Origin of the sequence: Kitasatospora sp. SUK 42 (assembly GCF_015776785.2) — a bacterium.
Lineage (GTDB): Bacteria > Actinomycetota > Actinomycetes > Streptomycetales > Streptomycetaceae > Kitasatospora.
The window spans coordinates 510,408-567,895 of record NZ_LFMD02000003.1 but is presented as its reverse complement, the minus strand read 5'-3'; the positions used below and the strand labels follow the sequence as shown (position 1 = coordinate 567,895).

Here is a 57,488-nt window from a genome sequence, read left to right as displayed (position 1 = left end):
CGAGACGACGTGGTCCTGCGGGCTGTGGAAGAGCAGCACCGGCTGGGTCACCTCCGGCAGCCGCCGCTGGACCTCCTGCCACAGCCTGCTCAGCGACCAGGCGGCGTGCAGCGGCGTGCGGTCGTAGCCGAGCTCGTGCGTGCCCGGCCGGCTGATGTCGTCGGTGATGCCCGGCAGGCTCGGGACGAGGTGGCGGAGCACCGGAAGCAGCACGCTCGCGGGGTTGTCCGAGCGCACCGACGGGTTGACCAGCACCAGCCCGGAGACCGTCGGGCCGTGCAGCGCTGCCAGCCGCAGCGCCAGCGCGCCGCCCATCGACAGCGCGCAGACGAAGACCTGCTCGCACTCCTCGGCGAGGGCCAGCAGCTCGCGCTCGACCTCCGCGTACCAGTCCTCCCAGCGGGTGATCTGCATGTCCTGCCAACGGGTTCCGTGCCCCGGCAGCAACGGCAGCGAGACGGTGAACCCGGCCGCGGCCAGCTCCTCGGCCCACGGCCGCAGCGACTGCGGCGCGCCGGTGAAGCCGTGGCACAGCAGCACTCCCACCGGTCCGCCGCGGTGGCGGTACGGTTCGGCACCGGGCAGCAGCGGCATGGCGAACTCCTTCGCGGGCGGGTGGCGCTGGGGGAGGGAACGCTGAACGAGGTGCTGCAGGAATCCGCATCGTCCCATGCCCCGAGCCGGGACGTACACCCCCCAACGGCGGGCCCGGGCACAGCTCACGGCCGCGGGGCATTAGGATCGTCCGGTCCGCATAACAGGAGGCCCGGGTTGTTCTACCGACTGATGAAGATGATCGTCGCGCCGCTGCTGCGGATCTTCTTCCGGCCGTGGATCGAAGGTGAGGAGAACATCCCCACCGAGGGCGCGGCCATCATCGCGAGCAACCACCTGTCGTTCTCGGACTCCTTCTTCTTCCCCGCGCTGATCAAGCGCCGGGTCACCTTCATCGCGAAGGCCGAGTACTTCAACACCCCGGGCCTCAAGGGCCGGCTGACCGCCGCCTTCTTCAAGGGCGTCGGACAGCTGCCGGTGGACCGTTCGGGCGTGCGGGGCGCCGGCGAGGCCGCGATCCGCAGCGCCATCGCGGTGCTGGAGCGCGGCGAGCTGTTCGGCGTCTACCCCGAGGGCACCCGCTCGCCCGACGGCAAGCTGTACCGCGGCAAGGTCGGCGGCCTGGCCCGCGTCGCGCTGGCCACCGGCGCCCCGGTGATCCCGGTCGCCATGATCGACACCGAGAAGGTGCAGCCGCCCGGCCAGGTGGTCCCGAGCTTCGGCATCCGCCCCGGCATCCGGATCGGCCGCCCGCTGGACTTCTCCCGCTACCAGGGCATGGAGAACGACCGCTTCATCCTCCGTTCGGTGACGGACGAGGTGATGTACGAGATCATGCGGCTCTCCGGCCAGGAGTACGTGGACATCTACGCGACCGCCGCCAAGCGGCAGATCGCCGACGAGAAGAAGAAGGCCGACGCCGAGCGCCGCGCGGCCGCCCGTGCGGAGCGGGCCGAGGCCGCCGAGGCGGAGAAGGCCGAGAAGGCCGAGAAGCAGGAGCAGAAGGAGACCGGGTCGGCCTGACGGCCCGGGCCGGGCCCGGGGGAGGGGCTGGGGAATGACGGAGGGTGCGAGAGCCGGCGCGGTCGGCGGCACGGTGGCCGCCGGCGGCATGTCCGTCGAACTCCCGCTGTGGAAGGCCATCTCCTACTTCCGGGTGCTGGCGCTGTGCTACGCCCTGCTCCGGTACTTCAACTCCTACCTGCACTTCCTGCACCCCGTCGCCGGCTGGATCTTCCTCGGCGCGCTCACCCTCTGGACGCTCGCCAGCACCCGGGTCTTCGCCAATCCGCAGCGCTGCACCTGGTGGGTCCTGGGCTTCGACCTCACCCTCGCCGTGACCGGCATCGTGATGAGCGGGCTGACCGACGCCCCGGCCCGGATCAGCCACGGCGCGCCCACCCTGCCGACCATCTGGGCCGCCGGGACGGTGCTCGGCTTCGCCGCCAAGGGCGGCTGGCGCCCCTCGGCGGCGGCCGGCTCGGTGATCGGCGTCGCCAACATCCTCGGCCACGGCGGCCCGACCGGCGACAACATCCACAACATCGTGCTGCTGATGGTGGCCGGGGTCGCGATCGGGTACGTGATCGAGCTGGCCCGCGCCAGCGAGGCCACCCTCACCCGAGCGCTCCAGGTGGAGGCGGCCACCCGGGAGCGCGAGAGGCTCTCCCGGGACATCCACGACGGCGTGCTGCAGGTGCTCGCGCTGGTCCAGCGCCGGGGCGCGGAGTCGGGCGGCGGTGCCGGCGGCGGTACGGACTTCGCCGAGCTGGGCCGTCTGGCCGGTGAGCAGGAGCGCGCGCTGCGGGCGCTGATGACCGGCGGCCCGATCCCGGCCCGGCGCGGGCCGGAGGCCGACGCCGCCGAGCCGCGCGACCTGACCGCGCTGCTGCGCCCGTACGCCGACGAGCGGATCACGCTCTCCGCCCCCGGCACCCCGGTCCTGCTGCCGGGACCGGCCGCGAGCGAGCTGGCCGCGGCGGTCGGCGCGGCCGTCGACAACGTCCGCCGGCACGCGGGGGAGCGGGCGCGGGCCTGGATCCTGGTGGAGGACGAGCCGGAGGCCGTCACGGTCAGCATCCGGGACGACGGACCGGGCTTCGCCCCCGGCCGGCTCGGCGAGGCGGAGCGGGCCGGTCGGCTCGGCGTCTCCCAGTCCATCCGCGGCCGGCTGCTGGACCTCGGCGGCACGGCCGAGCTGTACTCGGTGCCCGGGGAGGGCGTCGAGGTGGAACTGCGCGTCCCGAGGGAAGGTGCCGAATGACCGAGCAGCCGACGACCGACCGGCCGGTGCGGGTGATGGTGGTGGACGACCACCCGATGTGGCGGGACGCCGTCTCGCGCGACCTGGCCGAGGCCGGGCTGGACGTGGTGGCCACGGCGGGCGACGGCGAGGAGGCCGTGCGCCGGGCCCGCGCCTGCTCGCCGCAGGTCGTCGTGCTGGACCTCAACCTGCCCGGGCTGCCCGGTGCCGAGGTGTGCCGCCAGGTGGTCGCGCACGATCCGGCGGTGCGGGTGCTGGTGCTGTCGGCCAGCGGCGAGCACCAGGACGTGCTGGAGGCGGTGAAGTCCGGCGCGACCGGGTACCTGGTGAAGTCGGCGGGGCGGGAGGAGCTGCTGGACGCGGTGCGCCGTACGGCCGTCGGCGACGCGGTGTTCACGCCGGGCCTGGCCGGACTGGTGCTCGGCGAGTTCCGCCGGCTGGCCACCGAGCCGGCCCCGGCCTCGGCGCCGGCCGTGCCGCGGCTGACCGCCCGGGAGACCGAGGTGCTGCGGCTGGTGGCCAAGGGCCTGTCCTACCGGCAGATAGCCGACCGGCTGGTGCTGTCGCACCGCACGGTGCAGAACCACGTGCAGAACACGCTGGGCAAGCTCCAGCTGCACAACCGGGTGGAGCTGGTCCGCTACGCGATCGAGCAGGGGCTGGACGACGACCTGTGAGCGGCTCCCGGGCGGGCTGCCCGGGAGCCGCGTGGGCCGCTCAGCCCCGTACGGCCGCCGCCTCCCGCAGCAGGGCCGCCACGATGTCCACGCCGTCGCGGGTGAGCACCGACTCCGGGTGGAACTGGAGGCCGGCGAAGCCGGGGCCGCGCAGGGCGTGGACGTCACCGGTGGCGGTGTCCCGGGCGACCTCGACGCCCTCGGCGGAGAGCCGGGCCGCGTCGGCGTCCGAGCAGCGCGCGGTGAAGGTGTTGTAGAAGCCGACCGTCCGCTTGGTGCCGAACAGGTCGACGCTCTCCTGCGCCCCCTGGTACGGGACGGCCTTGCGGCCGAGCGCGAGCCCGAGCTCGGCGGAGAGCAGCTGGTGGCTGAGGCAGACCGCGAGCAGCGGCGCGGTGCGGGCACCGGAGCGGACGGCTGCCAGGGCGTCCGTGACGACCGGGCGCAGCACCGCCATCTTGGGGTCGTCGGCGAGCGCCGGGTCGCCCGGGCCGGGGCCGAGCACCAGCGGGCCGCGGTGGGCCGCGACCAGCTCACGCAGGCCGGGCGCGTCGTAGCGGACCACGCCGACCTGGTGGCCGAGCGAGGTCAGCAGGTGGGCGAGCATCGAGGTGAAGGTGTCCTCGCCGTCCACGACCAGGGTCGGCTCGGGCTCGGTGACCCGGGCCGGGGCCTGCATCCGCAGCCAGAACGGCGCGAGGTCGGCGCGGCGGGCGTCCAGCGCGGCCTGCACCCGGTGGTCGTCGGCGAGCCGGGGCCCGGTGGGGCCGGACGGCCGGGCGGGGGCGGGCCGGGCGCCGATCGCGGTGAGCACCCCGGCGGCCTTGGCGTGGGTCTCGGCGACCTCGGACTCCGGGACGGAGCGGCGCACCAGCGTGGCGCCGACCCGGACGACCAGCCGCCCGGTGGCCGGGTCGATGTCGGCGGTGCGGATGCAGATCGGCGAGTCCAGCAGCTGCCCGCCGCTCGCCGAGCGCCCGATCAGGGCGAGCGCGCCGGAGTAGTAGCCGCGCCCGCCGGGTTCGTAGCGCCGGATCACCCGGGTGGCGTTCTGCACGGGGCTGCCGGTGACGGTGGCGGCGAACATCGTCTCGCGCAGCACCTCGCGGACGTCCATCGAGGTGCGCCCGCGCAGCTCGTACTCGGTGTGGGCGAGGTGGGACATCTCCTTGAGCCGGGGGCCGAGCACCTGGCCGCCGAGGTCGCCGACGGTGCACATCATCTTGAGCTCCTCGTCGACCACCATGGTGAGCTCCTCCAGCTCCTTGGGGTCGTGCAGGAACCGGAGCAGCGAGTCGAGGTCGGCGCCGCCGGACGGATAGCGGTAGGTGCCGGAGATCGGGTTCATCACGACGGTGCCGCCGCTCTGCCGGACGTGCACCTCGGGGGAGGCGCCGACCAGCACGGTGTCCCCGGTGTGCACCAGGAAGGTCCAGTACGCGCCGCGCTCCTGCTCCAGCAACCGCCGGAACAGCGTGAGGGCGAGTTCCGGCCGGAAGTCCTCCAGCGTCGCGTGGAAGTCGCGCCGGATCACGAAGTTGGCGCCCTCGCCGTTGCCGATCTCGTCCTCGATCACCCGGCGCACGATCTCCGCGTACGCCTCGTCGTCCACGTCGAAGGCACCGCCGGTCAGCGACACCGGCAGCTGCGGCAGGGCGGCGGTGAACCCGGCCAGCGGCAGGGCGTACTGCTCCTGGACGGCGAGGGCCCGCAGCGGGGTGCCGTCGTCGTGGGCCTCGAAGCCGCGCTCGCGGATCTGCCGGTACGGGACGAGGGCGAGCAGGTCGTGGACCGGGCCGGCGTCCGGGACGCCGTCGCGGACGGGCAGGTCGGCGAGGCGTTCGTAGTTGTCGACGGTGCCCAGCAGCACCTCGACGGTGTCCGGGGTGTGCCGGGGGGTGCGGCGGTGCAGCAGGGCGAAGGCGGGGGCGCCGGGGGCGGTGAGGCGGGCGAGCAGCTCGGCGGGGGTGGGCACGGGCGCGGGGGTGGGCACGGGTACGGCTTCCTTCCGGGTGGACTGGCGAGGCGGGTGCTGGGTCCGCTCCGGGAGGGCCGTCTGTCCAAACGCCGACGGCCGCCCCGAGGGGCGGCCGTCGTGTTCGTCTCAGGAACGCGCGATCTGTGGGCCACCCGAAGGGAAGGCCCACCACCAGCAGTGGGTGTGGAGCGCGTGCATGGATCGAGCGTAGCGGATGGTGCCGGGCGGGTGAGCGGGGTCACGGGAAACGTCCGAGATGTGTCTCATCCCTCGGGCAGTGGTCACGAACGGGTGGTGTCACCCCGTAGCCTTGGGTGCGTGACCGTGACAAATCTCCACACATGGCAGTCCCTGCCCGCGGCGCAGCAGCCTGAATGGCCGGACCACGAGGCTCTGCGCAAGACCCTTGCCGAGCTCGCCTCCTATCCGCCGCTCGTCTTCGCCGGTGAGTGCGATCAGCTGCGCGCCCGGCTCGGAGCCGTGGCGCGTGGGGAGGCGTTCCTCCTGCAGGGCGGTGACTGCGCCGAGGCCTTCGACGGCGTGTCGGCCGAGCACATCCGCAACAAGCTGAAGACCCTGCTGCAGATGGCCGCCGTGCTGACGTACGCGGCCTCCGTCCCGGTCGTGAAGGTCGGCCGGATCGCCGGCCAGTACTCCAAGCCGCGGTCGAAGTCGACCGAGACCCGCGACGGCGTGACGCTGCCGGTCTACCGGGGCGACTCGGTGAACGGCTTCGAGTTCACCCCCGAGTCCCGCATCCCGGACCCGGAGCGCCTGAAGCGGATGTACAACGCCTCCGCCGCGACGCTGAACCTGGTGCGCGCCTTCACCACCGGTGGTTACGCGGACCTGCGCCAGGTGCACGCCTGGAACCAGGACTTCGTGCGCAACTCGCCGGCCGGCCAGCGCTACGAGCAGCTCGCCCGGGAGATCGACAACGCCCTGGCGTTCATGAACGCCTGCGGGGTGGCCCCGGAGGAGTTCAAGACCGTCGAGTTCTTCTCCTCGCACGAGGCGCTGATCCTCGACTACGAGACCGCGCTGACCCGCGTGGACTCGCGCACCGGTGAGCTGTACGACGTCTCCGGCCACATGGTGTGGATCGGCGAGCGCACCCGGCAGCTGGACCACGCGCACATCGAGTTCGCCTCCAGGATCCGCAACCCGATCGGGGTCAAGCTCGGCCCGACCACCTCGGTGGACGAGGCGCTCGCCCTGATCGAGAAGCTGGACCCGGAGCGCGAGCCCGGCCGCCTCACCTTCATCACCCGGATGGGCGCGGGCAAGATCCGCGACCACCTGCCCACCCTGGTGGAGAAGGTCACCGCCACCGGCGCCAAGCCGGTGTGGATCTGCGACCCGATGCACGGCAACACCTTCGAGGCCTCCAGCGGTCACAAGACCCGCCGCTTCGACGACGTGCTGGACGAGGTCAAGGGCTTCTTCGAGGTGCACCGCGCGCTCGGCACCCACCCGGGCGGCATCCACGTGGAGCTGACCGGCGACGACGTCACCGAGTGCGTCGGCGGCGGCGACGAGGTGCTGGTCGACGACCTGCACCAGCGCTACGAGACGGCCTGCGACCCGCGGCTCAACCGCAGCCAGTCGCTGGACCTGGCGTTCCTGGTGGCGGAGATGTACCGCGGCCAGTAGGTCCTCACGGTCCTGCGGGTCCTTTCCCCCGCGAATGTGACGAAAGCCCCTCCGGATTCGGTGCTCCCGAGTCCGGAGGGGCTTTTTCGCGCCCGTTCTGCCAGGTAAGGTGAGGCTCAGTGAACTAAGGCTAGCCTTAGTCAAGATCCACTCCGACGCCTCACCCCGGGAGAGACCGCGATGTACGTGTGCATGTGCCATGCGGTCACCGAGGACCAGGTGAAGAAGGCGATCGACGAGGGGGCGAGCACCCCCCGCCAGATCGCCCGGGGCTGCAAGGCCGGGACGGACTGCGGGTCCTGCGTCCGCCGGATCCAGGGGCTGCTCGGTGAGCACGGCGCCCGGCCCTGCCCGACCGCCCGGCTGGCCGCCAGGCTGGGCCTGGCCGAGCCGGAGTTCCAGGGCGCGCCGGCCCCCGCCGCCCCGGCGGCTCCGATCGCCCCGGTGGTCGCCCCCGCGGTGGCCCCGCTGCGGGCGGCCTAGCCGGAGCCGGGGGCCTCAGGTCTCCGGCTGCTCGATCACCTGCGCGATGTAGAGCGCCTCGCCGAGCTTCTCCAGCAGTTCCAGCTGGGTGTCGAGGTAGTCGATGTGGTGCTCCTCGTCGGCCAGGATGTCCTCGAAGATGTTCGCGGACGTGACGTCGTTCTTGGCCCGCATCACCACGATCCCGCGCTTGAGGCGGTCGATCGCCTCGACCTCGATCTGGCGGTCGGCCTCGAACATCTCCTTGACCGTCTGGCCGATCCGGACGTGGAACAGCCGCTGGTAGTTGGGCAGCCCCTCCAGGAACAGGATCCGGTCGGTGAGGGTCTCGGCGTGCTTCATCTCGTCGAAGGACTCGTGCCGGGTGTACTTGGCGAGCTTCGTCCAGCCGAAGTTCTCCTGCATCTTGGCGTGCAGGAAGTACTGGTTGATCGCGGTGAGCTCGGCCGTGAGCTGCTCGTTGAGGAACTCGATGACCTCCGGGTCGCCCTGCATGCTGCTGCCTCCCTGCGCTACGTCCTGCGGTGGGGTCCTGCGGTGTGTCCTGTGCTGCGCATCCTGGCACCGTGATGGGAAGAAATTCCAGTAAGTTCACACTCACTAGGACATGTGTCGGAATATCCGATTTGGGTGGAACTCGGTGGGCACGCGATCGACCCCTGAGTCGTACGGGCAGGGCGTGAATCAGCCCGAAGGGGCGCGCGCCGGGGCCCGGCCGCCGTCTGTCACCATGGAGCCATGGGTCAGTCCGAACAAGAACCGCTTCCGCCGTCTGACCCGAGGCTCCCCCCGGGCCAGCGCGTGCAACGCGGCTGGCCCGCCCTGCACTACGGGCCGGTGCCCCGCTTCAAGCCGCTGAGCTGGGACCTCCAGGTGTTCGGCGCCACCGCCTCGGCGGAGAAGCACAGCTGGGACTTCGACGCCTTCAACGCCCTGCCGCGCACCACCGTCGTCGCCGACCTGCACTGCGTCACCAAGTTCTCCGTGCTCGGCAACGAGTGGACGGGCGTGTCCGCCGCCCTGCTGCTCGACCTCGTGCCCCCGGCGCCCGGCGTCACCCACGTCATGGTCTGGGCCGAGTACGGCTACAGCGCCAACCTGCGGCTGGCCGACTTCGCCGACGCCCGCACGCTGCTCGCCACCCACCGCAACGGCGAGGCGCTGACCGCCGAACACGGCTTCCCGGTCCGGCTGGTGGTCCCGCAGCTGTACGCCTGGAAGGGCCCCAAGTGGGTGCGCGCGGTGGAGTACATGCGGGCCGACCGGCGCGGCTTCTGGGAGGAGCGCGGCTACCACAACCTCGCCGACCCGTGGCGCGAGCAGCGCTACTCCTACCAGGAGGGGCCGGGCGACGGGCCGCTGCGCTGAGCGGCCGCCGTCAGAACAGCGAGAACCTGATCGTCACCGCGGTGCGCTGCGGCCGCCGCTCGCCGGCCGCCGGGGACTGGCCGGACACCTTGACCGAGCCGAACACGTCCCACCCGGTGGTCTGCACGGTGAAGCCCGCGGCCTGGAGCGCCTTCTGCGCGTCGTCCTTGGTCATCCCGGAGACGTCCGGGACCGGCACCATGCCCTTGCTGACCACCAGCGAGACCGCGGCGTTCTCCTGCAACAGCTGCCCGGCCGCCGGTGAGCTGCTGATCACCGAGCCCTCGGGCACGCTGTCGTTGTAGGTCTCGGTCACGGACCCCCTGGTCAGCTGGGCGCCGGCCAGCGCGGCGGCCGCGTCGTCCGCGGACCTGCCGGTCACGTCCGGCACCGCGATCCGCTTGGGGCCCTTGGAGACGGTGACCGTCACCGAGTCGCTCTTGCGGGCACGCGCGCCCACCCCGGGGTCGGTCGAGATGACCTCCCCGGTGGGGACGGACTCGCTGAACGTCTCGACGAACCTGCCGTGCATGCCCTCCTTGTCCAGGATCCGCTGCGCCTCGCCCCGGTCCTTGCCGAGCACGCTCGGCACCGAGCCGTACAGCCCCTCGGAGATCCCGTAGGTGGCGCCGCCGACCGCGAGCGCCAGGGCGGTCAGCGCGGCGGTCCAGATCAGCGGCTTGCGGGGGAGGCGGCGCAGCGGGTTCGGCCGGCGCGTACGGACCGGGGTCGGCTCGTCGTACGGGCGGGGTTCGGTGAGCAGTTGGTCCATCAGCTCCGGCGACATGTCCAGCGCGCGGGTGCGCTCCGTCGGCGGGGCGTCGGCGGGCCGGGGCAGCGGCCGGATCACCGAGGTCGGCTCGCTGGTCGGGTAACGCGGGCTCGCCTGGGTGGAGGCCGGGGGTTCGGCGTCCAGCTCGGCCTGGGTGAGGGCGCGGCGGACCCTCTGGAGTGCGGCGAGCAGCTCGACCGCGTCGTACGGGCGGGCGTCGGCGGTCCGGGCGCAGGCGCCGGCGACTATGGCGTCCAGTGCCGGGGGGACGGCGGGGGCGATCAGCGAGGGGGCCGGGACGTCCTCGTGCAGGTGCTTGTACATCACCTGGACGGGGTTGTCGCCGGTGTGCGGGCGGCGGCCGGTGAGCATCTCGTACAGCAGGATGCCGGCCGCGTAGACGTCCACCCGCTGGTCGGTGGGGGCGTCCGGGAGGATCTGCTCGGGCGCCAGGTACGAGACGGTGCCCAGGACGGTGCCGTTGGTGGCGGTGCTGACCGAGGTGGGCGCGCCGTCGGCGGTGCCGAGCACCCGGACGAGGCCGAAGTCGGCGACCTTGACCAGGCCGCCCTCGGTGATCAGCACGTTCTCCGGCTTGACGTCCCGGTGGACCAGCCCGGCCCGGTGGGCGGCGCCGAGGGCGGCGAGCACGGGCTCCAGCACGTCCAGCGCGGCCCGGACGGACAGTGCGCCGCGGTCGCGCAGCAGGTCGCGCAGGGTGCGGCCGGGCACGTACTCCATGGCGAGGAAAACGTTTCCGCCGTCCGCGCCCTGGTCGAAGACGTTGACCACGTTGGGGTGGGTGAGCTTGGCGACGGCCTTGGCCTCGCGGATGAAACGGGCGGTGAAGCCCTCGTCCCCGGCCAGCTGGGGGTGCATCACCTTGAGCGCGACCACCCGGTCCAGCCGGGTGTCGGTGCCCTTGTAGACGGTGGACATCCCGCCGGTCGCGATGCGCTGCTCGACCCGGTACCGGCCGTCGAGCAGGGTACCGATCAGGGGGTCGTGCAATGCCATGTCCACTCGGAGGAGTCTAGTGGGGCGGGTGGATGCCGGCCCCGGAGGACACCGCCGCCGGGACCGGCTTGTGACATGCGTGACGGATTCAGAACGCCGGGCGCTCCCGGACGTCCAGGTCGGCGCGGCCGGCCATCGCGGAGGAGGCCTCGGCGTGGAAGCGGCGCGGGATGCGGCCGGCCCGGTGGGCGAGCCGCCCGGCCTCGGCCGCGTGCCGCATCGCCTCGGCCATCAGCACCGGGTCCTGGGCGCGGGTCACCGCGGAGGCGAGCATCACCGCCGAGCAGCCCAGCTCCATCGCCAGCGCCACGTCGGAGGCGGTGCCGGCGCCCGCGTCCAGGATCACCGGGACGCCGGCGCCCTCCACGATCAGCTGGAAGTTGTGCGGGTTGCGGATGCCCAGGCCGGAGCCGATCGGCGAGCCCAGCGGCATGATCGCCGCGCAGCCGACGTCCTCCAGCTTGCGGGCCAGCACCGGGTCGTCGTTGGTGTACGGGAGCACCGTGAAGCCGTCGTCGACCAGGGTCTCGGCGGCGTCCAGCAGCTCGATCGGATCGGGCAGCAGGGTGCGCTCGTCGGCGATCACCTCCAGCTTCACCCAGTCGGTGCCGAGCGCCTCGCGGGCCAGCCGGGCGGTCAGCACGGCCTCGCCGGCGGTGAAGCAGCCGGCCGTGTTGGGCAGCACCCGGATGCCGTTGCGGGTCAGTACCTCCAGGACGGAGCCCTGGGTGGTGGCGTCCACCCGGCGCATGGCCACGGTGGTCAGCTCGGTGCCGGAGGCGAGCAGTGCGCGCTCCATGACCTCCAGGCTGGGCGCGCCGCCGGTGCCCATGATCAGCCGGGAGGTGAAGCTCGTCCCGGCGATGGTCAGCAGGTCGTCGGCCATGGTCAGCCTCCCTGTACGGCGGTGAGGATCTCGATCCGGTCGCCGGTGTTCAGCGCCGTCCCGGACCACGAACTCCGCGGCACCACGGCCTCGTTGAGGGCGGCGGCGACGCCGGTGTTGGACCGGCTGACGGTGGCCACCACCTCGGCGAGGGTGGTCGCGGCGGGCACCCGGCGGGGCTCGCCGTTGACGGTCAGGGCGATCTCGGTCATGCGGAGGCCTTCGCGACGGGGGATTCGGAGGAGAACCGGATGGGCGTGAACGGCTGTGCCAGATCCGGGAGTTCGCCGGTGGCCAGGTACTCGGAGACCAGGTCGGCGGTGACCGGGGTGAGCAGCACGCCGTTGCGGTAGTGGCCGGTGGCGGCGACCAGCCCGGGCAGCGCGGTCGGGCCGAGCAGCGGGGCGTTGTCCGGCGAGCCGGGGCGTAGCCCGGCCGCGGTCTCGGCGAGCGGCAGTTCGGTGATCCCCGGTACCAACTCGTGGGCATCACGCAGGAGTTCGTACACCCCGCCGGCGGTGACGGTGGTGTCGTAGCCCTGCTCCTCGGTGGTCGCGCCGACCACCAGCTCACCGTTCTCCCGGGGGACCAGGTAGAGGTGCCGGCCGCGGACGACGGCGCGGACGTTGCGGGACAGGAACGGCCGGTAGGCGTCCGGGACGTGAAGGCGCAGGACCTGCCCCTTCACCGGGCGGATCGCGGGCAGCACGCCGTCGGGCAGGCCGGGCAGCCGGTGGCTGTGCGGGCCGGCCGCGAGCACGACCTGCTCGGCGGTCACCGTCTCCCGCGTGCTCAGCCGGGCACCGACCGCGCGGCCGCCGTCGACCAGCAGCTCGACGGCCTCGGCCCGGTGCAGCAGGACGTTCGCGCGCTCGCAGGCGGCGACCAGGGCGGCGAGCAGGCGCCGGGGATCCACCTGGTGGTCGTCCGCGACGTGCAGGCCGCCGCGCACACCGGGGGCGAGCATCGGCTCCAGCCTGCGGGCCTCCCGGCCGGTCAGCCAGCTGGAGTCCAGGCCCAGCCGCTGGTGGAAGGCGTGCAGTTCGCGCAGTTCCTCGCGGTCGTCGGAGTCCAGCGCGACGGCGATCGTGCCGCACCGGCGGTAGCCGGTGTCCCGGCCGCCGCTCGCCTCGGTGAGCTCGGCGGCGAACGACTCGTACCGCTGGTTGGAGGCCATGCCGAGGCGCAGCAGCGGCTCCTCGCCGTACTGCAGCTCGGTGACCGGGGCGAGCATTCCGGCCGCGACCCCGGCCGCCCCGCCGCCGTGGGCGGGATCGACCACGACCACGTTCCGCACGCCGCGCTGCGCGGCGCGCCAGGCGACGGCGAGGCCGATGACGCCCCCGCCGATCACCAGGACGTCGGCGTGGGCGCCTGATGGCAAGCGTGACAAAGCTGCTCTTCTCCCTTCGCCGGTATGACCCGGATCAGGTTCGGACGGTCGCGGGCCGTGCCAGCCCGCCTCTCAGCCCGGTACGCCGGGCTCCCGTGTGGTGCACCCACCTTAACGCCGGGGGTCGGCCCGGCCGAAGGCCCGTACGAAGGGTGGACGGCCCGGGACGCTCCGGCCGCGCTGAGTACAGTGACGGGCGTGGCAGAGCTGAGCGGAACGGATCAGGTGGTCGTCGTCGGGGCCGGGCTGGCCGGGGCGCAGTGCGCCCTGAAGCTGCGGCAGGGCGGCTGGGCGGGGCGCGTCGTGCTGGTCGGCGAGGAGCCGCACGCGCCGTACGACCGGCCGCCGCTGTCCAAGGACGTGCTGCTCGGCAAGGCCGACTCCACCACCCTGGACATCGACTTCGCACAGCTCGGCGTCGAGCTGCTCACCGGCCGCCGCGCCACCGGCCTCACCCCCGGCGTGCTGCACACCGACGGCGGCGACCTCCCGTACGGCTCGCTGGTGATCGCCACCGGCGCCACCCCGCGCGCCCTGCCCGGCGCCGAGCGGGCGCACCTGCTGCACACCCTGGACGACGCCCTGGCGCTGCGCGGGCTGCTGCGCCCCGGCCTGCGGCTGGTGCTGGTCGGCGCGGGCTGGATCGGTGCCGAGGTGTCCACCGCCGCGCGGCAGGCCGGCTGCGAGGTGACCGTGGTCGAGGCCGGCCCGGCGCCGGTGCCGGGCGCGCTGCCGGCCGAGGTCGGCGCGGCGATGGCCGCCTGGTACGCCGAGGCCGGGGTCGACCTGCGCTGCGGGGTCGGCGTGGCCGCCGTCGAGCCGGGGGCGGTCCTGCTGGCGGACGGCTCGCACCTGCCCGCCGACGAGGTGCTGGTCGGCGTCGGTGCCCGGCCCGCGACCGGCTGGCTGGCCGGCTCCGGTGTGGAGCTGGACGCCGCCGGCGCCGTCCTGGTGGACGAGCGCCTGCGCACCTCGCTGCCCGGCGTGTTCGCGGCCGGGGACTGCGTCAGCTACCCCTCGGCGCGCTCCGGTGCCCGGCTGGCCGTCCAGCACTGGGACCACGCGCTGCGGTCCGGCGAGGCCGTGGCCGCCGCCGTGCTCGGGGCGGAGGAGCCGTACGACCCGGTGCCGTACTTCTGGTCCGAGCAGTTCGGCCGGATGGTCCAGTACGTCGGACGGCACGCCGAGGGCGACGAGCTGCTGTGGCGCGGCGGCCCGCAGGACGCCGAGTGGTCGGTGCTCTGGCTGCGCGACGGCGTGCCGAGCGCCCTGCTGGCCGTGGACCGGCCGCGCGACCTGACCCAGGGGCGGAAGCTGATCGAGCGCGGCACGGCGCTGGACCGGGCCCGCGCGGCGGACCCGGCGGTGCCGCTGAAGGGGGCCGTGGCGTAGGGGCCTGGTGCGCGGGAGGGTTCAGAGGTGGCAGGCTGGTGCCGTGAGTGAGATCGATGCCAAGACTGACGCCCTGGTCCCCGAGTGGCTGTACCTGCCCGACATCTCCGAGCGGTGGGGTGTGCTGGTCACCGAGGTCCGCAACATGGTCAAGAAGGGTGACCTGATCGCGGTGCGCCGCGGTCCCAACAAGTCGCTGCAGGTCCCGGCGGCGTTCATCGACGACGACGGCCCGGTCAAGCACCTGGTCGGACTGCTGACCGTGCTGCGGGACAGCGGCCTCTCCGACGAGGAGATCATCGAGTGGATGTTCACCGAGGACCCGTCGCTGCCCGGCAGCCCGGTGCAGGCGCTGTGGGAGAACCGCGCCACCGAGGTCAAGCGCCGCGCCCAGGCCATGGCGCTGTGACGACCGACCCGCGGGCCCGGCTGGCCGACGCCCGGCTCTACCTGTGCACCGACGCCCGTCGCGAGCAGGGCGACCTCGCCGAGTTCCTGGACGCGGCGCTGGCCGGCGGGGTGGACATCGTCCAGCTCCGCGACAAGGGCCTGGAGGCCAGGCAGGAGCTGGAGGCCCTGGAGGTCTTCGCCGACGCCTGCCGCCGCCACGGCAGGCTGCTGGCCGTCAACGACCGCGCCGACGTCGCCCACGCGGCCCGGCCGGACGTGCTGCACCTCGGCCAGGACGACCTTCCGGTGCCGGCCGCCCGGGCGATCCTCGGCGACGAGGTGCTGATCGGGCGGTCCTGCCACGCCGAGTCCGAGGTGGACGCGGCGATCGCCGAGCCGGGCGTGGACTACTTCTGCACCGGCCCGGTCTGGCCGACCCCGACCAAGCCGGGCCGCCCGGCGCCGGGCCTCGGCCTGGTCTCGTACGCGGCGAAGCAGGCCACCGACCGGCCGTGGTTCGCCATCGGCGGGATCGACCTCGGCAACCTCGACGACGTGCTGGCCGCCGGGGCCCGCCGGGTCGTGGTGGTCCGGGCCATCACCGCGGCGGAGGACCCGCGGGCGGCCGCCGCCGAACTGTCCCGGCGGGTGCGCGCGGCGGTGTGACCGCCGCAGGGCGCGCCTCGGGGCCGCCGCCGTCCGCCGGTGCTGTCAGTACTTGCGGACGGTGGCGGCCTCGGCCAGCGCCAGCAGCACCGTACGGGCCCGTTCGTCCGCGAGCGGCGCCGCCTCCAGCGCGGCCAGCGACTCCCGCATCAGCTGCTCGATCCGCTGCTCCACCAGCTCGGGCGCGCCGCTGCGGGCGACCAGGTCGCGCAGCGCGGCGACCTCCTCGGCCGCCAGGTCCGGCGCGCCGAGGCGGGCGTCCAGGTGGCGGGCGTCGGCGGCGGGCAGGGCGCGCATCGCGTGCGCGACCAGCAGGGTGCGCTTGCCCTCGCGCAGGTCGTCCCCGGCCGGCTTGCCGGTGACGGCCGGATCCCCGAAGACGCCGAGCAGGTCGTCCCGCAGCTGGAAGGCCTCGCCCAGCGGCAGGCCGAACGCCCCGAGGGCCTCGACCAGCTCCGGCCCGGCCCCGGCGAGCAGCGCGCCGACCTGGAGGGGGCGCTCGATGGTGTACTTCGCCGACTTGTAGTGCAGGACGGTCCGCGCGCGGTCCAGCGCGCCCTCGTCGGTGGAGTCCCCGGCGACCGGCTCCAGCACGTCCAGGTACTGGCCGAGCATGACCTCGGTGCGCATCAGGTCGAAGACCGGCTTGGCGGCCAGCACCGCGGCCGGCTCCAGGCCCGAGCGCAGGAACAGCTCGTCGCACCAGATCAGCAGCAGGTCGCCGAGCAGCACCGCCGCCGAGGCGCCGTACTGCTCGCGGTCGCCGCGCCAGCCGCTGGCGCGGTGCAGGGCCTCGAAACGGCGGTGGATCGAGGGCAGGCCGCGGCGGGTGTCGCTGCGGTCCATCAGGTCGTCGTGCACCAGGGCGCTGGCCTGCAACAGCTCCAGCGCGGCCGCCGCGTTGGCGATCCCCTCGCCGCCGGCGGGCCCGCCGGCGGCGCGCCAGCCCCAGTAGCAGAAGGCCGGGCGCAGCCGCTTGCCGCCGTCCAGCAGGAAGTCGCGCAGCGCGTCGGCGGCGGGCACCAGCTGCGGCGAGATCCCGCCGAGCAGTGCGGACTGGCCGTCCATGAACGCGGCGAGGGCGGCGTTGACGCGGATGCGGACGTCCTCCACGTCAATGGGGTTGGCCGGCCGGGTGCTGGACGAGGTCACGATGAGGCTCCGCTGGTTCGCTGGGGTGCAGCAAGCGTAGCGGGATGGCTGGAACCGGACGTGCGAGTGGCTGCCGGGGCGGGTGGGGAACGGAACCGGAGGGGCATCCATTGCTTGTCCCACATGGTGGAACCGAGTTGTCCGGCCGCTTTGAAGGCCGGATAACCTGCCAGCATGGCACTCGGCATCGCTTCCACGAGATCGGATCGCGCACTGACGGTCCGCGAACTCCTGGCGGCCGGAAAGCGCTCCTTCTCCTTCGAGTTCATGCCCCCGCGCACGGAGGTCGGTGAGCAGAAGCTCTGGGACGCCATCCGGCGCCTTGAGCCGCTGGACCCGAACTTCGTCTGCATGACGTACGGTGCCGGCGGCTCCTCGCGCGAGCGCACCGTCAACATGGTCGGCCGGATCGCCACCGAGACCACGCTCACCCCCGTCGCCCACCTCACCGCGGTGGACCACTCGATCGCCGAACTGCGCAACATCATCGGCCAGTACGCCGACCAGGGGGTCCGGAACGTCCTCGCCGTCCGGGGCGACCCGCCCGGCGACCCGAGGGGCGAGTGGGTCAAGCACCCGGATGGCGTCACCTACGCGTACGAGCTGGTGGAGCTGATCAAGGGCATCGGCGACTTCTGCGTCGGCGTCGCGGCCTCGCCGAACATGCACCCGCGTTCGACCGACTGGGACGAGGACATCCGGCACTTCGTCGCGAAGATCCGCGCCGGCGCCGACTACGCGATCACCCAGATGTTCTTCGAGGTGGACGACTACCTGCGGCTGCGCGACCGGGTCACGGCCGCCGGCTGCGAGGCGCCGATCATCCCGGAGATCATGCCGGTGACCAACGCCAAGCAGCTGGAGCGCTTCCCGCAGCTCAGCGGCTCGGCCTTCCCGGCCGACCTGGAGGCGCGGCTGCGGGCCGTCATCGACGACCCGGCGGCGCTGCGGGCGATCGGCATCGAGCACGCCACCGCGATGGCCGAGCGGCTGCTCGCCGAGGGCGCGCCCGGTCTGCACTTCATCACGCTCAACCACTCCACGGCGACGCTGGAGATCTACCAGAACCTGGGCCTGCACCAGCGCTGACCCGAGCCCTCCAAGGGGTGTTCACGAGCCCGTCACCGTTCGAACGGTGACGGGCTCGGTCGTGTGCGGCCGGTGCCGCCGGGCCCGGGAACGCGATGCGGTACCCCGGCCGTTGAACCGGTACAGTCGCCGCACACGCGCGGCGCGCGCGGGCACGCGACTGGAGGTAGCGCGCGGATGGGCATCGGATACCTGCTGCTGTACGCCGCGTTGGCGGTGGTGGCGCTCTGGCTGGTCGCCGAGGTGCTGCTGCAGAACCGGGCGCCGCTGCACTGGCGGGCGCTCGCCCTGGCCGGCTTCCTCGGTGTGGCCGCCGGGATGGCCCTCGGGTCGGTCGTGGTGATCGGCGCCGGAGCGGGCCTGTTCGCGGTCGGCCAGGCCTTCGTCACCCTCTCCGTCAAGCGCGGCTACCAGGCCGGCTGGTCCCTGCGGAAGGCCGACGGCAGCCTGCCCGGTCCGCTCGCCAAGGTCCCGCTGCTCGGCGCCCTCACCGGCGGCGCGGCGGCGGTCGCGGCCGTCGAGGCTGCGAAGCCGCGGGTCGGCGAGGTCAGCGCGGTCGAGGAGGCCCCGGTCCCGGTCCCGTCGGCGGAGACGGCCGCCGAGTCCGTCCCCGAGGTCGAGCAGACCGCCGCCTTCGAGATGCAGGAGCTCGCCCAGGACGGCGTCTACGCCCCCTCCTACTACGAGCAGCAGCAGGCCCAGCAGCAGCCGCAGGACCCGTACGCCGCCGCCTACCAGTCCGGCTACGACCAGCAGCAGTGGCAGACCCAGCAGCAGCCCGCCTACGGCTACGACCAGCAGTCCTACGGCGGCTACCCCCAGCAGCAGGACCCCTACGGCGGCTACCAGCAGCAGCCCCACGACCCGTACGCGGGCTACCAGCAGCAGCCCCAGCCGTCCGCCTGGGACCCGAACGCCCAGCAGCAGTGGCAGCCCCAGCCCGACCAGCAGACCCAGGGCATCCCGCAGCAGGCGACGTACGACCAGAACTACGGCTACCAGCAGCAGAACACCTGGCAGCAGGGCTGAGCCGGGCGGCCCGGCGCTACGCCGGGCCGATCAGGCCGGCGGCGATGCAGGCGGACATGCCGACGCGGGCGAGCCCGCCGCCCGGGTGGGCGCCGCCGCCGATCAGGTAGAGGCCGGGCACGGGGGACTCGTTGGCGGCCTTCAGGCCGGAGGACGGGGCGGGCGAACCGGCGAGCACGGGCTGGGCGACCGCGCCGAACAGCGCGCCGGTCTCCCGGCGGGTGTCCTCCGGGGTGCGCACGACCCGCCACAGCACCCGCTCGCGCAGGCCCAGACCGGCCGCGTCGACGTGGGCGAGCAGCCGGTCGGCGTAGTGGTCGGCGAAGCCGGGCGCGGTCCAGTCGACGTCGTCCTGGGCCGGAACGGTCGCGGTCAGTACCACGCTCTCGTGCGCGTCGTCCGGCCGCAGCGCCGGGTCGTCGGGGCGGAGCACCTGCACGGTGGGGCGCTCACAGGGCGGCCCGGAGAGGCTGAGGGCGTTCTCCTCGGCGGCCGGGTCGGCCGCGTGCACCACCGTCCGGTGCACGGTGCCCTCGGGGCGGGGGCCGCGCAGGGCCAGCAGCACGCTGAAGCGGCCGGGCACCTCGACCGGCTCCCAGTCCTCGGGCCGCATCCCCGGCCAGTCGGCCAGGCCGTGCCGGAACAGGGCGCCCGTGTCCATCGCGGAGACCACCAGGTCGGCGTCGATCCGGCCGTCCGCCGTCTCGACGCCGCGCGCCCGGCCCTCCTCGACGATCACCCGGGTGACGGGCGTGTCGAAGCGGAACTCGACCTTGCGCAGCTCACAGCGCCGGTACACCGCGTCCGCCAGGGCGCGCAGCCCGCCCTTGACGTACCAGACGCCGAAGGACTGCTCCATGTACGCCAGCACGGCGGCCCCGGCCGGGGCCTGCCCGGGCGGCAGGCCGTAGCGCAGCGCGGGCTCGCCCAGCAGGGCGGTCAGGCCGGGGTGGCCGCCGAGCTGCCGCCGGGCCACGGTGTCGAGGGTCCACGGGACGGGCTTGCGCAGCCGGGCCAGGCCGGTGCGCGGAGGGACGGGGTACGGGTCGGTGCGCAGCGGCGTCGGGTCGGCCGGGAGGGGCTCCTCCAGCAGGGGGCGACGGGTGGCCTCCCAGACCGCGCGGCCGCGGTTCATCACCTCGCTCCAGAGGGCGCCGGAACCCGCGCCGAAGGCGGCGTCCAGGGCCTGGCTGACGCCGCCGCGCGAGGCGTTGGGCAGGCTGACGGCGGTGCCGTCGGGGAACAGGTGCCGGCTCTCCGGGTCCACCGGCGCCAGTTCGACCAGCTGTTCCAGCGGCTCCTTGCCGGTCTTCAGCGCGAGGTCGCGGTAGACGGCGGGGAGCGTGAGCAGGCCGGGCCCGGTGTCGAAGGCGAAGCCGTCGCGCTCGTAGCGGCCGACCATGCCGCCGTACGTGCCGCCCGCCTCGCAGACCGTCACCCGGTGACCGAGGGTCGCCAGCCGGGAGGCCGCCGCGAGCCCGCTCATTCCTGCGCCGATGATGACGATCTTTGCCATGGCACCCGATCCTAGGGCTGCCCGGCGTACGAACCCGCCTCGGCCGCCCGGGCGGCCCGGCGTTCGCGGCGGCGGGCGCGGAAGGCGCGGATCCGGCTGATCGCCAGCCACACCAGCAGCAGGCCGGCGGCCAGCAGTACGGCGGCGATCGAGGCGGCCAGCCAGGGGTGGAAGATCGCCAGGGTGACCAGGCCGGCCACCGAGAGGTCCTCCAGGAGGCTGACCACGATGTTGCTGGCCGGCTCGGGCGAGGTGTTGACGGCCATCCGCAGCGAGGCCTTCACCAGGTGGGTGACCAGCGCCGTGGTGCCGCCCATCGCGCCCGCCGCGACCTCGTTGAGCGAGCCCGGGTCGGTGCTCGCGAGCAGCGCGCCCACGACGGCCCCCGCGATCGGCCGGACCACCGTGTGGACGGCGTCCCAGACGGTGTCCACGTACGGGATCTTGTCGGCCACCGCCTCCAGCAGGAACAGCACGGCCGCCGCGACCAGCACGTCGGTGCGCTCCAGGGCGTGCGGGACGGACTCCGCCCCGGCGAAGCGGCCCAGCAGGCCGAGCAGCAGCACCACCGCGTACGCGTTGATGCCGCTGGCCAGTCCGCTGGTGAAGATCAGCGGCAGGACCGTCATCGCGTCCTCCTCCTCGCACTCCCGGTCCGCGCATCCGCGCGGTTCGCGGACCGGGGCCGGACCGCCCCGGCTCCGCCGTACCGTACCGGGACCCTGGGACGCCCCGGGCCGCCGCGCCGGTTCCGACCCCGGGACCTGGACCGGGCCGGGACTCGGGAGCGGGGCCGGAATCGTCTGAGTACGGATACTCAGATCCGCGGTTGAGTACCTCAGCGGATGGCCCCCCGACCTGCCGGGACGGGAAAGTGGTGGCACCCGGGAGGGCGGCGCGTCGGGCGCCGGGCCCCCCGGGGTGGCGGATCCGTCCGTCCTCTTCGGCCGGGAGGGCCCGGGGGGACGGCGGCGGATGGTCCGCCACGGGTGCCGGTCACGGGCCCCGCACCGCCGGCACGGGGCGGCGGAGCGGGCCGGGGGGAGACCGGCCACTGAACGGGGGAGTTCGCCTTCGCCGCCCGGTGGGGGGCGGCGGGGGTGAGGGCACACGGCGGCGGCGCGGCACCGGGGGAGGTCCCGCGCCCGCCGCCGGTACGCCCGAGCGCCGCTGCGCCACTTCGCCGCTGCGCCGCTGCACGGACACGCCGCTTCACCGTTGCGCCGACCGGGCGATGAGCCGGGGCCGGATTGTCAGTGGTGCCGTTCACGATGGGGGAGCACGGACCACCCGGTCCGCGCGCTGCCTCGGAACGGGGGAGACCATGACCATCAGCCATCCTGAGCCCGTCACCGCCCGCCTCCACTCCGCCGCCCTGCCGTACTCCCCGGGTCCCTCCGGTGACCGCTCCGCCAGCCGGGACGTCCACCCCGTGCTGCGCCGGGTCGCCGCCCCGCCGGCCGCCCTCGATCTGCTCGCCGACGCCCACCGCACGCTCGTCCGCGCTCGCGCGCTGGAGGACCCGCTGGAGCGCTACGCCACCGCCCACCTGGCCGCGCTGCGCACGGTGGCGGCCGTGCTGGCCGTGCGCGGACGGCCCGAGAAGAGCCCGCGAAGGCGCAAGGCCATCCGCAGCGCCTGGGAGGTACTGCCCGAGGTGGCCCCCGAGCTGGCCGAGTGGGCGGTCTACTACGGCGCCGGCGCCCGCCGCCGGGCCGCCGCCGAGGCCGGGATCCGGGGCGCCGCCTCGGCCCGCGACGCCGACGACCTGATCCGCAACTCCGCCCTGTTCCTGCGCCTGGTCGAGCGCCTGCTCGGCCTGCACGCGGCTCCGCCCGCGCCGCGGCTGCCGCTGGACGGCGAGGAGCCCCGGCCGTGAACGGAACGGCGACCCGTCGGCCGTGAACGGCGGGACACCCGTCACTTAAGGTGGAGGCATCCTGATCGATCTGCACGTGCCAAGGAGCCCGATCTTGTACCCGACGCGTCCCCGCAGTGCCCTGCGTACCGCCGTGGTGTGGGAGGTGGTGCGGGCAGCCCTCGAAAAGCGGGCGGCCGAGCTGGACCAGCCGGTGCTCGACGTGGTCGACACCGGCGGCGGCACCGGCAACTTCGCCGTGCCGGTGGCCAGGCTCGGCCACCGGGTCACCGTGGTCGACCCGAGCCCGGACGCGCTGTTCGCGCTGGAGCGCCGGGCCGCCGAGGCCGGGGTGACGGACCTGGTGCGGGCCGTCCAGGGCGACACCCAGACGCTGCCCGAGCTGGTCGCCCCAGGCACCGTGGACGCGGTGCTCTGCCACGGCGTGCTGGAGGTCGTGGACGATCCGGCCGAGTCGCTCCGCAGCCTGGCCGGGACCTTGCGCGAGGGCGGCCTGGTCAGCCTGCTGGCCGCCAACCGCAACGGTGCCGTGCTGGCCCGCGCGCTGGCCGGCCACTTCAACGAGGCCCGTACGGTGCTCTCCGCCGAGGACGGCCGCTGGGGCGAGCAGGACCCGATGCCGCGCCGCTTCACCGGCGAGGAGCTGAACCGGCTGGCCGAGGGCGCGGGCCTGCGGGTGGAGTCGGTGCACGGCGTACGGGTCTTCGCCGACCTGGTGCCCGGGGTGCTGGTGGACACCGAGCCGGGCGCGATGGACGCGCTGCTGAAGCTGGAGGCGGCGGCCGCCGCGCAGCCCGCCTTCCACGCCGTGGCCACCCAGCTGCACCTGCTGGCCACCCTGGCCTGATCCCCCGCGCCGGCCCCCGGTCGGGCCCCAGCCCGATCCCGGTCCGGATCCCTCCGGGGCCTCCCGCCGCCGTACGTTTCGCACACCGTCCGGCGGGGGTTCGGCTCCCGGACGACTGCCGGACACCCGGGCTCCTCCCCGGTGCGCTCGCGAACCTCCCCAGGTCCGGGCCCATTCCATTCGATCGGGCACTTGTCCGGGTCGTCCGGCGTTGAGACGGGTGCGGCCCCGCCCGGTCGAAGTGGCCCGTCCCACGCGGCGCAGACCACCCCGTAACGGGCCCACGGACCGTATGATCTGGGTAAAGCCGGAAAGCATGACAGCCGGATGCGTGGGGCATATGGACGACACGGGCCGGGTTCCCCCGCACAGGCGTCCGACCGTGTGCCCGATGGCTGATTGGACTTGCCGCCCCGACGCGGGGTGGCGGACCGGTCGCACCCGCGACCGACGAGTAGGAGGACTCCGTGCCGCTCTCGGAGCACGAGCAGCGACTGCTCGACCAGATGGAGCGAGCGCTGTATGCCGAAGATCCCAAATTCGCGTCAGCGCTTGAGGGAACCGGGCTGCGCACCTACACCCGTCGGCGGGTCTACCTGGCCGTCGCCGGTTTCGTGGTGGGGATCGGCCTGCTGATGGGCGGCATGGTCGTTCCGGATCAGATCTGGGTCAGCGTCGTGGGCTTCCTGGTGATGCTCGGGTGTGCGGTGTTCGCCGTGACCGGCTGGCGCCGCGGGCCCGCGAGCCAGGGCTCCGGCCCCCGTCAGGCCGCCGCCCCGCGCCGCAAGGCCGGGATGATGGACCGGGTGGAGCAGCGCTGGCAGCGTCGCCGGGACGAGCAGGCCGGCGGCTTCTGAGGGAGTCCTCCTCAGCCGTAAGGTTCGTGGAACGAGCGCCGGGGCGGGCAGTCGACCGACTGCCCGCCCCGGCGCTTCGTGTTCCCGCCGCCCCTCAGGACTCCGGGGTGGACCGCTTGCGCCTGGTGAACACCCGCCGCACCGGGCCGGTGACCGCCTCGACGGCCCGGCCGATCCGGGTGCCGACGGCCGCCCGGGCCGCCCGCACCGCGTCGGAGGTCCGCCACCACAGCTGCGCCGAGGACGGCGGCAGCAGCACCGCGCGGGCCCGACCGGCCCGCCCCGCGCCGGCCTGGAGCCCGCGCCGGGCGGCGCGCACGTCGGCGGCCAGCGGAGCCGTGGTGACCTGCCCGGGCGGGGCGTAGAGCACCCGCTCGGCGGCCAGCGCCAGCCGTCCGGCGGCGGCCGCCGAGTCCGCGTCCAGGTGCGCCGTCTCGGTGATCCGGCGGGCGGCCGAGCGCGGGGTGCGTGACTCGTCCGGGGGAATTCCGACGTCCCAGGCGGAGTCGACCAGCTCGTCCCAGGCGGCCAGCACCTGGGCGTCGGTCAGCTCGGCCGGGCCGTCCCCGCCGGGCCGGCGCCGCCCGCCGGCGCCGAGGCGGCGACGGCGCAGGGCCGTGCGCCAGAACATCGGGACGAGCAGCAGTGCGATCACCGCGAGCACCGCGGCCAGGGTGCCGAGCACCTGTCCGGACAGCAGCCAGGACTCCTGGGAGGCCTGCGAGACGGTCCTGCCCTTCGATCCGCACTCGCCCAGCTGGCGCTGCTTGGCGGTGCAGTCCGTGCTGGCGGTCGGCACCGGGACGGCCGCCGAGCTGGAGGCGGCGGCGGACGGCTGCTGGGTGGGCGCGGTGGTCGGGATGCTGGACGACTCCAGGTAGCGGGCCGGGACGCCGCGGCTCGGGGTCGGCTCGAAGCGCATCCAGCCGTAGCCGGAGAAGTACAGCTCGGGCCAGGCGTGGTACATCTGGCCGGTGACCGAGTAGACGTTGCCGCCCTTGCTGTTGCCGGGGGTGAAGCCGACCGCGACCCGGGCCGGGATCTTCAGCTCCCGGGCCATCGCCGCCATGGTGGAGGCGAAGTGCACGCAGAAGCCCCGGCGGTCGCGGAGGAAGACCGCGATCGCGTCGCCGCCGGTGCCGCCCGGGATGTTGGTGTCGTACGTGAACCGCGGGCCGGTGAACCAGTTCACCAGCGCCGTCGCCCGGTCGTAGTCGTTCCGGGCGTTGGCGGTGACGGCCCTGGCCTGCTCGGCGACCACCGGCGGCAGGTCGGACGGGACGGCGGTGTACCGGTCCCGGATGTCCGACGGGGCGGGCGGCGCGGTGCGCAGCTCGTCGGCGGTGGGCCGCAGGTCCAGCGCGGAGACCTGGTACCGCAGGCCGCGCATCGCCTTGTCGGTGGCCGGCACCACGGTGCGGGTCAGCGGGTCGAGCTTCCAGTCGCCGCGGTTGGGCACCTGCACGGTGGCCGCCGGGTACGGCATCGGCAGCCAGCTCTTCTCCAGCGGGCCGCTGATCTGGAAGTCGCCCTCGACCCGGGGGACGTTGGCGTCCTTGAGGCCCTCGGGGCTGGGCAGGTTGACCGGGAGGTCGTTGACGGTGGTGCTGCTGAGCTTCCAGTTGACGCCGTCGAACTGGTCCAGCGAGCCGGTGCGCAGGTAGACCTGGTCGGCCAGATCGCTGTCCAGGGTGTAGGTGAGCAGCTCGGTGTCGGTCGGCTTGGAGAGCGCGGCCTCCAGGCTGACCAGCGGGTCGAGGCTGGTCGCCACGGTGCCGGAGGAGCCGCCCTTGCCGGACGTGCCGCCGGAGTCGGAGTGCAGCAGCCCGCCGTCCCAGCGCGGCAGGAAGACCGGCAGCAGCAGCGCGAGCGCCAGTGCCAGCATGCCGACCTGCCGACCGCCGGGGTTGACCTGGCCGGAGCCCGTCGCGTCGCGAGGACCCCCGTGGAAGACCCGGCCCCAGCGGGAGACCCGGTCCTGGCCCTCGGCGAACAGCAGCACCAGGTAGCCGAGCGCGGCGAGGCCGAACCAGAACCAGCTGCCGTGGTCCCCGGCCAGGCCGTTGCCGACCGAGTACAGCGCCAGCAGCGGCAGCCCGGCCAGCGCCGAGCGCCGGTAGGTCACCGCGATGGTGTCCACCAGGACGGCGATCGCACCGACCGCGGTGACCAGGATCAGCCGCAGGCCCTGGGTGGGAGGCGCCGGGATGGCGTACTCCCTGATGTCGTCGAGGCCGGTGGAGAAGACCTGGCCCAGTGTGTGCATCGAGACCGGTCCGGGCAGCACGCTGCCGCCGAAGCCGATCACCATCAGCAGGAACAGCACCAGCAGCTGCGCGACCGGAACCGTCCAGCGGTACAGCGGGAGGCGGCGCAGGCCGGCGCCGACCGCCCCGATCACGGCGATCACCAGGACGGCGTGGGTGAGCCAGCTGCGCGTGGTGAGCAGCGGGATCATGCACAGCGCGGCGAGGGCGGTGGCCAGCGCCGAGTACACGGTCAGTTTGGCCCGGGTGGTCACGCGCCGGCCTCTTCTCGGTAGGGGGCGGTCGTCTTGGCGCCGTCGGCGGCCCGCCACAGGTCCGGTACGGAGTCGCCGGCCCGGACCGGCAGGACCGTCCAGCCCGCCTCGCGCAGCTGCCGGACCCGGTCGCGGAACTCGTCGCCGCCGGTGTTCGGGGCGAGCATCCGCAGGCCGGCCCAGGTGCCGGTGTCGATCAGGAAGGCGACCGCCCCGCCGGTACGGCTGCGCAGCCGGGCCAGCCGGGCGGTCTGCGCCTCGTCCAGCTCGCCGAGGACCGCGACCAGCAGGCCCTCGCCGCCGGCGCGCAGCGGCTCCTCGGCGCGGGTGAGCCCGCTGCCGTCGGACAGGTCGGCTACCGCGAGGGCGTCCAGGATCAGCCCGGAGGTGTCGGCGGCGTTGTTGTGGCCGCCGGTGCCGGGGCCGGGCACCCACTGGCCGGTGTCGGTCAGCAGCCGGGTCTGGTAGCCGCGCTCCAGCAGGTGCACGGCGACGGAGGCGGCGCAGCTGACGGCCCACTCGAAGGAGGAGGCCGGCCCGCTGCCCCGGTGGCCGATCTCGCGGGTGTCCAGCAGCACGGTGGCCCGGGCCTTCTGCGGCTGCTCCTCGCGGCGCACCATCAGTTCGCCGTACCGGGCGCTGGAGCGCCAGTGGACCCGGCGCAGGTCGTCGCCGGGCCGGTACTCGCGCAGGATCACGTCGTCGTCGCCGGCCAGCGCCAGCGCGCGGGTGTGGCTCTCGCCCTGGCCGACCCACTCGCCGCTGAGCCGTACCTGCGGCAGGGTCTGGACCTGGGGGACGACGGTGAGCACGTCGGCGGCGGTGAAGGCGCGGTTGACCTCGCACATCCCGAACGGGTCGGACAGCCGCAGCTGGAGCGGCCCGAGCGGGTAGCGCCCGCGCAGGTCGGAGCGGACCCGGTAGGAGACCTCGCGGAAGCCCTGCGGCTCGACCCGGTCCAGCACGAAGCGCGGGCGCGGCCCGAGCACGTACGGGACCTTGTCCTCCAGGAGGAGCAGCCCGGTGGGCACCCGGGAGACGTTGTCGACCCGCAGGTGGACCCGGGCCTCCTGGCCGGCGATCGCCCGGCGCGGGCTGAGCCGGCGTCCGCTGGCCACCCGGTAGCGGGTGTTGGCGACCACCAGGGCGGCCACCAGCGGCAGCCCGGCGAGCAGCACGCCGACGCGCAGCAGTGCGTCCTGGTCGAGCAGGTAGGCGCAGAGCATCGCGGTCAGTCCGGCCGCGAGGAAGGAGCGGCCCCGGGTGGTGAGGCCGCGGAGTCCGGCCCGCAGCCCGCCCGTCTGGTCGGACGAGGCCACCTCAGCCCCTCCGGACGGCCGGGCCGCCCTGCGGGCGCGGCAGCGGCAGCCGGGCGACCAGGTCGGTCACGATCTGTTCGGAGGTGCGGCGGCTGAGCTGGGTCTCGGCGGTCGGCATCAGGCGGTGCGCGAGGACGGGGACGGCCAGGCGCTGGATGTCGTCCGGGGTGACGTAGTCGCGTCCGTCCAGCGCGGCGGCGGCGCGGGCGGCCCGGACCAGGTGCAGGGTCGCGCGCGGCGAGGCGCCCAGGCGCAGCTCGGGGCTGGTGCGGGTGGCGCCGACCAGGTCGACGGCGTAGCGCCGGACCGGGTCGGCGATGTGCACGGAGCGGACCAGGTCGACCAGCTTGAGGATGTCGGCGGCGTGCGCGACCGGCTGGAGGTCCTCCAGCGGGTTGGCGCCGGAGTGCACGTCGAGCATCGCGAACTCGGCCTCGGGGCTGGGGTATCCCATCGAGACGCGGGCCATGAAGCGGTCCCGCTGGGCCTCCGGGAGGGGGTAGGTGCCCTCCATCTCGACCGGGTTCTGGGTGGCCACGACCATGAACGGCGAGGGCAGCTCGTAGCTGGTGCCGTCGATGGTGACCTGGCGCTCCTCCATGGACTCCAGCAGCGCGGACTGGGTCTTGGGCGAGGCACGGTTGATCTCGTCGCCGACCACGATCTGGGCGAAGATCGCGCCCGGGCGGAACTCGAAGTCGTGCCGCTGCTGGTCGTAGATGTTGGTGCCGGTGACGTCCGAGGGCAGCAGGTCGGGGGTGAACTGGATGCGTCGCACCGTGCAGTCGACGGACCGGGCGAGCGCCTTGGCCAGCATGGTCTTGCCGACGCCGGGAACGTCCTCCAGCAGCAGGTGGCCTTCGGCGAGCAGGACGGTCAGGGCGATCCGGACGGCCTCCGGCTTGCCCTCGATCACGCTCTCGATGTTGGCGCGGACGCGCTCCACGACCGCGGCGAGTTCGGGGAGCCCGGCCCGGTGGTGTTCGTTCGCCCTCTGCTCGCCCCCCGCAGGACTGCCGAGACCGGCCTGATCGCTGTAGCTCGTCACCCGTTTACGCTCCCTGGCACGCTGTGCCCGCCTCACCCGAGGCCGGACCCCACCCCATGCTTGACGCGGCCGTCCCGGGGGCGGTTCCGTACGCGGATCCGGCGCCGGTGAGGCGGCCTGCGGCCCGGCCGCCCCAGGTGGTTCGGGGTCCGACCGGCAGGCGCATTCTCCCCCGCGGGGTGGCCAGAAGTCACCATTCGGCCGTCCCCGAATGCCCGGACTCCGTTGGCCGGGCGGTCGCGCGGGTGAGCGGGTGTCAGGCGATCTCGCGCAGCAGGCCGGTGTGGACGTCGAAGACGAATCCGCGCACGTCGTCGGTGTGCGGGAGGAAGGGGGAGGTGCGCACCCGCTGCATGGACTGGCGGACGTCGCCGTCCAGGTCGACGAAGGCCTCCACCGCCCACTGCGGGCGCTGGCCGACCTCCAGTTCCAGCTCGCGGCGGAAGTCCTCGGTGAGCCCGAGCAGGCCGCACCCCGTGTGGTGGATGAGCGCGATCGAGCGGGTGCCGAGGGCGCGCTGGCTGATGGTCAGGGAGCGGATGGTGTCGTCGGTGACGACGCCTCCGGCGTTGCGGATGACGTGTGCGTCGCCCAGTTCGAGGCCGAGCGCCGCGAACAGGTCGAGGCGGGCGTCCATGCACGCCACCACGGCGATCCTCTGTACGGGGCGGGCGTCCATGCCGCCGTCCCGGAAGGTCACCGCGTACTCGCGGTTGGCCGTGACGAAGCGGTCGATGATGGTGGGGTTCTCGGAGTCGGCAGCGGCGGTCGGCGTGGGCCGGTCGGGGGTCACTGTCATGGGGGCGACGTTAGTGCGGGACCCGGTTCCGCGGTGGGGTGAAGAGCTACAGAACAGGCCGCTGTGATCGAGCGCATAGCGACAACGGGAGGGTTTGTCCGTCTGGTCCCGGAGTGGGTTCGCCCCCCTTCACCGGGTGGGGCGCGCGGCGTCCGCACGAGCCCCCGGGAGGGCGCTTCGACCGGCGCGTGCGGACGGCCGCGACCTGCGGCGATCGGTACCGCCGCCCGGGTGGTGCGCCGGAGCGGACCATTGACTGCCGGGGCCCGCGCGATAGAGTTGCGCCGCAGTTGAGCACACCCGCCCGAGCCCGTCAACCGGGCCTCGTCGGCCGGTGTGCCCGATCGACCCGGCCCGTGGCCTCCTCCCGCTCCGTGCTCACCTGGCGCACCTTCCCCGGCGCCGGGCGGCCACGCCTTCCCCCTGGAGCGGGCGGGGACCACGGGCCGCGTCGTCGTGCCGGGGGGCGGTGGGCGAGAATGGTGGGAGCTCCCGGACGTCGGGCTGCTCCGCACCGAGGAAGGGCGCCACCGCGCATGACCACCAACGAACCGGGTCCCAAGCACGTTCCGGTGATGCTGCAGCGGTGCATGGATGCCCTGGCCCCGGCGATCTCGCGCCCCGGCGCCGTGGTGGTGGACGCCACCCTCGGCCTCGGCGGGCACAGCGAGGCGCTGCTCACCCAGTTCCCGGAGGTCCGGCTGGTCGCGGTGGACCGCGACCCGCAGGCGCTCAAGCTGTCCGGCGAGCGGCTGGCCCCGTTCGGCGACCGGGCCACCCTGGTGCACGCGGTGTACGACGAGATCCCCGAGGTGCTGGAGCGCCTGGGCATCGACCGGGTGGACGGCATCCTGTTCGACCTCGGCGTCTCCTCGATGCAGCTGGACGAGGCCGACCGCGGCTTCGCCTACGCGCAGGACGCGCCGCTGGACATGCGGATGGACCAGACCCGGGGGATCAGCGCGGCGGAGGTGCTGAACACCTACAGTCACGGGGACCTGGCCCGGATCCTCAAGGTGTACGGCGAGGAGCGGTTCGCCGGGAAGATCGCCTCGGTGATCGTGCGGGAGCGGGAGAAGGAACCGTTCTCCACCAGCGCGCGTCTCGTCGAGTTGGTGCGGAGCGCCATCCCGGCGGCGACCCGCCGCACCGGCGGGAACCCGGCCAAGCGGACGTTCCAGGCGCTGCGGATCGAGGTCAACGGCGAGCTGGAGGTCCTGGACCGGGCGATCCCGGGGGCGCTGGACGTCCTCGCGATCGGCGGCCGGATCGTCGTGATGTCGTACCAATCGCTGGAGGACCGGCTGGTGAAGCAGTACCTCGCCGCCGGGGCGACCAGCACCGCTCCGCCGGGACTGCCGTTCATCCCGGAGGAGCACCAGCCCTGGCTCAAACTGATCACTCGCGGTGCCGAACTGGCCACGGAGGAGGAGATCGAGGAGAACCGGCGCGCCGCGCCCGTACGGCTGCGGGTGGCGGAGAGGATCAGGGACCGAAGCAGGCGGGGCTGAGTCCCGGCGGGGTCCGAAGGGCGGAGGAAAGCAGTGGGGCCGGTGGCCGGTGAGGTCCGGGCGGGGCGGGGAGGAATCCCGCAGGGCAGGGCGCGCATCACGGTTCGGCCGGGCAAGCGCCCGGTCCGGGGGCGCACACCCTTCGCGGTGCTCGTGGTGGTGCTGCTGGCGGCCGGGCTGTTGGGGCTGCTCGCCCTGAACACGGCGCTCAACGAGGGCTCCTTCGAGCTCTCCCGGCTGCAGCGGCAGACCACCACGGCGACCGACGAGCAGCAGAGCCTCCAGCACGAGATCGACCAGAACTCGGCCCCGGACGCGCTGGCCAAGCGGGCCGCCGAGCTGGGCATGGTCCCGGCCGGCGGGATGGCCTTCCTGGACGTCCCGAACGGCGGCAAGGTGATCGGCACGCCCGGACCGGCGCAGGACAGCCCGCCGGTGAAGCGGTCGACGGTGGAGCCGTGGCCGATGAAGTCCTCCCCGGCCGCGCAGTCCTCCGCCCAGGTCAGCCCCCAGCCCGCCCCGCCGCCGCCGGCCCAGCCGAGCGCGCCGCCGGCCACACAGGCGCCCGCCCCGCAGCCGACCCCGGCGGCCTCGGCCGGTGACTCGGTGATCCAGCTCAACCCGGTCTCGCCCGCGCCCGGGCAGCCCCACGCGAGCGGAGGTGCGGGTCGATGACCACGCCTCGTCAGCCCGGCTCCGGTTCGAGCCGCGGCCAGTCCCCGCGCGGTGGCGCGCCCCGTCCGTCCGCGGGCCGGGCCCAGCCCGCGAAGGGCCAGCCGGCCCGCGGCCAGTCCGGCAAGGGCCAGCCCGCGCGCAGCCAGTCGGCCAAGGCCCAGCCCGCCAAGGCGCAGCCCGCCAAGGGGGCCGCCGGCCGTACCCCGCGCACCCCGCAGCAGCGCCGCCCCGAGGGCCGTCCGCCGGCCCGCAGCCAGGCGGCGGTGCGGCCGCGCCCGAAGCCCCGTGGGCCGCAGCGTCCCAGGGCGCTCAAGCTCGCCGAGCCGAAGCGCCGGCTGCGGGTGATCACCGTGGTGCTGTCGCTGGTGTTCTCCGTCTTCGCGGGGCGTCTGGTGCAGCTCCAGCTGGTGGACGCCGACGCGCTGGCCGCCGACGCCAACACCAACCGCTACCTGAGCATCCCGATCACCGCCGAACGCGGCTCGATAACGTCCTCCGACGGCGTCGCGCTGGCGGCCACCGTCGACGCGTACGACATCACCGCCGACCCGGCGATGTTCACCCCCGAGGCGACCGGCATCCCGGACGCGCCGGAACAGGCGGCGGCCCTGCTGTCGCCGATCATCGGTGTGTCCAAGGACAAGATCGCCGCCGACCTGCACACCCCCAAGACCCGCTACAAGCGGCTCGCCGCCAAGCAGACCCCGGCCGCCAAGAACCAGATCAGCGACCTCAAGTCGACCCTGGAGAAGCAGGCCGGTTCGCGGGCCTGCCAGGTGCAGAAGAAGCTGCTCGGCAAGCCCGCCGACCAGGGCGGGCGCACCCGGGTGGACAACGAGTGCGCCAACCCGCTGGCCGGGGTGTTCAACCAGGAGACCCAGAAGCGGATCTACCCCGCCGACGGACTGGCCTCCAACCTCGTCGGTTTCGTCAACGGCGAGGGCGAGGGCGCCGGCGGGCTGGAGCTCCAGTACCAGAAGCAGCTGGCCGGCAAGGACGGCCACAGCAGCTACGCCCAGGCGGGCGGCCGGCTGGTGCCCACCGCCGGGGGCTCGATGGACCCGGCCGTGCCGGGCAGCGACATCAAGCTGACCATCAACCGGGACATCCAGTGGGCCGCCCAGAAGGCGATCACCGACCAGGTGGCCAACTCCGGCGCGGAGAAGGGCTACGTGGTGGTCCAGGACGTGAAGACCGGCCAGGTCATCGCGATGGCCACCGCGCCCGGCTTCAACCCGGGCGACCTGTCCACCGCCAAGCAGTCCCAGATGGGCAACCCCGCCCTGGTCGACGCGTACGAGCCGGGCAGCACCGCCAAGCTGATGAGCCTGGCCGCCGTCCTGGACTCCGGCACGGCCAACTGGGACACCAAGGTCACCGTGCCGAACCGGCTGGTCCGGGCCGGCCAGCAGTTCAAGGACGACGTCGAGCACGGCGACTGGTACCTGACCCTGGCCGGGGTGCTGGCCAAGTCCTCGAACATCGGCACCATCGAGGCCGTGGAGACCCTCGGCGGCGGCGACCAGCTGAAGGCCAACCAGGTGCTGGACGGCTACATGCGCAAGTTCGGCGTCGCCCAGCCGACCGGCCTGAACTTCCCCGGGGAGACCCCCGGGATGCTCAAGAAGCCGGAGGACCTGGTCGCCTCGGAGAAGTACAACATCTCCTTCGGCCAGGGCCCGCTCCAGATGAACGCGCTGCAGGCCACCTCGGTCTACTCCACCATCGCCAACGGCGGGGTGCGGGTCGCGCCCAGCATCGTCCAGGGCACCACCGGGCCCGACGGCAAGTACGTCCCGACCCCGGCGGGGGAGCAGACCCGGGTGGTCAGCGAGCAGACCGCCAAGACCCTCACCTCGATGCTGGAGTCGGTCGTCGACGACGAGCAGGGCACCGGCGGCAAGGCCGCCATCCCCGGCTACCGGGTCGCCGGCAAGACCGGTACCGCCAACCGGGGGGCCGCCGACGGCAAGGGCTACGACGGCTACACCGCCTCCTTCATCGGGTTCGCCCCCGCCGACAACCCCCGGTACACCGTCTCCTGCACCCTCCAGGGCCCGGTCAACGGCCACTTCGGCGGCCAGCTGTGCGGCCCGGTGTTCAAGCAGGTGATGGAGTTCACCCTGAAGACCATGCAGGTCCCGCCGAGCGGCAGCCAGGCGCCCAACCTGCCCGTCGAGTGGAAGCCGTGAGCGAACATGAGCAACCAGCGGGCCGGTCTGGACGGCGACGCGGCGAAGGCCCGGTTTGGCCCTGGGCACCCTTCGGCGGATAGCCTTCCCGCCGTGCCGAAACCCGATCAAATCACCGTGAGTCCGCCCCGCCCGACCGGGACCCCCGCCCTGCCGCTCGCCGAGCTGGCCGCCCGACTGGGCCTGCCGACCGTCGAGGGCGGCGCCGTCACCGGCGTCACCCACGACTCCCGCGCGGTGCGCCCGGGCGATGTCTACGTGGCCTTCCCGGGCGCCAACCACCACGGCGCGGCCTTCGCGGCCAAGGCCGCGGACGCCGGCGCGGTGGCCGTGCTCACCGACCCGGCCGGCGCCGAGCTGGCGGCCCCCACCGGCCTGCCGCTGCTGGTCGTGGACCGGCCCCGGGCCCTGATGGGCGAGCTGGCCGCGATCGTCTACGGCCGACCGTCCGAGCGGCTGCTGATGATCGGGCTGACCGGCACCAACGGCAAGACCACCACCTCGTACCTGGTCGAGGGCGGCCTGCGCGGCGCCGGGCGCAACCCCGGCGTCATCGGCACCGTCGAGATGCGGGTCGGCGAGGAGCGGATCAAGAGCGAGCGCACCACCCCCGAGGCCACCGACCTGCACGCGATCCTCGGCGTGATGGCCGAGAGCGGCGCCGACGCGGTGACCATGGAGGTCTCCAGCCACGCCCTGGTCTTCGGCCGCACCGACGGGGTGGCGTACGACGTCGCGCTGTTCAACAACCTCACCCCCGAGCACCTCGACTTCCACCCGGACATGGAGGACTACTTCCAGGCGAAGGCCCGGCTGTTCCAGCCCGGCAAGTCCCGCCGGGGCGTGGTCAACCTGGACGACGAGTACGGCCGCCGGCTCGCCGCCGAGGCCAAGATCCCGGTGAGCACCTTCTCCGCCACCGGCGCCGCCGAGGCCGACTGGCGGGCCGTGGACGTCAAGCTCGGCCCGACCGGCTCCACCTTCCGGGTGCTCGGCCCGGACGGCGCCCAGGCCGACGCGGCCGTCCCGCTGCCCGGCCCGTTCAACGTCTCCAACGCGCTGGCCGCGATCACCGCGCTGGTCGTCGCCGGGCTGCCGCTGGAGCGGGCGGTGGCCGGGGTCGCCGCCGTCCCCGGGGTGCCGGGCCGGCTGGAGCGGGTGGACGCCGGACAGCCGTTCGTCGCCGTCGTGGACTACGCGCACAAGCCGGACGCCCTGCAGGCCGTCCTCGCCTCGCTGCGCGAGGTCACCGTGGGCCGCCTGCACGTCGTCATCGGCTGCGGCGGCGACCGCGACCCGCACAAGCGCGGCCCGATGGGCGCGATCGCCGCCCGCCTCGCCGACACCGCCCTGCTGACCAGCGACAACCCGCGCAGCGAGGACCCGCTGGCGATCCTCGCCAGCATGCTGACCGGCGCCGCCGCGGTGCCCGAGGCCGAGCGCGGAGCCGTCCTGGTCGTCCCCGACCGGGCCGAGGCGATCCGGCTCGCGGTCGCCCGCGCCCAGGCGGGGGACACCGTGCTGGTGGCCGGCAAGGGCCACGAGCTCGGCCAGTACGTACGAGACGAGATCCGCCCCTTCGACGACCGGGAGGTGCTGCGCGAATCCATCGCGCGGACCGCGGCCGCGCGGGGCGACCGAGGAGTAGAGCAGCAGTGATCGCACTGACCCTCGCCGAGGTGGCCGCCGCCGTCGGAGGCACCCTGGACGGCGCGGACCCGGACGCCCTGGTCACCGGCCCGGTCGAGGTCGACTCGCGGAAGGTGAGCCCCGGCGGCCTGTTCGCGGCCTTCGTCGGCGAGCACGTGGACGGCCACGACTACGCCGTCACGGCGGTCGGGGCCGGCGCCGTCGCGGTGCTGGCCTCCCGCCCGGTCGGCGTGCCCGCCGTCCTGGTCGACAGTGTGGTGGAGGCGCTGGGCAGACTGGCCCGCGCCGTGGTCGCCCGCGCCGAGGGCACCGCCGTGGTCGCGCTGACCGGCTCGGCCGGCAAGACCAGCACCAAGGACCTGATCGCCCAGCTGCTCCAGCGCCACGGCGAGACCGTCTTCCCGCCCGGCTCGCTCAACAACGAGATCGGCCACCCGATGACCGCGCTGCGGGTCGAGGCCGGCACCCGGCACCTGGTCATGGAGATGGGCGCCCGGCACAAGGGCGACATCGAGTACCTCACCTCGATCACCCCGCCCCGGATCGGCCTGGTGCTCAACGTCGGCACCGCCCACGTCGGCGAGTTCGGCTCCCAGGAGGCGATCGCCGAGGCCAAGGGCGAGCTGGTCGAGGCGCTGCCCGCCGACGGCGCCGCGATCCTCAACGCCGACGACCGGCTGGTGCGCGCGATGGCCTCCCGTACCAGGGCGAAGGTGGTCCTGTTCGGGGAATCCCAGGACGCCCACGTCCGGGCCACGGACGTTCGTCTGGACGCCACCGGACGGCCATCCTTCACGCTCACCACCCCGGCCGGTTCCGCGCCCGTGCAGCTGCGCCTGTACGGTGAGCACCACGTCTCGAACGCCCTCGCCGCCGCCGCGGTGGCGACGGAGCTCGGGATGTCCGTCGACGACACCGCCGCCGCCCTGGGCGAGGCGGGTGCGCTGTCCCGCTGGCGCATGGAGGTCGTCGACCGGGCCGATGGTGTCACCGTCGTCAACGACGCCTACAACGCGAACCCCGACTCGATGCGGGCCGCGCTGCGGGCGCTGGTCTCGATGGGCGGCCGCGGCCCGGAGCGCCGACGCACCTGGGCGGTGCTCGGCGAGATGCGGGAGCTCGGCGAGGAGAGCCTGGCCGAGCACGACGCCATCGGGCGGCTCGCCGTCCGGCTGGACGTCACCAAGCTGGTGGCGGTCGGCGGACGCGAGGCGGCCTGCATGGAACTCGGCGCGAGGAACGAAGGTTCGTGGGGTGAGGAGTCGGTGCTGGTGTCCGACGCGGACGCGGCGGTCGAGCTGCTGCGCAGTCAGCTGCGGCCGGGGGATGTGGTCCTGGTGAAGGCGTCCCGTTCGGTGGGGCTGGAGAAGGTGGCCGAGGCCCTCCTGGCGGACGGTGCTGCCCGATGATGAAGCAGATCCTCTTCTCCGGGCTGATCGGCCTGGTCCTGTCGCTGGTCGGCACGCCCGCCCTGATCAAGCTGCTCGCCCGGCAGGGCTACGGACAGTACATCCGTGACGACGGCCCCAAGGCGCACCACAGCAAGAAGGGCACGCCCACGATGGGCGGCATCGCCTTCATCCTGGCGACCCTGATCGCGTACTTCGCCACGAAGGCGATAACGGGCGACAGCCCGACCGCCTCCGGGCTGCTGGTGCTCTTCCTGACCACGGGCCTGGGCCTGGTCGGCTTCCTGGACGACTACATCAAGGTGGTCAAGCGCCGCTCGCTCGGTCTGCGGGCCAAGGCGAAGCTGGCCGGCCAGTCCATCGTCGGCCTGGTGTTCGCCGTCCTGGCGCTCCAGTTCCACGACGACCGCGGGCTCAGCCCGGCCTCCCAGTCGCTGTCCTTCGTGCGCGACTTCACGTGGTCGATCGGCCCCGTGCTGTTCGTCATCTTCGCCTACTTCATGATCGCCGCGACCTCCAACGGCGTGAACCTGACGGACGGTCTGGACGGCCTCGCCACCGGCGCCTCGGTGATGGCCTTCGGCGCCTACACCTTCATCGGCGTCTGGGAGTACTCGCAGAGCTGCGCCTACTTCATCTCCGCCACCAACGCCTGCTACGACGTCCGGGACCCGCTGGACCTCGCGGTGGTCGCCGCCGCCCTGATGGGCTCCTGCTTCGGCTTCCTGTGGTGGAACACCTCGCCCGCCAAGATCTTCATGGGCGACACCGGCTCGCTGGCCCTCGGCGGCGCCCTGGCCGGCCTCGCGATCTGCTCGCGCACCGAGCTGCTGCTCATCCTGCTCGGCGGCCTCTTCATGATCATCACCCTGTCGGTGATCATCCAGGTCGGCTCCTTCCGGATGACCGGCAAGCGCGTCTTCAAGATGGCACCACTGCAACACCACTTCGAACTCAAGGGCTGGAGCGAAGTCCTGGTCGTGGTCCGCTTCTGGATCATCCAGGGCCTGTGCGTGGCCATCGGCCTCGGCCTCTTCTACGCGGGATACCGGGCGGGATGACGGACTTCGACTTCAGGAACCTGCCGGTCGTCGTCGCCGGCCTCGGCGTCTCCGGCATCAGCGCCGCGCGCGTCCTGCACGGCCTCGGCGCCCACGTCACCGTGGTCGACGGCGGCAGCGGCGAGGGCCTCAGGGCCCGCGCCGCCGAGCTGGAGGCCCTGGGCGTCGCGGTGCGCCTGGGCGACGGCGCGAGCCTGCCCGAGGGCACCGGGCTGATCGTCACCTCGCCCGGCTGGGCCCCCGACAGCCCGCTGTTCGCCGCCGCCGAGGCGGCCGGCGTCCCGGTCTGGGGCGACGTCGAGCTCGCCTGGCGGCTGCGCAGGCCGCTGCCGGGCACCGGCGAGCCCGCCCCCTGGCTGGCCGTCACCGGCACCAACGGCAAGACCACCACCGTCCAGATGCTCGCCTCGATCCTCACCGCGGCCGGCAAGCGCACCGCCGCCGTCGGCAACGTCGGGGTCTCGGTGCTGGACGCGGTGCTCGCCGAGGAGCCGTACGACGTGCTCGCCGTCGAGCTCTCCAGCTACCAGCTGCACTGGGCGCCCTCGCTGCGCCCGCACTCGGCGGCCGTGCTCAACCTGGCCCCCGACCACCTCGACTGGCACGGCTCGATGGAGGCGTACGCCGCCGACAAGGGCCGGATCTACCAGGGCAACACCGTCGCCTGCGTGTACAACCTGGCCGACCCGGCCACCGAGGCGCTGGTCCGCGAGGCCGACGTCGAGGAGGGCTGCCGGGCGATCGGCTTCGGCCTCGGCGCGCCGAGCCCGTCGAACTTCGGCGTGGTGGACGGCCTGCTGGTGGACCGCGCCTTCGTCGAGGACCGGGCCAAGAACGCGGCCGAGCTGGGCGCCGTCGAGGACGTCAACCCACCCGCCCCGCACAACATCGCCAACGCGCTCGCCGCGGCGGCGCTGGCGCGGGCGTACGGGGTCGAGCCGAAGGCCGTCCGGGAGGGCCTGCGGGCCTTCCGCCCGGACGCCCACCGGATCGCCGAGGTGGGCGTGGTCCGCGAGGTCACGTACATCGACGACTCCAAGGCCACCAACACCCACGCCGCGGCCGCCTCGCTGGCCGCCTACCGGCCGATCGTCTGGATCGCCGGCGGCCTGGCCAAGGGCGCGACCTTCGACGACCTGGCCCAGGGCGCGGCCGAGCGGCTGCGCGCGGTCGTGCTGATCGGGCAGGACCGGGCGCTGATCCGCGAGGCGCTGGAGCGACACGCTCCGGATGTGCCGGTGATCGAGGCGGCCGGGGGCCAGACTGGCGCGGTGGCGATGACCGAGGTGGTTCGCACGGCCGCGTCGCTCGCCCAATCGGGTGACACGGTGCTGCTGGCCCCGGCCTGCGCCTCGATGGACATGTTCACCAACTACGGCGAGCGCGGCGACCTGTTCGCGGCGGCCGTCCGGGAGCTGGGGAACGAGTAGCTGGCCGACGCCCAGGCGTCGTACGGAGAGAGTGAGCGGGGAGCGGTGGCGGGGCAGGGCAGGGCGGATTCCGGCGTTGGCAAGCGGGACGCCGCCGAGCCGTGGCGAGTGATCTCCGCCACCACGACCAAGTACAAGTCGGCCGGTCCTCTGGGACGGGTGCAGGCCCTCCGGGCCCGCGTCCGGTACTGGCTGGACCGGCCGCTCACGCCGTACCTGCTGATCGTCGGCACCACGCTGCTGCTGGTGGTGCTCGGTCTGATGATGGTCTTCTCGGCCTCGCAGATCCTGGCCCTGAACCAGCACCACACCGCGCAGTACTACTTCCTCAAGCAGTTGATCTCGGCCATCCTCGGCCTGGTCCTGCTGATCGGCTTCGCCTCCGTCCCGCTGGCGGTGCTGCGGGTGATCGTCTACCCGGTGATGTTCGGCGTGATCGGCGCGCTCGCGCTGGTCGCCGTGCCCGGCATCGGGGTGCGGATCAACGGCAACCAGAACTGGCTGAACTTCGGGTTCTTCCAGTTCCAGCCCTCCGAGTTCGCCAAGCTCGCGCTGGTGCTCTGGGGCGCCGACCTGCTGGCCCGCAAGCAGAAGGCCGGCACCCTCAACTCCTGGAAGCACCTGCTGGTGCCGCTGGTGCCAGGGGCCCTGCTGCTGCTCGCGCTGATCATGATCGGCGGCGACATGGGCACCTCGATGATCCTGGTGGCCATGCTGTTCGCGCTGCTGTGGATGGTCGGCGCCCCGCTGCGGCTGTTCGTGGCCACCCTCGGAGTGGCGGTCGTGGTCTGCACCGCCCTGGTGGTCACCGTCCCGCACCGCGCCGAGCGCCTGGGCTGCATAGGCATCACCAAGCTCGACCCGGAGGGCGCCTGCTTCCAGGCCCTGCACGGCGTCTACTCGTTCGCGCTCGGCGGAGGCTTCGGTACCGGCTTGGGCGCCGGCGTGGAGAAGTGGGGCCAGCTACCCGAGGCGCACACCGACTTCATCTTCGCCGCGACCGGCGAGGAACTGGGTCTGGTGGGGACGCTGTCGGTGATCGGTCTCTTCGCGGCACTAGGCTACGCGGGTATCCGTGTGGCCATCGGTACGAAGGATCCCTTCGTCAGGTACGCCGCGGGAGCCGCCACCACCTGGATCATGGCGCAGGCCGTGATCAACCTGGGGTCGGCGCTGGGACTGCTGCCCATCGCGGGCGTCCCGCTCCCGCTGTTCTCCTACGGCGGTTCCGCCATGCTGTCGGCCATGTCCGCGATCGGAGTGCTGCTGTGCCTGGCACGCAGCACCTCGGGCGCGAAGGCGGCCCTGGCCGCCCGGAGCAAGAACTCCCGGATCAGGAAGCGACTGGCCCGGGTGCTGCCACGACGACGAACCACAGCGCGCCCGGCCCCCGGGCCGGCACGCAGGGAGCGGTGAATTTCGGTGCATGTCGTACTCGCCGGCGGGGGGACCGCCGGTCACATCGAGCCGGCGCTGGCCCTCGCGGACGCCCTCCGCAGGCACGACCCGTCCATCGGGATCACCGCCCTGGGTACCGAGCGCGGTCTGGAGACCCGACTGGTGCCCGAGCGCGGCTACCAGCTGGAGCTGATCCCGGCCGTCCCGCTGCCCCGCAAGCCCACCCCCGAGCTGATCACCGTCCCCGGCCGGCTGCGCGGCACCGTCCGGGCCGCCCAGGAGATCATCGAGCGGGTCAACGCCGACGCCGTGGTCGGCTTCGGCGGGTACGTCGCGATGCCCGCCTACCTGGCCGCCAAGCGGGCCGGTGTGCCGATCGTGGTGCACGAGGCCAACGCCCGGCCGGGCCTGGCCAACAAGATCGGCGCCCGCTACACCGACTTCGTGGCGGTCTCCACCCCGGACAGCAAGCTGCGCGACTCCCGGTACATCGGCATCCCGCTGCGCCGGACCATCGCCACCCTGGACCGCGCGGCCGCCCGTCCGGAGGCCCGCCACTACTTCGGCCTCGACCAGAGGCTGCCCACCCTGCTGGTCTCCGGCGGCTCCCAGGGCGCCCGCCGGCTCAACGAGACGATCACCTCGATCGCCCCGCGGCTGCAGCAGTACGGCGTGCAGATCCTGCACGCGGTCGGCCCGAAGAACGAGCTGCCGCAGGTCGCGGACGTCCCCGGGATGCCGCCGTACCGCCCGGTGCCGTACATCGACCGGATGGACCTCGCCTACGCGGCCGCCGACCTGATGCTCTGCCGGGCCGGCGCCATGACGGTGGCCGAGCTGGCGGCCGTGGGCCTGCCCGCCGCCTTCGTGCCGCTGCCGATCGGCAACGGCGAGCAGCGGCTGAACGCCCAGCCGATGGTCAAGGCCGGCGGCGGCCTGCTGGTGGACGACGCCGAGCTGACCTCGGACTGGGTGCTGCAGAACGTGCTGCCGGTGCTCACCGACCCGCAGCGGCTCTGGGACATGAGCCGGGCCGCCGCCGAGTTCGGCCGCCGGGACGCGGACGACCTGCTGGTCGGCATGGTGTACGAGGCGATCCAGGCCCACCGGGGCGGTCGCCGTCGTGGCTGACGGTCGGCCCGCCGACCCCCTGGAGGAGCAACTGGAGGACGAGGAGTCCGCTCCTCGCCTCCGGCTCTCCAGGCGGGGCATCGCGGTGCTGAGCGTGCTCGGCGCCGCGGTGCTCGGCGTGCTGGCCTGGCTGGTCTTCTTCTCCTCGGTGCTGAACGTGCGCGACGTCGCCGTCCAGGGCACGCCGGACGGGAAGCTGACCTCGGACCAGGTCCGCGAGGCGATCGGCGGGCTGGCCGGCGGCCCACTGGCCAGGGTGGACCTGGACGGGGTCAAACACCGGGTGGAGTCGATCCCCCGGGTGGCGAAGGCCGAGGTGTGGCGCGGCTGGCCGCACACGCTACAGGTCAAGGTCGTGCAGCGCACCGCGGTGGCCGCCGTCAAGGGGGATGACGGTCAGTTCACCCAGGTGGATGCCTCCGGAGTGAGCTTCGCCACCGAGGCGGCCCCGCCCGAGGGCGTGCCGGTGGTGGAACTGCGGCTCAGTCAGCAGGCGAAGGACGTGGACGGAGTGATCTCCCGCGCCCAGCTGGTGCAGGGCGCCGTGTCGGTGGCCGCCGGGCTGCCGCAGGAGATCTCCAAGCGGGCCGGATCGGTGCTGGTGCACTCGTACGACGACATCGAGCTGCAGCTCAGCGGGGGTGCGACGGTGCGCTGGGGGAGCCCCGAGCAGAACGACCGCAAGGCCCTGGTGCTCGTGGCGCTGATGAAGCAGAAGGGCACCAACTTCGACGTGACCGCGCCGGAGGCGCCGGCGGTGTCGGGGTGATCCGCTAGATTCTGTGCCCGAGGGAGGGGTTGACGCCTGGGAGTGTCGGCCCGACCCTTGGTGGTCACCCCCGGTTTCGTATGCCGGCCGATGATCACATAGGCTCAAAAGAAAAGGGGAAGCTCGGCGTGTTCGTTGAAACACGTGCCCGGAGCCACCTAGTGTCCTGTGTCACCGGACTGTGTCCTTTGGCGATGTGACGGAGACACAGGACTAACCCTAAAGGTCAAGTTTAGGGTTGGGGTCGGCGGTCGGCATTTCGGACATTCAGTCAGAAACCAGGCTCCCTCCCCATCGACATCCGTCGGAACGGCCCCTCACCGGGCCTGTCCGACCCGGAAATTCGAGGCGAGAGGCCTTCGACGTGGCAGCACCGCAGAACTACCTCGCAGTCATCAAGGTCGTCGGAATCGGCGGCGGTGGTGTCAACGCCATCAACCGGATGATCGAGGTCGGTCTCAAGGGCGTCGAGTTCATCGCGATCAACACCGATGCGCAGGCCCTCCTCATGAGCGACGCCGACGTCAAGCTCGATGTGGGCCGTGAACTCACCCGGGGCCTCGGCGCCGGCGCCAACCCCGAGGTCGGCCGCAAGGCCGCCGAGGACCACCGCGAGGAGATCGAGGAGGTCCTCAAGGGGGCCGACATGGTCTTCGTGACCGCCGGTGAGGGCGGTGGCACGGGCACGGGCGGCGCGCCCGTCGTCGCCAACATCGCCCGCTCGCTGGGCGCCCTGACCATCGGCGTGGTCACCCGCCCCTTCACCTTCGAGGGCCGCCGCCGGGCCAACCAGGCCGAGGACGGCATCGCCGCCCTGCGCGAAGAGGTCGACACCCTCATCGTGATCCCCAACGACCGACTGCTGTCCATCTCGGACCGTCAGGTCAGCGTTCTCGACGCCTTCCGCTCGGCCGACCAGGTCCTGCTCTCCGGTGTCCAGGGCATCACGGACCTGATCACCACCCCGGGTCTGATCAACCTCGACTTCGCCGACGTCAAGTCCGTCATGTCGGAGGCCGGTTCGGCGCTCATGGGCATCGGCTCGGCCCGCGGCGAGGACCGCGCGAAGGCGGCCGCCGTGATGGCGATCTCCTCGCCGCTGCTGGAGGCCTCGATCGACGGCGCCCGCGGCGTGCTGCTGTCCATCTCGGGCGGCTCCGACCTCGGTCTGTTCGAGATCAACGAGTCGGCCCAGCTGGTCAGCGAGGCCGCCCACCCCGAGGCCAACATCATCTTCGGTGCGGTCATCGACGACGCGCTCGGCGACGAGGTGCGGGTCACCGTCATCGCGGCCGGCTTCGACGGCGGCCAGCCGCCGGCGATCGTCCGCGACCCGGTGGTGAAGTCCACCGCCCCGGAGCGCCCGGCCACCCCGCCGGCCGCCCCGGAGCGCCCGGCCGGCCGCCCGTCGTACGGGAGCATCGGCTCGGTGACGTCGCGTTCGGAGGGGGAGGCCCAGTCCGCCCCGGCCCGTTCGACCGAGACCCAGGCCACCACGACCGCCGCCGCCCCGGTGCCGCCGCAGGTGCAGCCGGCCCGGCAGCCGTTCGTGGAGAGCCCGGCCGAGGAGCTCGACGTCCCGGATTTCCTTAAGTGATCGATCGCGCGGTACACGCGGGTGCTCACTTCGCCTTCACCGACCGGTGGGGCGGGGTGAGCACTTCGCCGTACGGGGAGCTCAACCTCGGCGGCGCGGTGGGGGACGACCCGGAGGCCGTCCGGGAGAACCGGGCGATCGCCGCCCGCGAACTGGGGCTGAACCCGGCCGACGTGGTCTGGATGAACCAGGTGCACGGCGCCGAGGTCGCCGTGGTGACGCAGCGCCAGCCGCACGGGGAGGCCCCGACGGTGGACGCGGTGGTCACCGACCGGCCGCTCGCGCTGGCCGTGCTGACCGCCGACTGCACCCCGGTGCTGCTGGCCGACCCGGTGGCGGGCGTGGTGGGCGCGGCCCACGCGGGCCGGCCCGGGCTGGCGGCCGGGGTGGTGCCCGCGGTCGTCCGGGCGATGGTCGGGCTGGGGGCCGAGCCGGCGCGGATCACCGCCGCCACCGGCCCCGCGGTCTGCGGCCGCTGCTACGAGGTACCGGCCGAACTGCGCGCCGAGGTCGCCGCCGTGGTGCCGACGGCCTTCGCCGAGACGTCCTGGGGGACTCCGGCGCTGGACGTGCCGGAGGGGGTCGCGGCCCAGCTGGCCGCGGCGGGGGTCACCGGGCTGGTGCGCTCACCGGTCTGCACCCTCGAATCCGCCGATCACTACTCCTACCGCCGCGAGCAGCGCACGGGCCGGCTCGCGAGCTACGTCTGGTTGGGCTCTGAAAACTGATGACGAACGACATCTACGGACCGTTCCCGGGCGGTTCGGCCGGCTTTCCCGACAAGAACTGGCTCGAAGCCCTGACCGAGGGCCAGCGGGCCCGGTACGAGGAGCTCGGGACCAACCTCGAAGTGGTCGAGCGCCGGATCTCGGACGCCTGTGCGGCCGCCGGACGCCCGCGCGACGAGGTCACCCTGATCGTCGTCACCAAGACCTACCCGGCCGAGGACACCGCACTGCTGGCCGGCCTGGGTGTGACGGACGTCGCGGAGAACCGCGACCAGGACGCCGCGCCCAAGGCGGAGCAGTGCAGAAACCTTCCTCTCGACTGGCACTTCGTCGGACAGTTGCAGACCAACAAGGTCCGCTCGGTCGTCCGGTACGCGAACCACGTGCACTCGGTGGACCGGCTGCGGCTGGTCGAGTCGCTCTCGGCGGCGGTGCTCAAGTCCGGGCGCCCGGAGCTGGGTTGCCTGGTGCAGGTGGCGCTGGACAAGGAGCACGGCGAGGGCGAGCACCGCGCCGGAGTCGCTCCGGCGGACGTCGCCCGTCTGGCCGACGCCATCGCCGACACGCCCGGGCTGCGACTGGACGGTGTGATGACCGTCGCTCCGCTGGTCGGCCCATTGGCCGGAGACCCGGCGGGGGCGTTCGGCCGGTTGGCGGAAATCGCAACCGCCGTACGGACGGCCCATCCTGCTGCCACCATGGTCTCCGCAGGGATGAGCGGCGACCTTGAGCAGGCGATTGCCGCCGGGGCGACACATGTGCGCGTCGGAACGGCGGTACTCGGAGTGAGGTCACCCCTCAGGTAACGTCACCGGGTAAGTAGATCAGACTGCAGGACAAAATAGGACAGAATCTAGCAGCTCTCCGGAGCGCTAGCGAACCGTGGATCGCAGCTCCGCGGCCCCCACTCCACAACTCTGACAGGTCGTCGTCCTGACGCGCCGTCGTGGAGGGACCGCGGAATCCGCAGGCAGGGCCGTGGCCCGGCCGCCGGGACGGAGCTGGTCCGCACGGAGCGAGCGGAGCGAGCGACCATCGGAAGGTGCGCGTTCCGCGAATCAGTCACCGAGCGTCAGCGAGGTGGCCATGAGCGGAGGAGACAGGAGCATGGCCGGCGCAATGCGCAAGATGGCGGTCTACCTCGGCCTCGTGGAGGACGAGACGTACGACGGCCAGGGGTACGACCCCGACGACGACTACGACGCGGACCCCGAGCCGATTCGCACGGGGCAGCGGACCGAGGACATCCCCCGGCCGGCCGCCGCTGCCGCCGCCGCACCCGCCCCGGTCTCCTCGATCACCCCGCAGCCGGTCCCGGCGGCGGTGCCGATCCGACAGGAGACTCCGAGGATGGCCCCCGTGTCGTCCATCACACCCGAACGTCGCCACAACCTGGAGAAGAGCTCCCCGGTGATCATGCCCAAGGTAGTGAACGAACGAGAGCCCTACCGCATCACCACGTTGCACCCCCGGACCTACAACGAGGCCCGTACCATCGGGGAACAGTTCCGTGGTGGGACCCCCGTGATCATGAATCTGACCGAGATGGACGACACCGACGCGAAGCGCCTCGTAGACTTCGCCGCTGGACTCGTCTTCGGTCTGCACGGCAGTATCGAGCGCGTGACACAGAAGGTGTTCCTGCTGTCGCCTGCTAACGTCGATGTCACGGCGGAGGACAAGGCTCGGATCGCCGAGGGTGGGTTCTTCAACCAGAGCTGACCCGGCCACGACTTTACGTGTGGATCTGATCAACAGTCAGTGGTTGACGACAGGTGACGAGCGGCAGGCCCTAGGGCCCGGGACCGGGGAGAGGGAAACGCGATGGACATCGTGTGGGCGGTGCTCTACTACGCCCTGACCGTCTTCCTGGTGTTCCTGCTGGTGCGGCTGGTCATGGACTGGGTCTTCCAGTTCGCGCGTTCGTGGCGGCCCGGCAAGGCCATGGTCCTGGTCCTGGAGGCCACGTACACTGTCACGGATCCGCCGCTCAAGCTTCTTCGGCGGTTCATTCCGCCGTTGCGTTTCGGGGGCGTGGCGCTCGACCTGTCCTTCTTCGTACTGATGATCATTGTGTATGTCCTGATCTCGCTTGTGCACCCCTAGTCGTAGGTGAGCGATGCGACAGGATGCCGGTGTGCCGACGATCACGTTGAGGTGAAGAGATGCCATTGACCCCCGAGGACGTTCGGAACAAGCAGTTCACGACCGTCCGCCTGCGTGAAGGCTATGACGAGGACGAGGTCGATGCCTTCCTCGACGAGGTCGAGGCGGAGCTGACCCGCCTCCTCCGGGAGAACGAGGACCTGCGCGCCAAGCTGGCCGCCGCGACCCGCGCCGCCGCGCAGAACCAGGCCAACATGCGGAAGGAGCCGCCGCAGGAGGCGGCCCGACCGGCCGCTCCCGTTCCGGCCGCCATATCCGGTCCGCCGGTCCCCGGCCAGCAGGGCCCGGGCGGCCCGCAGCAGATGGGCCCCGGTGGTCCGCAGCAGCAGCAGATGGGCCCGGGTGGACCCCAGCAGCAGATGGGCAACCAGCCGCTCGGCCTGCCCTCCGGCGCGCCGCAGCTCCCGGCCGGCCAGGGCGGTCCGATGGGCCCCGGCGGTCCGCAGCAGATGAACCAGACCATGGGCGGCCAGCAGCAGCTGGTCCAGCCGATGGGCGGTCAGATGCTCCAGCCCATGGGCGGTCCCGGTGGCCCGCAGCAGATGGGCAACCCGATGGGCCAGGGCATGGGCCAGCAGCAGATGCAGCAGATGGGCGGCCCCATGGGCGGCCCGCAGCAGATGGGTGGTCCGCAGCAGCAGATGGGCGGCCCCATGGGCGGCCCGATGCAGCAGCAGGGCCCCGGTGGCGACAGCGCCGCCCGTGTGCTGGCGCTCGCTCAGCAGACCGCCGACCAGGCGATCTCCGAGGCCCGTTCCGAGGCCAACAAGATCGTCGGCGAGGCGCGCAGCCGTGCCGAGGGTCTTGAGCGCGACGCCCGGGCCAAGGCCGACGCCCTGGAGCGGGACGCGCAGGAGAAGCACCGCGTCGCGATGGGCTCGCTGGAGTCCGCTCGCGCCACGCTGGAGCGCAAGGTCGAGGACCTGCGGGCGTTCGAGCGTGAGTACCGTACGCGCCTGAAGTCGTACCTGGAGACCCAGCTCCGTCAGCTGGAGTCGCAGGCCGACGACTCGCTCGCCCCGCCGCGGATCCCCGCCACCGCGTCGCTGCCGCCGGCGGCCTCGTCGATGGCGCCGACCGGCGCGAGCGCGATGACCTCCGGTGGGTCGTCGTTCGGTGGCAGCCAGCCGTCGTTCGGTGGGAACTCGCCGTCCTTCGGCGGGCAGAGCTCCTTCGGCGGGAACTCGGGTGCGCCGAGCTTCGGCGGGCAGTCGAACGGTGGCAACAGCGGGGCTCCGCAGATGCAGCCGGCCGGGATGACCCAGCCGATGGCGGCCGTCCGGCCGCAGCCGCCGCAGCCGATGCAGCAGGCTCCGGCGCCGATGCGGGGCTTCCTGATCGACGAGGACGGCGACAACTGAGGTTGTAGCAGGGCCTTTTGAGGGGCGTCCCCCTTTCCGACCTCCGGGTCGGGGAGGGGGACGCCCTTTTTCGTGTCGGGGGAGCGCGGGGAGAGGGGTGGGGGCGTGGGGGTACGGCGAAGCCGCCGTCGCCCTTCGGGGCGACGGCGGCTTCGCCGGGGTGGGTCAGGCCTTGCGGAGCTGGAAGGCGAGGCCGAGGGACTCGTCGGCGAAGGTCTCGGAGTTCCAGTCGGCCGCGCCGGCGGCGAAGTCCGTGGCGAGGACCTCCTCGGCGACGAGGGGGCCGTGCTCGGCGATGGCCTCGGCGGTCTCCTCCGAGGTGGCGCGCCAGCGGAGGACGATGCGGTCGGCGACGTCGAGGCCGGAGTTCTTGCGGGCCTCCTGGATCTGGCGGATGGCGTCGCGGGCGATGCCGAGCCGCTTGAGCTCCGGGGTGATGGCCAGGTCGAGGGCGACGGTGGCGCCGGACTCGTTGGCGACGGCCCAGCCCTCGCGCGGGGTCTCGGTGATGATCACCTCGTCGGGGGAGAGGGTGATCGTCTCGCCGTTGAGCTCGACGTCGGTCTCGCCGTTCGCCCGCAGCTCGGCGGCCAGGCGGGCGGCGTCGGTGGCGGCGACCGCCTTGGCGACGTCCTGCACGCCCTTGCCGAAACGCTTGCCCAGCGCACGGAAGTTGGCCTTGGCGCTGGTGTCGACCAGCGAACCGCCGACCTCCGCGAGCGACTCCAGGGTGGAGACGTTGAGCTCCTCGGCGATCTGCGCGCGCAGGTCGGCGGGCAGCTCCTCCCAGCCCTGGGCGGCGACCAGCGCGCGGGAGAGCGGCTGACGGGTCTTCACGCCGGACTCGGCGCGGGTGGCCCGGCCCAGCTCGACCAGGCGGCGGACCAGCGCCATGTTCCGGGAGAGCTCGGTGTCGATCAGCGACTCGTCGGCCTGCGGCCAGCTCGCCAGGTGCACCGAGGCCGGGGCGTCCGGGGCGACCGGGACGACCAGGTCCTGCCAGACCCGCTCGGTGATGAACGGGGTGAGCGGGGCCATCAGACGGGTGACCGTCTCCAGCGCCTCGTGCAGGGTGGCGAGCGCGGCGGCGTCGCCCTGCCAGAAGCGGCGGCGGCCGCGGCGGACGTACCAGTTGGACAGGTCGTCGACGAAGCCGGAGAGCAGCTTGCCGGCGCGCTGGGTGTCGTACGCCTCGAAGGCCGCGTCGACCTCGCGGACCAGGGTGTTCAGCTCGGAGAGCACCCAGCGGTCGAGCTGCGGGCGGTCGGCCGGGGCCGGGTCGCTCGCGGAGGGGGCCCAGTTCGAGGTGCGGGCGTACAGGGCCTGGAAGGCGACGGTGTTCCAGTAGGTGAGGAGGGTCTTGCGGACCACCTCCTGGATGGTGCCGTGGCCGACCCGGCGGGCCGACCAGGGCGAGCCGCCGGCCGCCATGAACCAGCGGACGGCGTCGGCGCCGTGCTGGTCCATCAGCGGGATCGGCTGCAGGATGTTGCCCAGGTGCTTGGACATCTTGCGGCCGTCCTCGGCCAGGATGTGGCCCAGGCAGACGACGTTCTCGTAGCTGTTCCTGTCGAACACCAGGGTGCCGACGGCCATCAGCGTGTAGAACCAGCCGCGGGTCTGGTCGATCGCCTCGGAGATGAACTGCGCCGGGTAGCGCTTCTCGAACAGCTCCTTGTTCTGGTACGGGTAGCCGTACTGGGCGAAGGGCATCGAGCCCGAGTCGTACCAGGCGTCGATGACCTCGGGCACGCGGGTGGCGGTGCCGCCGCAGTCGCGGCAGGCGAAGGTCACCTCGTCGATGAACGGGCGGTGCGGGTCGAGGTCGCTCTGGTCGGTGCCGGTCAGCGCGGTCAGCTCGGCCAGCGAGCCGACGCAGGTCAGGTGGCCCTCCTCGCAGCGCCAGATCGGCAGCGGGGTGCCCCAGTAGCGGTTGCGGCTGAGCGCCCAGTCGATGTTGTTGTTCAGCCAGTCGCCGAAGCGGCCGTGCTTGACCGTCTCCGGGAACCAGTTGGTGGCCTCGTTCTCGCGGATCAGCGCGTCCTTGACGGCGGTGGTCCGGATGTACCAGGACGGCTGCGCGTAGTAGAGCAGCGCGGTGTGGCAGCGCCAGCAGTGCGGGTAGCTGTGCTCGTACGGGACGTGGCGGAAGAGCAGGCCGCGCTCCTGGAGGTCCGCGACCAGGGCCTCGTCGGCCTTCTTGAAGAACTGGCCGCCGACCAGCGGGACCTCGGGGGCGAAGGTTCCGTCGGCGAGCACCGGGTTGACCACCGGCAGGCCGTAGCGGCGGCAGACCGCGAGGTCGTCCGCGCCGAAGGCCGGGGACTGGTGGACGATGCCGGTGCCGTCCTCGGTGGTGACGTAGTCGGCGTTGAGGACGAAGTGCGCGTTCTCGATCTCGACCAGCTCGAAGGGGCGCTGGTAGTTCCAGTGCTCCATCTCGGCGCCGGTGAAGGACTCGCCGGTGGTCTCCCAGCCCTCGCCGAGGGCCTTGGCGAGCAGCGGCTCGGCGACGACCAGCTTCTCGTTGCCGTCGGTGGCCACCACGTAGGTGACCGCCGGGTTGACCGCGAGGGCGGTGTTGGAGACCAGGGTCCACGGGGTGGTGGTCCAGGCGAGCAGGGACGCCTGGCTGGCCAGCGGGCCGCCGGTGAGCGGGAAGCGGACGTAGACCGAGGGGTCGACCACGGTCTCGTAGCCCTGGGCCAGCTCGTGGTCGGACAGGCCGGTGCCGCAGCGCGGGCACCAGGGGGCGACGCGGTGGTCCTGGACCAGCAGGCCCTTGTCGAAGATCTGCTTGAGCGACCACCAGACGGACTGGACGTACGACGGGTCCATCGTCCGGTAGGCCTCGTCGAGGTCGACCCAGTACCCCATGCGGGTGGTCAGCTCGGCGAAGGCGTCGGTGTGGCGGGTCACCGACTCGCGGCACTTGGCGTTGAACTCGGCGATGCCGTACGCCTCGATGTCCTGCTTGCCGGAGAAGCCCAGCTCCTTCTCGACGGCCAGCTCGACCGGGAGGCCGTGGCAGTCCCAGCCGGCCTTGCGGGCGACGTGGTAGCCCTTCATCGTCCGGTAGCGCGGGAAGACGTCCTTGAAGACGCGGGCCTCGATGTGGTGGGCGCCGGGCATGCCGTTGGCGGTCGGCGGGCCCTCGTAGAACACCCACTCGGGGCGGCCCTCGGACTGCTCCAGGCTGCGCTGGAAGATCTTGTTGTCCTGCCAGAACGACAGGATCTGGTGCTCCAGGGCAGGCAGGTCCACCTGCGCCGGGACGGGGTTGTAGGAGCTGCTCATCGCGGGCGTCGACCTCCGGCGGATGCTGGGACTGGATCCTCCGGAGGGACGAGACGGCCTGGCCGCCCCGCGGTACCACCCTCCTTGGCCGCGGTGCTGCGTTGCGGCCCTCTTGTTTGGGCTTGCTGCCGGTTCTAGTGGGCCGCCGCGGGCTGCGCGGTGGCCGTTCTTCCGGCGGCTCCGGGGTGATCTTCCCGTCGTGCACACCCCCGGGCTCGCACCGTCCCCGGGTCGCTGGTGGCTGCGTACGTCGGTACTCGTCCCATCTGCGCCTTGCAAGGGCCAGTGTATCGGCCGGGCGAGACGGTTTGTCCAAACGGTTTTCCGGGGGTGGCCGCGGGGGCGGTTCCGGGGTGCTGGCGGAGGGGGCTCAGGGCGGTCGGAGGGGGTGGTTAGGCGGGGGTGAGGTGGGCACAAGTCTGTCAGCGCGCGGGGCGTGGCGGTTGGGGCGGCTGCCTGGGTGGGATCATCGTGAGGCGCCGGTATGTCATGTTGTGACCGGTTTTGATCGGGATTATCGTTCCGGCACTGGAAGCCGCCGGGAACCGGCGGCTCGATTCGTTCGTAGATGGGGTCGAGGCCATGGCTGAGAAGGCAATCGGCGCGGGTACCGCCACCAAGCGGGCACGCAAGGCCGTGGCGGCCGATCCAGGGGAGGGGACCGTGACCACTACCGCACCTCAGAAGAGCAGCACCGACACCGTCACCGTGCCGCGCGGCGCCGAGTCCGTCGACCCGGCCACGCTGCCGGTCCGCCCCGGCGAGGACCCGTGGACCACCGAGGAGGTCCACGAGCTGCACGACGAGCTGATCAGCGACCTGGAGCGGCTGCGGGGCGAGATCGACGCCGCCGACGCCGCCATCGCGGGCCTGATGCGCGACTCCAACGACGGAGCCGGCGACGACCAGGTGGACGCCGGTACGAAGAACATCTCGCGGGAGAGCGAGCTGGCGCTCGCCAACAACGCGCGGGACAGCCTCGCCCAGACGGAGCGCGCCCTGGAGCGGCTGGAGGGCGTCGGCTTCGGCACCTGCGAGTCCTGCGGACAGGCCATCGGCAAGGCCCGGATGCAGGCCTTTCCCCGGGCCACGCTGTGCGTGCAGTGCAAGGCCAAGCAGGAACGCCGCTGAAGCGGCCCACCAGGGCGACGCGGGGGGTCGGGCTTGCCGTACGCTCGACCCCGTAACGTCGCCTGACGCGTCCGTAGCGGTTTTCCGGACGGGTTCGGAACGGTCATCGGCCCAGCACCCTCCCCCGCCTCAGGCCCGGGGAGCTCCATCGGCAGCGGAGCGGATCATCAGTACGCAAGGTTCCCCCCAGACCCGGGACAACGCCGTCCCGAAGCCCGCCGATGACGTGGAGGCGGCCGTGACCGATCCCGCCGAGTCCGCCGATCCCGCCGAGCCGGCGGGGGGCGCCGAGTCCACGGGGGCCGCGGAGACCGCGGGGGCTCCGGAGCCGGCGCTCGCGACCGGTGCCACGGCGGTGGAGAAGCCCAAGGGCCCGCGGCGGGTCGGGGTGCTGCTCGTCGTCGCGGTGCTGGCCTTCCTGATCGACCTCGCCAGCAAGCTGCTGGTCGTCGCCCGGCTGGAGAACCACGCGGCGATCAAGGTGATCGGCGACGTCGTCACCCTCCAGGTCATCCGCAACTCCGGTGCCGCCTTCGGCATGGGGCAGGCACTGACCGTCGTCTTCACGATGATCGCCTCGGCCGTCATCGTGGTGATCTGGCGGATCGCCCGCAGGCTGTACAGCCTGCCGTGGGCGGTCGCGCTCGGGCTGCTGCTGGGCGGGGCGCTCGGCAACCTCACCGACCGGCTGTTCCGCGCGCCCGGCGTCTTCCGCGGGCACGTGGTGGACTTCATCTCCGTCCAGCACTTCGCGGTCTTCAACCTCGCCGACTCGGCGATCGTGTGCGGCGGGATCCTGGTGGTCCTGCTGTCGTTCCGGGGCAGCAACCCGGACGGCACCGTGCACCAGCAGCCGGAGAAGTAGGGCCCTCCCGCCCGCGGACCACCGGCGGGAGGGCCGGGGTCGCGTTTCCGGCATACTCGTACGGGTGAGTACCGCAGCGCAGATCCGAAGCCTCCCCGTACCCGACGGCCTGGAGGGCGAGCGTCTCGACGCCGCCCTGGCCCGGATGTTCGGCTTCTCCCGGACCAAGGCCGCCGAGCTGGCCGCCGACGGCAAGGTGACGCTCGACGGCGCCACGGCCGGCAAGTCGGACCGGGTGACCGCCGGTTCCTGGCTGGAGGTCGAGATCCCGGCCCCCGCCGCCCCCGTGCGGATCGTCGCCGAGCCGGTCGAGGGCATGCGGATCGTCCACGACGACGAGGACATCGTGCTGGTCGACAAGCCGGTCGGCGTCGCCGCGCACCCGAGCCCCGGCTGGACCGGTCCGACCGTGATCGGCGGGCTCGCCGCGGCGGGCTACCGGATCTCGACGTCGGGTGCCGCCGAGCGCCAGGGCATCGTGCACCGGCTGGACGTCGGCACCTCGGGGCTGATGGTCGTCGCCAAGTCCGAGCGGGCGTACACCGACCTCAAGCGGCAGTTCCACGACCGGATCACCGAGAAGCGCTACCACACGCTGGTCCAGGGGCACCCGGACCCGATGAGCGGCACCGTGGACGCGCCGATCGGGCGGCACCCCAGCTCGGACTGGAAGTGGGCGGTGACCCGCGACGGCAAGCCGTCGATCACCCACTACGACCTGATCGAGGCGTACCGGGCCGCCTCGCTGCTGGCCATCAAGCTGGAGACCGGCCGCACCCACCAGATCCGCGTCCACATGTCCGCGCTGCGGCACCCGTGCGTCGGCGACCTGACGTACGGCGCCGACCCGACGCTGGCCAAGCGGCTCGGGCTGACCCGGCAGTGGCTGCACGCCGTCTCGCTGGGCTTCGAGCACCCGGCGGACGGGCAGTGGGTCGAGTTCAGCAGCGAGTACCCGGCGGACCTGCGGAAGGCGCTCGACATCATCGCGGCGGAGAGCTGAGGTGCCGGCCACCGTCCGGGTCGCCGAGGGGGAGTCGGACCTGACGCTGGTGCGGGAGGTCCGGCGTGAGGTGTTCATCGTCGAGCAGAACGTGCCGGAGGAGCTGGAGTACGACGAGTACGACGCGACCTCGGTGCACCTGTTGGCCCTCGGGGCCGACGGGGCCCCGCTGGGCACCGGGCGGCTGATCTTCGGGGACCAGGCCCGGGAGCTGACCGGGGGCGTCGAGGGGCGGGTGCTGCTCGGGCGGCTCGCGGTCGTCGCGGCGGCCCGGGGGACGGGGCTCGGGGTGGAGCTGGTCCGGGCGATCGAGGCGGCGGGGCGCGAGCGCGGGGCCGTCGAGGTCGAGCTGCACGCGCAGGTGCGGGCGCTCGGGTTCTACGAGCGGCTGGGGTACGTGGCGGAGGGGCCGGTGTACGACGACGCCGGGATTCCGCACCGGACGATGACGAGGGTTCTGTAGCCGCGGGGTGGTGGGCCCCGGCCTTCCGCCTCGCGTGGTTCCCCGCGTCCCTTTCGGGGCGCGGGGAACTTTTGTCGGGGGCACGGGGAGTTTGGGCGGCGCGTGGTGCGGTGTGCGCGCCGGGGTGCGGGATCAGGCCTCGGTGGTGCGGAGGCGGGGGAGGGCGTGCGGGTGTTCGTCGCGTAGGTGGGCGATGAGCTGCTCGCGGACGTCGAAGCGGAGCTGGGCGGCGTCGTCGGGGGTGCGGGCGGTCATGGTGGCGCGGACGACGATGGTGCTCGGGGTGGTGTCGGTGACGTTGAGGGCCCACTCGGCGCCGTCCCACAGCGGGTGCCGCTCCAGGAGGGTGCGCAGGGCCGCGCGCAGTTCGTCGACCGGGGTGGTGTGGTCGAGGTGGAGGAAGACGGAGGCGAGCAGCCCCGGGTCGCGGCGGGTCCAGTTCTCGAAGGGCTTGCTGACGAAGTAGGAGACCGGGACGACCAGCCGGCGGTAGTCCCAGAGCCGGACCACCAGGTAGGAGAGGGTGATCTCCTCGACCGTGCCCTGCTGGCCCTCCACCACCACGGTGTCGCCGATCCGGACGGTGTCGCCGAAGGCGATCTGCAGGCCGGCGAAGAAGTTGCCCAGGGTGCTCTGGGCGGCGATGCCGGCCACGATGCCGATGATGCCGGCGGAGGCGAGCAGGCTGGCGCCGATGGTGCGCATGGCGGAGAAGGTCAGCAGCATCACGGCGACGGTGACCACGACGATCACCGCGCTGACCACCCGGCGCAGCATGCTGATCTGGGTGCGGACCCGCTGGACGCGGGCCGGGTCGTCGGTGACCGTCTCGTAGCGGCTGAGCAGGGCCTCCAGGACGGCGGCGACCACGCGGACGGTGAGCCAGCCGAGGGAGGCGAGCAGGAACAGCAGGACGAGGTGGTGCGCGCCGTCGTCGTTCTTCAGGTGGAGGATCCGCTTGAGCGGGTTGGCGGCGAGCAGCAGGGCCGAGACCACGGCGAGTTGGAGCGGGATCCGGCAACGGCGGAGCAGCGCCCAGACCGGGGCCCCGGGGTGGCTCACGCTGATCCGCTGGAGGGCCTGGTCGACGATCCAGCCGATCGCCAGGGTGGCGGCGACGGTGGCGAGCAGGGTGATCAGCGGCCAGAGCACGGGGACCTTCTCGGGTTCGGGGGAGCCGGGTGTGCCGTACGATACCGGCGTTTTACGGGGTGAACCGGACGAAAGGGAATGGCGGCTTTATCGGACGCCTACCGGTGCGGCGGATACGATCAACTCTCATGGGGATCGGTGGGGCATGGCGCCGCTGGCGCGGCCGGGGCGCGTCGATGCGGCGGAGGGTTCTGGCCGGTGCGGTGGCCCTGGTGGTGGTCGCCGGTACGGGCACGGTGGCGGTGGCGTCCGGCGGTGAGCAGACGGTCCGCCAGGAGGATCGTTTCCTCAGCATGCCGGAGACGCCCGGCAGCTCCCAGCAGGTGCAACTGGACACCTCGTTCTTCACCACCGGCACCACCCCGCGGCCGGCGGTGCTGCTCGCGCACGGCTTCGGCGGCTCCAAGGAGGGCCAGCACGACCGCGCCCAGCAGCTCGCCCGGCAGGGCTACGCGGTGCTGACCTGGTCGGCGCGCGGCTTCGGGCACTCGGGCGGCAAGATCGGCCTGAACTCGCCGGACCGCGAGGTCGAGGACGTCAAGCACCTGGTGGACTGGCTGGCCCAGCGGCCCGAGGTGGAGCTCGACGGGCCCGGCGACCCCCGGGTCGGCATCACCGGCCCCTCGTACGGCGGGGCGATCTCGCTGCTGGCCTCCGCGTACGACCACCGGATCGACGCCGTGGCGACGCAGGTCACCTGGTGGAACCTGGCCGACGCGCTGTTCCCGCAAGGGGTGCAGGGCTCCGGTGCGGCCGACGGCGTGTTCAAGAAGCTGTGGGCCGGGATCTTCTTCACCACCGGCGCGGCCGGGAACCTCGGGCCCTCGGGCGGTGCGCCGCGCGGCGGGAGCGGGCAGGCTCCGGCCGCGGACGGGCCGATCGGCTGCGGGCGGTTCCTGGAGTCGCTCTGCCAGATGTACGACCGGGTCGCGACCACCGGGCACGCCGAT

At 73.0% G+C, this 57,488-nt stretch carries 51 protein-coding genes and 1 riboswitch (2 of these 52 cut by a window edge); of the genes, 35 read left to right on the top strand and 16 right to left on the bottom strand.

The annotated features are described in order from the left end of the window. On the bottom strand, positions 1-594 hold the 5' portion of the coding sequence (locus tag RZ50_RS12235) for a carboxylesterase (protein ID WP_196949448.1). Its footprint begins 201 nt before the window's first position; 594 of the gene's 795 nt are visible here — the first part of the coding sequence; it begins with the start codon at positions 592-594; its stop codon lies beyond the left edge, outside the window. Positions 595-771: 177 nt separating this feature from the next. Here RZ50_RS12235 and RZ50_RS12230 point away from each other — a divergent pair, with 177 nt between their 5' ends. The 3 genes from RZ50_RS12230 to RZ50_RS12220 are packed head-to-tail and all read left to right on the top strand — an operon-like array spanning position 772 to position 3,495. Beyond that, positions 772-1,578, top strand: coding sequence for a lysophospholipid acyltransferase family protein (locus RZ50_RS12230; RefSeq protein ID WP_374199915.1), 807 nt, complete (start codon positions 772-774; stop codon positions 1,576-1,578). A 34-nt stretch (positions 1,579-1,612) separates the two neighbouring features. After that, the gene (macS, locus tag RZ50_RS12225; RefSeq protein ID WP_254802457.1) at positions 1,613-2,818 is read left to right on the top strand and encodes a MacS family sensor histidine kinase; all 1,206 of its coding nucleotides are present in this window, start codon (positions 1,613-1,615) and stop codon (positions 2,816-2,818) included. Then, positions 2,815-3,495: a response regulator transcription factor gene (locus tag RZ50_RS12220; protein ID WP_196949447.1), complete on the top strand. Its 681-nt coding sequence runs from the start codon at positions 2,815-2,817 to the stop codon at positions 3,493-3,495. Before macS ends, RZ50_RS12220 begins: the two co-directional genes overlap by 4 nt. A 40-nt stretch (positions 3,496-3,535) precedes the next feature. Here the strand turns inward: RZ50_RS12220 and RZ50_RS12215 are convergent, their stop codons facing one another. Further along, positions 3,536-5,488 carry an anthranilate synthase family protein gene (locus tag RZ50_RS12215; protein WP_308271602.1) on the bottom strand — a complete coding sequence of 651 codons (1,953 nt, stop codon included), beginning with the start codon at positions 5,486-5,488 and terminating at the stop codon, positions 3,536-3,538. Positions 5,489-5,791: 303 nt separating this feature from the next. On the opposite strand from RZ50_RS12215, the gene RZ50_RS12210 reads away from it, so the two are divergent. Beyond that, positions 5,792-7,126, top strand: coding sequence for a class II 3-deoxy-7-phosphoheptulonate synthase (locus RZ50_RS12210; protein ID WP_196949446.1), 1,335 nt, complete (start codon positions 5,792-5,794; stop codon positions 7,124-7,126). A gap of 180 nt (positions 7,127-7,306) precedes the next feature. After that, positions 7,307-7,609, top strand: a complete 303-nt coding sequence (locus RZ50_RS12205) for a bacterioferritin-associated ferredoxin (protein WP_196949445.1) — start codon at positions 7,307-7,309, stop codon at positions 7,607-7,609. Between the two features lie 15 nt (positions 7,610-7,624). Here RZ50_RS12205 and bfr read toward each other — a convergent pair whose 3' ends face one another. Continuing rightward, positions 7,625-8,104 (bottom strand): bacterioferritin, encoded by a 480-nt coding sequence (gene bfr, locus RZ50_RS12200; RefSeq protein WP_196949444.1) that lies wholly within the window; start codon positions 8,102-8,104, stop codon positions 7,625-7,627. A gap of 243 nt (positions 8,105-8,347) precedes the next feature. Between bfr and RZ50_RS12195 the strand changes: the two genes are divergently transcribed. Next, positions 8,348-8,977, top strand: coding sequence for a sulfite oxidase-like oxidoreductase (locus RZ50_RS12195; protein WP_196949443.1), 630 nt, complete (start codon positions 8,348-8,350; stop codon positions 8,975-8,977). A 10-nt stretch (positions 8,978-8,987) separates the two neighbouring features. Here the strand turns inward: RZ50_RS12195 and pknB are convergent, their stop codons facing one another. The 4 genes from pknB to thiO form a co-directional block, all read right to left on the bottom strand. Continuing rightward, positions 8,988-10,766, bottom strand: a complete 1,779-nt coding sequence (gene pknB / locus RZ50_RS12190; RefSeq protein ID WP_196949442.1) for a Stk1 family PASTA domain-containing Ser/Thr kinase — start codon at positions 10,764-10,766, stop codon at positions 8,988-8,990. An 88-nt stretch (positions 10,767-10,854) separates the two neighbouring features. Then, complete coding sequence (locus RZ50_RS12185) at positions 10,855-11,652, bottom strand: thiazole synthase (RefSeq protein ID WP_196949441.1); 798 nt, start codon at positions 11,650-11,652, stop codon at positions 10,855-10,857. A 2-nt stretch (positions 11,653-11,654) separates the two neighbouring features. Beyond that, positions 11,655-11,864, bottom strand: coding sequence for a sulfur carrier protein ThiS (gene thiS, locus RZ50_RS12180; protein WP_196949440.1), 210 nt, complete (start codon positions 11,862-11,864; stop codon positions 11,655-11,657). After that, complete coding sequence (gene thiO, locus RZ50_RS12175) at positions 11,861-13,036, bottom strand: glycine oxidase ThiO (RefSeq protein ID WP_196949439.1); 1,176 nt, start codon at positions 13,034-13,036, stop codon at positions 11,861-11,863. The genes thiS and thiO overlap by 4 nt, the downstream gene beginning before the upstream one ends. A 3-nt stretch (positions 13,037-13,039) precedes the next feature. Further along, positions 13,040-13,152: riboswitch (TPP riboswitch) on the bottom strand. An 82-nt stretch (positions 13,153-13,234) separates the two neighbouring features. On the opposite strand from thiO, the gene RZ50_RS12170 reads away from it, so the two are divergent. The 3 genes from RZ50_RS12170 to thiE are packed head-to-tail and all read left to right on the top strand — an operon-like array spanning position 13,235 to position 15,493. Next, complete coding sequence (locus RZ50_RS12170; RefSeq protein ID WP_196949438.1) at positions 13,235-14,437, top strand: NAD(P)/FAD-dependent oxidoreductase; 1,203 nt, start codon at positions 13,235-13,237, stop codon at positions 14,435-14,437. Between the two features lie 43 nt (positions 14,438-14,480). Continuing rightward, a complete protein-coding gene (locus tag RZ50_RS12165) occupies positions 14,481-14,846 on the top strand; it encodes an Rv2175c family DNA-binding protein (RefSeq protein ID WP_196949437.1) in 366 nt (121 codons plus the stop codon). Next, the gene (gene thiE, locus RZ50_RS12160; protein WP_196949436.1) at positions 14,843-15,493 is read left to right on the top strand and encodes a thiamine phosphate synthase; all 651 of its coding nucleotides are present in this window, start codon (positions 14,843-14,845) and stop codon (positions 15,491-15,493) included. Before RZ50_RS12165 ends, thiE begins: the two co-directional genes overlap by 4 nt. Positions 15,494-15,538: 45 nt before the next feature. Here the strand turns inward: thiE and RZ50_RS12155 are convergent, their stop codons facing one another. After that, the gene (locus RZ50_RS12155) at positions 15,539-16,645 is read right to left on the bottom strand and encodes a polyprenyl synthetase family protein (RefSeq protein WP_308271601.1); all 1,107 of its coding nucleotides are present in this window, start codon (positions 16,643-16,645) and stop codon (positions 15,539-15,541) included. A gap of 174 nt (positions 16,646-16,819) precedes the next feature. On the opposite strand from RZ50_RS12155, the gene metF reads away from it, so the two are divergent. Further along, the gene (gene metF / locus RZ50_RS12150; protein WP_196947950.1) at positions 16,820-17,734 is read left to right on the top strand and encodes a methylenetetrahydrofolate reductase [NAD(P)H]; all 915 of its coding nucleotides are present in this window, start codon (positions 16,820-16,822) and stop codon (positions 17,732-17,734) included. A 177-nt stretch (positions 17,735-17,911) separates the two neighbouring features. After that, entirely contained in the window at positions 17,912-18,763 is an 852-nt protein-coding gene (locus RZ50_RS12145; protein WP_196947949.1) for a hypothetical protein, read from the top strand. Positions 18,764-18,779: 16 nt separating this feature from the next. Here RZ50_RS12145 and RZ50_RS12140 read toward each other — a convergent pair whose 3' ends face one another. Further along, a complete protein-coding gene (locus RZ50_RS12140) occupies positions 18,780-20,279 on the bottom strand; it encodes an NAD(P)/FAD-dependent oxidoreductase (protein WP_196947948.1) in 1,500 nt (499 codons plus the stop codon). A gap of 11 nt (positions 20,280-20,290) precedes the next feature. After that, a complete protein-coding gene (locus RZ50_RS12135) occupies positions 20,291-20,908 on the bottom strand; it encodes a DUF4126 domain-containing protein (RefSeq protein ID WP_196947947.1) in 618 nt (205 codons plus the stop codon). A 701-nt stretch (positions 20,909-21,609) separates the two neighbouring features. On the opposite strand from RZ50_RS12135, the gene RZ50_RS12130 reads away from it, so the two are divergent. From RZ50_RS12130 to RZ50_RS12120, 3 genes are all read left to right on the top strand, one after another. Beyond that, positions 21,610-22,158, top strand: coding sequence for an SAV_6107 family HEPN domain-containing protein (locus RZ50_RS12130; protein WP_374199944.1), 549 nt, complete (start codon positions 21,610-21,612; stop codon positions 22,156-22,158). 91 nt (positions 22,159-22,249) lie between these two features. Next, positions 22,250-23,005: a methyltransferase domain-containing protein gene (locus tag RZ50_RS12125; protein WP_196947953.1), complete on the top strand. Its 756-nt coding sequence runs from the start codon at positions 22,250-22,252 to the stop codon at positions 23,003-23,005. Between the two features lie 467 nt (positions 23,006-23,472). Continuing rightward, on the top strand, positions 23,473-23,862 hold the full coding sequence (locus tag RZ50_RS12120) for a DUF3040 domain-containing protein (RefSeq protein WP_188305497.1): 390 nt from the start codon (positions 23,473-23,475) through the stop codon (positions 23,860-23,862). Between the two features lie 94 nt (positions 23,863-23,956). On the opposite strand, the gene RZ50_RS12115 is transcribed toward RZ50_RS12120, so the two are convergent. From RZ50_RS12115 to RZ50_RS12100, 4 genes are all read right to left on the bottom strand, one after another. Next, positions 23,957-26,383 carry a DUF3488 and transglutaminase-like domain-containing protein gene (locus RZ50_RS12115; protein ID WP_196947945.1) on the bottom strand — a complete coding sequence of 809 codons (2,427 nt, stop codon included), beginning with the start codon at positions 26,381-26,383 and terminating at the stop codon, positions 23,957-23,959. Then, positions 26,380-27,702, bottom strand: a complete 1,323-nt coding sequence (locus RZ50_RS12110) for a DUF58 domain-containing protein (protein WP_308271600.1) — start codon at positions 27,700-27,702, stop codon at positions 26,380-26,382. Before RZ50_RS12110 ends, RZ50_RS12115 begins: the two co-directional genes overlap by 4 nt. Position 27,703: 1 nt before the next feature. After that, the gene (locus RZ50_RS12105; protein WP_196947944.1) at positions 27,704-28,750 is read right to left on the bottom strand and encodes a MoxR family ATPase; all 1,047 of its coding nucleotides are present in this window, start codon (positions 28,748-28,750) and stop codon (positions 27,704-27,706) included. Positions 28,751-29,006: 256 nt separating this feature from the next. Then, on the bottom strand, positions 29,007-29,549 hold the full coding sequence (locus tag RZ50_RS12100) for a carbonic anhydrase (protein ID WP_196947943.1): 543 nt from the start codon (positions 29,547-29,549) through the stop codon (positions 29,007-29,009). A gap of 536 nt (positions 29,550-30,085) precedes the next feature. Here RZ50_RS12100 and rsmH point away from each other — a divergent pair. The 16 genes from rsmH (at position 30,086) to RZ50_RS12020 (ending at position 48,627) form a co-directional block, all read left to right on the top strand. Beyond that, positions 30,086-31,060 carry a 16S rRNA (cytosine(1402)-N(4))-methyltransferase RsmH gene (gene rsmH / locus RZ50_RS12095; protein WP_196947942.1) on the top strand — a complete coding sequence of 325 codons (975 nt, stop codon included), beginning with the start codon at positions 30,086-30,088 and terminating at the stop codon, positions 31,058-31,060. Between the two features lie 147 nt (positions 31,061-31,207). Then, positions 31,208-31,735: a hypothetical protein gene (locus tag RZ50_RS12090; RefSeq protein WP_196947941.1), complete on the top strand. Its 528-nt coding sequence runs from the start codon at positions 31,208-31,210 to the stop codon at positions 31,733-31,735. Continuing rightward, positions 31,732-33,927 (top strand): penicillin-binding protein 2, encoded by a 2,196-nt coding sequence (locus tag RZ50_RS12085; RefSeq protein WP_217680512.1) that lies wholly within the window; start codon positions 31,732-31,734, stop codon positions 33,925-33,927. Before RZ50_RS12090 ends, RZ50_RS12085 begins: the two co-directional genes overlap by 4 nt. Before the next feature lie 6 nt (positions 33,928-33,933). Further along, a complete protein-coding gene (locus RZ50_RS12080) occupies positions 33,934-35,586 on the top strand; it encodes a UDP-N-acetylmuramoyl-L-alanyl-D-glutamate--2,6-diaminopimelate ligase (protein ID WP_196950569.1) in 1,653 nt (550 codons plus the stop codon). Then, positions 35,583-36,986: a UDP-N-acetylmuramoyl-tripeptide--D-alanyl-D-alanine ligase gene (gene murF / locus RZ50_RS12075; protein ID WP_196950568.1), complete on the top strand. Its 1,404-nt coding sequence runs from the start codon at positions 35,583-35,585 to the stop codon at positions 36,984-36,986. The genes RZ50_RS12080 and murF overlap by 4 nt, the downstream gene beginning before the upstream one ends. Then, the gene (mraY, locus tag RZ50_RS12070; RefSeq protein WP_196950578.1) at positions 36,986-38,047 is read left to right on the top strand and encodes a phospho-N-acetylmuramoyl-pentapeptide-transferase; all 1,062 of its coding nucleotides are present in this window, start codon (positions 36,986-36,988) and stop codon (positions 38,045-38,047) included. Before murF ends, mraY begins: the two co-directional genes overlap by 1 nt. Further along, positions 38,044-39,477 carry a UDP-N-acetylmuramoyl-L-alanine--D-glutamate ligase gene (murD, locus tag RZ50_RS12065; protein ID WP_196950567.1) on the top strand — a complete coding sequence of 478 codons (1,434 nt, stop codon included), beginning with the start codon at positions 38,044-38,046 and terminating at the stop codon, positions 39,475-39,477. Before mraY ends, murD begins: the two co-directional genes overlap by 4 nt. A 108-nt stretch (positions 39,478-39,585) precedes the next feature. Then, the gene (gene ftsW / locus RZ50_RS12060; protein ID WP_374199913.1) at positions 39,586-40,893 is read left to right on the top strand and encodes a putative lipid II flippase FtsW; all 1,308 of its coding nucleotides are present in this window, start codon (positions 39,586-39,588) and stop codon (positions 40,891-40,893) included. A gap of 6 nt (positions 40,894-40,899) precedes the next feature. After that, positions 40,900-42,006, top strand: a complete 1,107-nt coding sequence (gene murG / locus RZ50_RS12055; protein ID WP_196950565.1) for an undecaprenyldiphospho-muramoylpentapeptide beta-N-acetylglucosaminyltransferase — start codon at positions 40,900-40,902, stop codon at positions 42,004-42,006. Then, complete coding sequence (locus RZ50_RS12050; RefSeq protein WP_196950564.1) at positions 41,999-42,775, top strand: FtsQ-type POTRA domain-containing protein; 777 nt, start codon at positions 41,999-42,001, stop codon at positions 42,773-42,775. Before murG ends, RZ50_RS12050 begins: the two co-directional genes overlap by 8 nt. A 364-nt stretch (positions 42,776-43,139) precedes the next feature. Continuing rightward, the gene (ftsZ, locus tag RZ50_RS12045; protein ID WP_217680511.1) at positions 43,140-44,372 is read left to right on the top strand and encodes a cell division protein FtsZ; all 1,233 of its coding nucleotides are present in this window, start codon (positions 43,140-43,142) and stop codon (positions 44,370-44,372) included. Then, on the top strand, positions 44,369-45,100 hold the full coding sequence (gene pgeF / locus RZ50_RS12040) for a peptidoglycan editing factor PgeF (RefSeq protein WP_196950563.1): 732 nt from the start codon (positions 44,369-44,371) through the stop codon (positions 45,098-45,100). Before ftsZ ends, pgeF begins: the two co-directional genes overlap by 4 nt. Further along, positions 45,100-45,906, top strand: a complete 807-nt coding sequence (locus RZ50_RS12035) for a YggS family pyridoxal phosphate-dependent enzyme (protein ID WP_196950562.1) — start codon at positions 45,100-45,102, stop codon at positions 45,904-45,906. Before pgeF ends, RZ50_RS12035 begins: the two co-directional genes overlap by 1 nt. A 301-nt stretch (positions 45,907-46,207) precedes the next feature. Next, positions 46,208-46,822 (top strand): cell division protein SepF, encoded by a 615-nt coding sequence (locus RZ50_RS12030; protein ID WP_196950561.1) that lies wholly within the window; start codon positions 46,208-46,210, stop codon positions 46,820-46,822. A gap of 102 nt (positions 46,823-46,924) precedes the next feature. Further along, complete coding sequence (locus tag RZ50_RS12025; protein ID WP_030282903.1) at positions 46,925-47,206, top strand: YggT family protein; 282 nt, start codon at positions 46,925-46,927, stop codon at positions 47,204-47,206. Between the two features lie 59 nt (positions 47,207-47,265). Further along, the gene (locus RZ50_RS12020) at positions 47,266-48,627 is read left to right on the top strand and encodes a DivIVA domain-containing protein (protein WP_196950560.1); all 1,362 of its coding nucleotides are present in this window, start codon (positions 47,266-47,268) and stop codon (positions 48,625-48,627) included. A 165-nt stretch (positions 48,628-48,792) separates the two neighbouring features. On the opposite strand, the gene ileS is transcribed toward RZ50_RS12020, so the two are convergent. Then, a complete protein-coding gene (gene ileS, locus RZ50_RS12015) occupies positions 48,793-51,924 on the bottom strand; it encodes an isoleucine--tRNA ligase (protein WP_196950559.1) in 3,132 nt (1,043 codons plus the stop codon). Positions 51,925-52,587: 663 nt separating this feature from the next. On the opposite strand from ileS, the gene RZ50_RS12010 reads away from it, so the two are divergent. The 4 genes from RZ50_RS12010 (at position 52,588) to RZ50_RS11995 (ending at position 55,386) form a co-directional block, all read left to right on the top strand. Next, positions 52,588-53,055, top strand: coding sequence for a TraR/DksA family transcriptional regulator (locus tag RZ50_RS12010; protein ID WP_308271598.1), 468 nt, complete (start codon positions 52,588-52,590; stop codon positions 53,053-53,055). A gap of 163 nt (positions 53,056-53,218) precedes the next feature. Further along, the gene (gene lspA, locus RZ50_RS12005; protein ID WP_374199943.1) at positions 53,219-53,920 is read left to right on the top strand and encodes a signal peptidase II; all 702 of its coding nucleotides are present in this window, start codon (positions 53,219-53,221) and stop codon (positions 53,918-53,920) included. Between the two features lie 64 nt (positions 53,921-53,984). After that, positions 53,985-54,923 carry an RluA family pseudouridine synthase gene (locus tag RZ50_RS12000; protein ID WP_196950556.1) on the top strand — a complete coding sequence of 313 codons (939 nt, stop codon included), beginning with the start codon at positions 53,985-53,987 and terminating at the stop codon, positions 54,921-54,923. A 1-nt stretch (position 54,924) separates the two neighbouring features. Then, positions 54,925-55,386, top strand: coding sequence for a GNAT family N-acetyltransferase (locus RZ50_RS11995; RefSeq protein WP_196950555.1), 462 nt, complete (start codon positions 54,925-54,927; stop codon positions 55,384-55,386). A gap of 132 nt (positions 55,387-55,518) precedes the next feature. Here RZ50_RS11995 and RZ50_RS11990 read toward each other — a convergent pair whose 3' ends face one another. Beyond that, a complete protein-coding gene (locus tag RZ50_RS11990; protein ID WP_196950554.1) occupies positions 55,519-56,538 on the bottom strand; it encodes a mechanosensitive ion channel family protein in 1,020 nt (339 codons plus the stop codon). A gap of 128 nt (positions 56,539-56,666) precedes the next feature. Between RZ50_RS11990 and RZ50_RS11985 the strand changes: the two genes are divergently transcribed. Next, positions 56,667-57,488 carry the 5' end (the start) of an alpha/beta fold hydrolase gene (locus RZ50_RS11985; protein WP_196950553.1) on the top strand. It continues 1,959 nt past the right edge of the window, so 822 of the gene's 2,781 nt are visible here — the first part of the coding sequence; its start codon is at positions 56,667-56,669; its stop codon lies beyond the right edge, outside the window.

Bases quoted from the DNA above. Each gene is read 5' to 3' on its own strand.
- RZ50_RS12035 (WP_196950562.1), top strand. From the start codon at position 45,100: ATGACGAACGACATCTACGGACCGTTCCCGGGCGGTTCGGCCGGCTTT.
- RZ50_RS12025 (WP_030282903.1), top strand. From the start codon at position 46,925: ATGGACATCGTGTGGGCGGTGCTCTACTACGCCCTGACCGTCTTCCTG.
- RZ50_RS12020 (WP_196950560.1), top strand. From the start codon at position 47,266: ATGCCATTGACCCCCGAGGACGTTCGGAACAAGCAGTTCACGACCGTC.
- RZ50_RS12205 (WP_196949445.1), top strand. From the start codon at position 7,307: ATGTACGTGTGCATGTGCCATGCGGTCACCGAGGACCAGGTGAAGAAG.
- RZ50_RS12140 (WP_196947948.1), bottom strand. From the start codon at position 20,279: ATGGCAAAGATCGTCATCATCGGCGCAGGAATGAGCGGGCTCGCGGCG.
- metF (WP_196947950.1), top strand. From the start codon at position 16,820: ATGGCACTCGGCATCGCTTCCACGAGATCGGATCGCGCACTGACGGTC.
- RZ50_RS12030 (WP_196950561.1), top strand. From the start codon at position 46,208: ATGGCCGGCGCAATGCGCAAGATGGCGGTCTACCTCGGCCTCGTGGAG.
- RZ50_RS12220 (WP_196949447.1), top strand. From the start codon at position 2,815: ATGACCGAGCAGCCGACGACCGACCGGCCGGTGCGGGTGATGGTGGTG.
- RZ50_RS12100 (WP_196947943.1), bottom strand. From the start codon at position 29,549: ATGACAGTGACCCCCGACCGGCCCACGCCGACCGCCGCTGCCGACTCC.
- rsmH (WP_196947942.1), top strand. From the start codon at position 30,086: ATGACCACCAACGAACCGGGTCCCAAGCACGTTCCGGTGATGCTGCAG.
- macS (WP_254802457.1), top strand. From the start codon at position 1,613: ATGACGGAGGGTGCGAGAGCCGGCGCGGTCGGCGGCACGGTGGCCGCC.
- bfr (WP_196949444.1), bottom strand. From the start codon at position 8,104: ATGCAGGGCGACCCGGAGGTCATCGAGTTCCTCAACGAGCAGCTCACG.
- ileS (WP_196950559.1), bottom strand. From the start codon at position 51,924: ATGAGCAGCTCCTACAACCCCGTCCCGGCGCAGGTGGACCTGCCTGCC.
- pknB (WP_196949442.1), bottom strand. From the start codon at position 10,766: ATGGCATTGCACGACCCCCTGATCGGTACCCTGCTCGACGGCCGGTAC.
- RZ50_RS12080 (WP_196950569.1), top strand. From the start codon at position 33,934: ATGAGCAACCAGCGGGCCGGTCTGGACGGCGACGCGGCGAAGGCCCGG.
- mraY (WP_196950578.1), top strand. From the start codon at position 36,986: ATGAAGCAGATCCTCTTCTCCGGGCTGATCGGCCTGGTCCTGTCGCTG.
- RZ50_RS12085 (WP_217680512.1), top strand. From the start codon at position 31,732: ATGACCACGCCTCGTCAGCCCGGCTCCGGTTCGAGCCGCGGCCAGTCC.
- thiS (WP_196949440.1), bottom strand. From the start codon at position 11,864: ATGACCGAGATCGCCCTGACCGTCAACGGCGAGCCCCGCCGGGTGCCC.
- RZ50_RS12195 (WP_196949443.1), top strand. From the start codon at position 8,348: ATGGGTCAGTCCGAACAAGAACCGCTTCCGCCGTCTGACCCGAGGCTC.
- RZ50_RS12185 (WP_196949441.1), bottom strand. From the start codon at position 11,652: ATGGCCGACGACCTGCTGACCATCGCCGGGACGAGCTTCACCTCCCGG.
- RZ50_RS12145 (WP_196947949.1), top strand. From the start codon at position 17,912: ATGGGCATCGGATACCTGCTGCTGTACGCCGCGTTGGCGGTGGTGGCG.
- RZ50_RS12135 (WP_196947947.1), bottom strand. From the start codon at position 20,908: ATGACGGTCCTGCCGCTGATCTTCACCAGCGGACTGGCCAGCGGCATC.
- murD (WP_196950567.1), top strand. From the start codon at position 38,044: ATGACGGACTTCGACTTCAGGAACCTGCCGGTCGTCGTCGCCGGCCTC.